Annotated in this window: 58 protein-coding genes and 1 tRNA gene (2 of these 59 cut by a window edge); 43 read left to right on the forward strand and 16 right to left on the reverse strand. The window is 66.8% G+C overall.

The window, feature by feature from the left end; translation table 11 throughout:
• Window positions 1-614: the end of a metalloprotease PmbA gene (gene pmbA, locus F579_RS0112125; protein WP_019024945.1), read on the forward strand. It extends 760 nt beyond the left edge of the window; 614 of the gene's 1,374 nt are visible here — the last part of the coding sequence; its start codon lies beyond the left edge, outside the window; the stop codon is at window positions 612-614.
• A 19-nt stretch (window positions 615-633) separates the two neighbouring features.
• Here pmbA and F579_RS0112130 read toward each other — a convergent pair whose 3' ends face one another.
• From F579_RS0112130 to F579_RS0112165, 8 genes are read right to left on the reverse strand one after another with little or no spacing between them, the layout of a single operon-like run.
• Window positions 634-1,461, reverse strand: a complete 828-nt coding sequence (locus F579_RS0112130; protein ID WP_019024946.1) for a symmetrical bis(5'-nucleosyl)-tetraphosphatase — start codon at window positions 1,459-1,461, stop codon at window positions 634-636.
• A gap of 10 nt (window positions 1,462-1,471) precedes the next feature.
• Window positions 1,472-1,864 (reverse strand): Co2+/Mg2+ efflux protein ApaG, encoded by a 393-nt coding sequence (gene apaG / locus F579_RS0112135; RefSeq protein ID WP_012983348.1) that lies wholly within the window; start codon window positions 1,862-1,864, stop codon window positions 1,472-1,474.
• Entirely contained in the window at window positions 1,861-2,847 is a 987-nt protein-coding gene (locus F579_RS0112140) for an ROK family protein (RefSeq protein WP_019024947.1), read from the reverse strand. Before F579_RS0112140 ends, apaG begins: the two co-directional genes overlap by 4 nt.
• Window positions 2,848-2,887: 40 nt before the next feature.
• Window positions 2,888-3,679: a 16S rRNA (adenine(1518)-N(6)/adenine(1519)-N(6))-dimethyltransferase RsmA gene (gene rsmA / locus F579_RS0112145; RefSeq protein ID WP_019024948.1), complete on the reverse strand. Its 792-nt coding sequence runs from the start codon at window positions 3,677-3,679 to the stop codon at window positions 2,888-2,890.
• An 8-nt stretch (window positions 3,680-3,687) separates the two neighbouring features.
• The gene (gene pdxA, locus F579_RS0112150; RefSeq protein WP_019024949.1) at window positions 3,688-4,752 is read right to left on the reverse strand and encodes a 4-hydroxythreonine-4-phosphate dehydrogenase PdxA; all 1,065 of its coding nucleotides are present in this window, start codon (window positions 4,750-4,752) and stop codon (window positions 3,688-3,690) included.
• Window positions 4,718-6,145 carry a peptidylprolyl isomerase gene (locus tag F579_RS0112155; protein WP_019024950.1) on the reverse strand — a complete coding sequence of 476 codons (1,428 nt, stop codon included), beginning with the start codon at window positions 6,143-6,145 and terminating at the stop codon, window positions 4,718-4,720. Before F579_RS0112155 ends, pdxA begins: the two co-directional genes overlap by 35 nt.
• Window positions 6,129-8,384 (reverse strand): LPS-assembly protein LptD, encoded by a 2,256-nt coding sequence (locus F579_RS0112160; protein WP_019024951.1) that lies wholly within the window; start codon window positions 8,382-8,384, stop codon window positions 6,129-6,131. Before F579_RS0112160 ends, F579_RS0112155 begins: the two co-directional genes overlap by 17 nt.
• A gap of 37 nt (window positions 8,385-8,421) precedes the next feature.
• On the reverse strand, window positions 8,422-9,069 hold the full coding sequence (locus tag F579_RS0112165) for an adenylate kinase (protein ID WP_019024952.1): 648 nt from the start codon (window positions 9,067-9,069) through the stop codon (window positions 8,422-8,424).
• A gap of 262 nt (window positions 9,070-9,331) precedes the next feature.
• On the opposite strand from F579_RS0112165, the gene ppa reads away from it, so the two are divergent.
• From ppa to lipB, 9 genes are all read left to right on the forward strand, one after another.
• Window positions 9,332-9,868: an inorganic diphosphatase gene (gene ppa / locus F579_RS0112170; protein ID WP_012983341.1), complete on the forward strand. Its 537-nt coding sequence runs from the start codon at window positions 9,332-9,334 to the stop codon at window positions 9,866-9,868.
• 104 nt (window positions 9,869-9,972) lie between these two features.
• Window positions 9,973-11,853, forward strand: a complete 1,881-nt coding sequence (mrdA, locus tag F579_RS0112175; protein ID WP_019024953.1) for a penicillin-binding protein 2 — start codon at window positions 9,973-9,975, stop codon at window positions 11,851-11,853.
• The gene (gene rodA / locus F579_RS0112180; RefSeq protein WP_019024954.1) at window positions 11,850-12,968 is read left to right on the forward strand and encodes a rod shape-determining protein RodA; all 1,119 of its coding nucleotides are present in this window, start codon (window positions 11,850-11,852) and stop codon (window positions 12,966-12,968) included. The genes mrdA and rodA overlap by 4 nt, the downstream gene beginning before the upstream one ends.
• Window positions 12,965-13,990, forward strand: a complete 1,026-nt coding sequence (mltB, locus tag F579_RS0112185) for a lytic murein transglycosylase B (protein WP_019024955.1) — start codon at window positions 12,965-12,967, stop codon at window positions 13,988-13,990. The genes rodA and mltB overlap by 4 nt, the downstream gene beginning before the upstream one ends.
• Window positions 13,947-14,951 carry a septal ring lytic transglycosylase RlpA family protein gene (locus F579_RS0112190; RefSeq protein WP_196800388.1) on the forward strand — a complete coding sequence of 335 codons (1,005 nt, stop codon included), beginning with the start codon at window positions 13,947-13,949 and terminating at the stop codon, window positions 14,949-14,951. Before mltB ends, F579_RS0112190 begins: the two co-directional genes overlap by 44 nt.
• Before the next feature lie 104 nt (window positions 14,952-15,055).
• Entirely contained in the window at window positions 15,056-16,303 is a 1,248-nt protein-coding gene (locus F579_RS0112195) for a D-alanyl-D-alanine carboxypeptidase family protein (protein WP_012983336.1), read from the forward strand.
• A gap of 12 nt (window positions 16,304-16,315) precedes the next feature.
• On the forward strand, window positions 16,316-17,200 hold the full coding sequence (locus F579_RS0112200) for a D-amino acid aminotransferase (protein ID WP_019024957.1): 885 nt from the start codon (window positions 16,316-16,318) through the stop codon (window positions 17,198-17,200).
• Entirely contained in the window at window positions 17,197-17,466 is a 270-nt protein-coding gene (locus tag F579_RS0112205; RefSeq protein WP_017925710.1) for a YbeD family protein, read from the forward strand. The genes F579_RS0112200 and F579_RS0112205 overlap by 4 nt, the downstream gene beginning before the upstream one ends.
• Entirely contained in the window at window positions 17,463-18,176 is a 714-nt protein-coding gene (gene lipB / locus F579_RS0112210; protein ID WP_019024958.1) for a lipoyl(octanoyl) transferase LipB, read from the forward strand. Before F579_RS0112205 ends, lipB begins: the two co-directional genes overlap by 4 nt.
• A gap of 750 nt (window positions 18,177-18,926) precedes the next feature.
• Here lipB and lipA read toward each other — a convergent pair.
• The 6 genes from lipA to F579_RS0112240 form a co-directional block, all read right to left on the reverse strand.
• The gene (lipA, locus tag F579_RS0112215) at window positions 18,927-19,883 is read right to left on the reverse strand and encodes a lipoyl synthase (protein ID WP_019024959.1); all 957 of its coding nucleotides are present in this window, start codon (window positions 19,881-19,883) and stop codon (window positions 18,927-18,929) included.
• Window positions 19,884-19,947: 64 nt separating this feature from the next.
• Window positions 19,948-21,147, reverse strand: coding sequence for an HDOD domain-containing protein (locus F579_RS0112220; protein ID WP_019024960.1), 1,200 nt, complete (start codon window positions 21,145-21,147; stop codon window positions 19,948-19,950).
• Between the two features lie 8 nt (window positions 21,148-21,155).
• Window positions 21,156-22,367 (reverse strand): HDOD domain-containing protein, encoded by a 1,212-nt coding sequence (locus tag F579_RS0112225; protein ID WP_026301099.1) that lies wholly within the window; start codon window positions 22,365-22,367, stop codon window positions 21,156-21,158.
• A 95-nt stretch (window positions 22,368-22,462) separates the two neighbouring features.
• Complete coding sequence (locus F579_RS0112230) at window positions 22,463-23,047, reverse strand: hypothetical protein (RefSeq protein WP_019024962.1); 585 nt, start codon at window positions 23,045-23,047, stop codon at window positions 22,463-22,465.
• The gene (locus F579_RS0112235; protein ID WP_019024963.1) at window positions 23,044-23,448 is read right to left on the reverse strand and encodes a hypothetical protein; all 405 of its coding nucleotides are present in this window, start codon (window positions 23,446-23,448) and stop codon (window positions 23,044-23,046) included. Before F579_RS0112235 ends, F579_RS0112230 begins: the two co-directional genes overlap by 4 nt.
• A 6-nt stretch (window positions 23,449-23,454) precedes the next feature.
• Window positions 23,455-23,694, reverse strand: a complete 240-nt coding sequence (locus tag F579_RS0112240) for a BolA family protein (protein WP_017925704.1) — start codon at window positions 23,692-23,694, stop codon at window positions 23,455-23,457.
• 232 nt (window positions 23,695-23,926) lie between these two features.
• Here F579_RS0112240 and F579_RS0112245 point away from each other — a divergent pair, with 232 nt between their 5' ends.
• The 3 genes from F579_RS0112245 (at window position 23,927) to F579_RS0112255 (ending at window position 26,328) form a co-directional block, all read left to right on the forward strand.
• Window positions 23,927-24,679 carry an MBL fold metallo-hydrolase gene (locus tag F579_RS0112245; RefSeq protein ID WP_012983326.1) on the forward strand — a complete coding sequence of 251 codons (753 nt, stop codon included), beginning with the start codon at window positions 23,927-23,929 and terminating at the stop codon, window positions 24,677-24,679.
• Window positions 24,680-24,775: 96 nt separating this feature from the next.
• Window positions 24,776-25,603 (forward strand): nucleoside triphosphate pyrophosphohydrolase, encoded by an 828-nt coding sequence (gene mazG, locus F579_RS0112250; protein WP_026301100.1) that lies wholly within the window; start codon window positions 24,776-24,778, stop codon window positions 25,601-25,603.
• The gene (locus F579_RS0112255) at window positions 25,600-26,328 is read left to right on the forward strand and encodes a ferredoxin--NADP reductase (protein WP_019024965.1); all 729 of its coding nucleotides are present in this window, start codon (window positions 25,600-25,602) and stop codon (window positions 26,326-26,328) included. Before mazG ends, F579_RS0112255 begins: the two co-directional genes overlap by 4 nt.
• Before the next feature lie 141 nt (window positions 26,329-26,469).
• On the opposite strand, the gene nadB is transcribed toward F579_RS0112255, so the two are convergent.
• Window positions 26,470-28,110, reverse strand: a complete 1,641-nt coding sequence (gene nadB, locus F579_RS0112260; protein ID WP_019024966.1) for an L-aspartate oxidase — start codon at window positions 28,108-28,110, stop codon at window positions 26,470-26,472.
• A gap of 144 nt (window positions 28,111-28,254) precedes the next feature.
• Here nadB and rpoE point away from each other — a divergent pair, with 144 nt between their 5' ends.
• From rpoE to F579_RS0112350, 18 genes are all read left to right on the forward strand, one after another.
• Window positions 28,255-28,836, forward strand: coding sequence for an RNA polymerase sigma factor RpoE (gene rpoE / locus F579_RS0112265; protein WP_019024967.1), 582 nt, complete (start codon window positions 28,255-28,257; stop codon window positions 28,834-28,836).
• An 11-nt stretch (window positions 28,837-28,847) separates the two neighbouring features.
• Window positions 28,848-29,417 (forward strand): sigma-E factor negative regulatory protein, encoded by a 570-nt coding sequence (locus tag F579_RS0112270; protein ID WP_012983321.1) that lies wholly within the window; start codon window positions 28,848-28,850, stop codon window positions 29,415-29,417.
• A 6-nt stretch (window positions 29,418-29,423) separates the two neighbouring features.
• The gene (locus tag F579_RS0112275) at window positions 29,424-30,407 is read left to right on the forward strand and encodes a MucB/RseB C-terminal domain-containing protein (protein ID WP_019024968.1); all 984 of its coding nucleotides are present in this window, start codon (window positions 29,424-29,426) and stop codon (window positions 30,405-30,407) included.
• 5 nt (window positions 30,408-30,412) lie between these two features.
• Window positions 30,413-30,898: a SoxR reducing system RseC family protein gene (locus F579_RS0112280; protein WP_019024969.1), complete on the forward strand. Its 486-nt coding sequence runs from the start codon at window positions 30,413-30,415 to the stop codon at window positions 30,896-30,898.
• An 88-nt stretch (window positions 30,899-30,986) separates the two neighbouring features.
• Window positions 30,987-32,396 (forward strand): DegQ family serine endoprotease, encoded by a 1,410-nt coding sequence (locus F579_RS0112285; RefSeq protein WP_019024970.1) that lies wholly within the window; start codon window positions 30,987-30,989, stop codon window positions 32,394-32,396.
• Window positions 32,397-32,448: 52 nt separating this feature from the next.
• The gene (locus tag F579_RS0112290) at window positions 32,449-32,688 is read left to right on the forward strand and encodes a glutaredoxin family protein (RefSeq protein ID WP_026301101.1); all 240 of its coding nucleotides are present in this window, start codon (window positions 32,449-32,451) and stop codon (window positions 32,686-32,688) included.
• Window positions 32,685-34,490 carry a translation elongation factor 4 gene (gene lepA / locus F579_RS0112295; protein WP_019024972.1) on the forward strand — a complete coding sequence of 602 codons (1,806 nt, stop codon included), beginning with the start codon at window positions 32,685-32,687 and terminating at the stop codon, window positions 34,488-34,490. The genes F579_RS0112290 and lepA overlap by 4 nt, the downstream gene beginning before the upstream one ends.
• 51 nt (window positions 34,491-34,541) lie before the next feature.
• Entirely contained in the window at window positions 34,542-35,312 is a 771-nt protein-coding gene (gene lepB, locus F579_RS0112300) for a signal peptidase I (protein ID WP_019024973.1), read from the forward strand.
• Window positions 35,313-35,371: 59 nt separating this feature from the next.
• Complete coding sequence (locus F579_RS0112305; RefSeq protein WP_019024974.1) at window positions 35,372-35,728, forward strand: DUF4845 domain-containing protein; 357 nt, start codon at window positions 35,372-35,374, stop codon at window positions 35,726-35,728.
• A gap of 15 nt (window positions 35,729-35,743) precedes the next feature.
• Window positions 35,744-36,448 (forward strand): ribonuclease III, encoded by a 705-nt coding sequence (gene rnc / locus F579_RS0112310; RefSeq protein ID WP_019024975.1) that lies wholly within the window; start codon window positions 35,744-35,746, stop codon window positions 36,446-36,448.
• Window positions 36,449-36,489: 41 nt separating this feature from the next.
• Window positions 36,490-37,365, forward strand: coding sequence for a GTPase Era (gene era, locus F579_RS0112315; protein WP_019024976.1), 876 nt, complete (start codon window positions 36,490-36,492; stop codon window positions 37,363-37,365).
• 16 nt (window positions 37,366-37,381) lie between these two features.
• On the forward strand, window positions 37,382-38,041 hold the full coding sequence (locus F579_RS0112320) for a DNA repair protein RecO (RefSeq protein ID WP_019024977.1): 660 nt from the start codon (window positions 37,382-37,384) through the stop codon (window positions 38,039-38,041).
• Window positions 38,042-38,087: 46 nt separating this feature from the next.
• Window positions 38,088-38,855 (forward strand): pyridoxine 5'-phosphate synthase, encoded by a 768-nt coding sequence (locus F579_RS0112325; protein ID WP_019024978.1) that lies wholly within the window; start codon window positions 38,088-38,090, stop codon window positions 38,853-38,855.
• Between the two features lie 7 nt (window positions 38,856-38,862).
• Window positions 38,863-39,243 carry a holo-ACP synthase gene (gene acpS / locus F579_RS0112330; RefSeq protein ID WP_019024979.1) on the forward strand — a complete coding sequence of 127 codons (381 nt, stop codon included), beginning with the start codon at window positions 38,863-38,865 and terminating at the stop codon, window positions 39,241-39,243.
• Window positions 39,244-39,367: 124 nt separating this feature from the next.
• A complete protein-coding gene (hflK, locus tag F579_RS0112335; protein WP_038029920.1) occupies window positions 39,368-40,573 on the forward strand; it encodes an FtsH protease activity modulator HflK in 1,206 nt (401 codons plus the stop codon).
• Window positions 40,573-41,457, forward strand: a complete 885-nt coding sequence (gene hflC, locus F579_RS0112340) for a protease modulator HflC (RefSeq protein WP_019024981.1) — start codon at window positions 40,573-40,575, stop codon at window positions 41,455-41,457. Before hflK ends, hflC begins: the two co-directional genes overlap by 1 nt.
• A 125-nt stretch (window positions 41,458-41,582) precedes the next feature.
• Entirely contained in the window at window positions 41,583-42,767 is a 1,185-nt protein-coding gene (locus F579_RS0112345) for an ATP phosphoribosyltransferase regulatory subunit (protein ID WP_019024982.1), read from the forward strand.
• 4 nt (window positions 42,768-42,771) lie between these two features.
• On the forward strand, window positions 42,772-44,067 hold the full coding sequence (locus tag F579_RS0112350) for an adenylosuccinate synthase (protein ID WP_019024983.1): 1,296 nt from the start codon (window positions 42,772-42,774) through the stop codon (window positions 44,065-44,067).
• A gap of 150 nt (window positions 44,068-44,217) precedes the next feature.
• Here F579_RS0112350 and F579_RS0112355 read toward each other — a convergent pair.
• Window positions 44,218-44,304, reverse strand: a tRNA-Leu gene (locus tag F579_RS0112355).
• 238 nt (window positions 44,305-44,542) lie between these two features.
• On the opposite strand from F579_RS0112355, the gene rnr reads away from it, so the two are divergent.
• The 12 genes from rnr to F579_RS0112415 all read left to right on the forward strand — a co-directional run.
• Window positions 44,543-47,026: a ribonuclease R gene (gene rnr / locus F579_RS0112360; RefSeq protein WP_019024984.1), complete on the forward strand. Its 2,484-nt coding sequence runs from the start codon at window positions 44,543-44,545 to the stop codon at window positions 47,024-47,026.
• A gap of 11 nt (window positions 47,027-47,037) precedes the next feature.
• Window positions 47,038-47,793 carry a 23S rRNA (guanosine(2251)-2'-O)-methyltransferase RlmB gene (rlmB, locus tag F579_RS0112365; RefSeq protein ID WP_019024985.1) on the forward strand — a complete coding sequence of 252 codons (756 nt, stop codon included), beginning with the start codon at window positions 47,038-47,040 and terminating at the stop codon, window positions 47,791-47,793.
• A 27-nt stretch (window positions 47,794-47,820) separates the two neighbouring features.
• Window positions 47,821-48,135: a hypothetical protein gene (locus tag F579_RS0112370; RefSeq protein ID WP_019024986.1), complete on the forward strand. Its 315-nt coding sequence runs from the start codon at window positions 47,821-47,823 to the stop codon at window positions 48,133-48,135.
• A 65-nt stretch (window positions 48,136-48,200) separates the two neighbouring features.
• Window positions 48,201-48,827 carry a cytochrome c gene (locus F579_RS0112375; protein WP_026301102.1) on the forward strand — a complete coding sequence of 209 codons (627 nt, stop codon included), beginning with the start codon at window positions 48,201-48,203 and terminating at the stop codon, window positions 48,825-48,827.
• On the forward strand, window positions 48,811-49,266 hold the full coding sequence (locus F579_RS0112380; protein WP_019024987.1) for a cytochrome c: 456 nt from the start codon (window positions 48,811-48,813) through the stop codon (window positions 49,264-49,266). The genes F579_RS0112375 and F579_RS0112380 overlap by 17 nt, the downstream gene beginning before the upstream one ends.
• 165 nt (window positions 49,267-49,431) lie before the next feature.
• On the forward strand, window positions 49,432-49,836 hold the full coding sequence (gene rpsF / locus F579_RS0112385; protein WP_012983301.1) for a 30S ribosomal protein S6: 405 nt from the start codon (window positions 49,432-49,434) through the stop codon (window positions 49,834-49,836).
• Window positions 49,837-49,878: 42 nt separating this feature from the next.
• A complete protein-coding gene (gene rpsR, locus F579_RS0112390; RefSeq protein ID WP_018138099.1) occupies window positions 49,879-50,103 on the forward strand; it encodes a 30S ribosomal protein S18 in 225 nt (74 codons plus the stop codon).
• 31 nt (window positions 50,104-50,134) lie between these two features.
• Window positions 50,135-51,082: a hypothetical protein gene (locus F579_RS0112395; RefSeq protein ID WP_019024988.1), complete on the forward strand. Its 948-nt coding sequence runs from the start codon at window positions 50,135-50,137 to the stop codon at window positions 51,080-51,082.
• 68 nt (window positions 51,083-51,150) lie between these two features.
• A complete protein-coding gene (rplI, locus tag F579_RS0112400) occupies window positions 51,151-51,600 on the forward strand; it encodes a 50S ribosomal protein L9 (protein ID WP_012983298.1) in 450 nt (149 codons plus the stop codon).
• A gap of 88 nt (window positions 51,601-51,688) precedes the next feature.
• Window positions 51,689-53,047, forward strand: coding sequence for a replicative DNA helicase (dnaB, locus tag F579_RS0112405; RefSeq protein ID WP_019024989.1), 1,359 nt, complete (start codon window positions 51,689-51,691; stop codon window positions 53,045-53,047).
• Window positions 53,048-53,117: 70 nt separating this feature from the next.
• A complete protein-coding gene (gene alr, locus F579_RS0112410) occupies window positions 53,118-54,227 on the forward strand; it encodes an alanine racemase (RefSeq protein ID WP_019024990.1) in 1,110 nt (369 codons plus the stop codon).
• 34 nt (window positions 54,228-54,261) lie between these two features.
• Window positions 54,262-55,222: the 5' portion of an O-succinylhomoserine sulfhydrylase gene (locus tag F579_RS0112415; RefSeq protein ID WP_019024991.1), read on the forward strand. Its footprint extends 230 nt past the window's final position; 961 of the gene's 1,191 nt are visible here — the first part of the coding sequence; it begins with the start codon at window positions 54,262-54,264; its stop codon lies beyond the right edge, outside the window.

Here is a 55,222-nt window from a genome sequence, read left to right on the forward strand (position 1 = left end):
TGTTTGCCCCGGAGATGGCGCGCACGCTGATCGGCAGCTTTACCCGCGCGATCTCCGGCCCCGCACAGTATCGACACAGCTCGTTCCTGCTGAATGCGGTCGGGGAGTCCGTATTCCCCGACTGGATGCAGATCGAGGAACGCCCGCTGACACCGCGCGCGCTCGGCAGTGCCCCGTTCGACGGCGAGGGCGTGCGTACGCGCAACCGTCCTCTGGTGTCTGACGGCGTACTGCAGAGCTATACCCTGGACAGCTATGCCGCCCGGCGCCTGGGGCTGGAGAGCACTGGCAACGCAGGCGGCGCGCGCAACGTGACCGTACAGCCGGGCCAGCGGGACTTTGCCGCCCTGCTGACCGAGATGGACACGGGCTTTCTGGTGACCGAACTGATCGGCCAGGGTGTGAACGCGGTCACCGGCGACTACTCGCGCGGGGCCGCCGGCTTCTGGGTGGAGAATGGCGAGATCCAGTACCCGGTGGAAGAGATCACCATCGCCGGCAATCTCAAGGACATCTACCAGCGCATCGTCGCGGTGGGGACCGACGTCGACCGCCGGGGCAACATCCACACCGGCTCGATCCTGGTTGAATCGATGACCGTCGCCGGCGAATGAGCTCCTGGGAGCCTTCTTCCTAGCCGCACGCTGCCTGCCAGATACGTATCTGATAGGGGTCGCGGGTCTCGTCGAGGCGCGCGATCGTCATCTCTCGGCCCCAGACACAGCCGCTGTCCAGTGACAGCCAGTCGGGTCCTCGGCGGTGTCCGAGGGCGGCCCAGTGACCGAATACCAGGGACAAACCTCTGCTCGGGCGGCCCGGCCAGGCAAACCACGGCGTCAGGGTGGCCGGGGCGTCTTCCGGTGGCCCGTTTCCCGAGAATTCCAGACCGCCATCGGGCATCAGATAGCGCATGCGGGTAAAGGAGTTGATCGTATAGCGCAGGCGATCATACCCGGCCAGCTCCGGGTCCCAGTGGGTGGGCTCGTCGCCGTACATCACTTCGAACAGGGCATGGCGTCGCGCGGGATCGCGCAGCTCGGCCTCCACCCGCCGGGCTTCGATCTGTGCGGTTTCGAGATCCCAGTCGGGCGGGATGCCAGCATGCACCAGGGTCCAGCCAGCCGCGGGATCGGTGTGCAGCAGGGGGCGCTGTGCCAGCCACTCCAGCAGCTCGGCGGCATCCGGGGCGTCCAGCACGGGGCGCAGGGTATCCTTGTTGCCGGGGGTGCGTACCCCCTCGGCGGTGGCCAGCAGATGCAGGTCGTGATTGCCCAGCACGGTGGTCGCGGCATCGCCCAGGGCGCGTACGCGGCGCAGACACCCAAGCGAGTCCGGCCCGCGGTTGACCAGGTCGCCCACCAGCCACAGGTGGTCCGTGGCGGGGTCGAAACGGACCTGCTCCAGCAGGCGTTCCAGCGGGTCCAGGCAGCCCTGGAGGTCGCCGACGGCGTAAAGGGCCATAGCGACTGGCTTAGTGCAGCGTGCGGGGTACGGAGAGGGTGAAGGGCGGGATCGGCGCCTCGAAGGTGTTGCCGCGTTCGTCCTGCATGCCGTAGCTGCCCTCCATGGTGCCGACCGGCGTCTCGATCACCGTGCCGCTGGTGTACTCGAAGCTGTCACCGGGCTCGATGCGCGGCTGCTCGCCCACCACGCCCTCGCCGCGCACCTCCTGCGTCTGGTCGCGGCCATCGCGGATGATCCAGTGGCGATTCAGCAACTGCACGGTCAGCGCGCCGGAGTTGCGGATCGTGATGTGGTAGGCGAACACGTAGCGGTCGTCATCGGGCTCCGACTGGTCCTCGACATAGGCCGTGGCGACCTCGATCTCGATGGCGTGTTCTTCGGTTTCGCGAGGCGAATTCATTCGGTTGCAGCTCCTGTCTGGAACCAGGCGCTGACGGCAGCGCCCAGCAGGCCGGGTTCAGGGTGCATGATAAGGGACACGGGCAGTCGCTCAAGCAAGTGGGTCATCGGTGGGCGATTATGCAGGGCCCGCAGAAACGTCGTGTCCTGGAAGTAATCGGCCCAGCGCGGGGCGATCCCGCCAGCCAGATACAGCCCGCCGGTGGGCAGGGCGGTCAGGGCCATGTCGGCCAGTTGTCCCGCATAGATCGTTACAAAACGCTGGACGACCGCGAGGGCCGCCGCGTGGCCGGCATCGGCCAGGTCACTGATTGCGGCGGCCGGGTCGGCAGCGGCCAGGGCCCGCGCCAGTGCGGTATCGTCCCGGCGTGCCAGCTCGAAGCGTGCAATGCGTGCAATGCCGCGGCCACTGAGCAGATGCTCGCGGGTGCAAAGCCCTTCCTCGGCGCTGACGAATGCCGCGAGCGCCGCCTCGTCTGCGTCGGCCGGGGAAAAGCGTGCGTGCCCCCCTTCGCCGGGGTGGATGACGAGCTGCTGCGGCGGGCCGACCAGGCAGGTCCCGAGACCGGTCCCGGCCCCGACTACCAGGCGCAAACCCTCCGGATCGGCCGCTGCGTTCTGCAGGGTGAGCCGGTCTCCGGGTTCCAGGGCATCCAGGCAGGCGCCGACAGCGGCGAAATCGTTGATCAGGGCGACGGGGATGCCCAGTGTCTGCTCGAGGGCACGCGCATCCAGTTCGGGCCAGTCGAGGTTGGTCGCGCGGGCCCGACTGCCCTGAACGGGGCCGGCCAGGGCCAGACCGGCAGAGGCCAGCGGCTCGGCCGGTTCGACCTCGTTGCGCCAGGCCTCGAGGATGTGGTCCAGGTCCGGAAAGTCGCGGCTGGGGTAGCGGCGGATGTCGTGCAGCGACCAGTGCGCGCCGCTGCGGCGCGCACGTGCGACCCGGGTGCGGGTACCTCCGATGTCGGCCACCATGAAGTCCATGGGCTCATCATAGCGGATCACGCTCTGCTGGCGGGGCTGGTCAGGCGGGGGCGACCAGTCGCGCCAGCGCCGCGAAGCCGTGGACGTCCACGGTCTCCGGGCGGGCGCCCGGGTCCAGGTCGGCGGCCTCGATCCGGGCGGCATCCACCAGTCCGGACAGCCCCCGTCGCAGCGTCTTGCGGCGGTTGGAGAAGGCCTGGTTCACGACCTTTGCGAACGCCGGATACAGTGCGCTGTCCACCAGCGGCGCCTCCAGTGGTGTGATGCGCACGACCGCCGAGTGGACCTTGGGCGGCGGGTGGAAGGCACCGGGGGGGAGCCCGAACAGCGACTGGGCCCGGGCGCGCGCCGCGAGCATGACCGTCAGCCGGCCATAGGTCTTGCTGCCGGGGACGGCGGTCATGCGCTCGACCACCTCGCGCTGCAGGAGGAAATGCATGTCGCGGATGGCCTCCATCTGATCGAGCAGGTGGAACAGCAGGGGGGTCGAGATGTTGTAGGGCAGGTTGCCCACGACCCGCCAGCCACCCTCCGGTGGCGGGCCGAGGCTTGCCAGGTCCAGATCCAGGGCGTCGCCCACATGGAGCTCCAGGCGTTCCGGGGCAAAGGCGGCACGCAGGCCGGCCGCCAGGTCACGGTCGATCTCCACTGCGACCAGACGATTCAGGCGTTCCAGCAGGGCGCCCGTCAGGGCCCCTCGGCCAGGGCCGATCTCCAGCACCGGGTCGTCGGGGTGCGGGGCGATCGCGCCGACGATGCGCGCGAGCACGGCCTGATCATGCAGGAAGTTCTGGCCGAACCGCTTGCGGATCGGCGGCAACGCGCTACCCATATGCGGCGTCACCCATGGGCGTTCGCGGCCTGTGCCTGCAGGCGATGGCGGGCCAGTTCCCGCGCCAGGCCCTCGGCCGCGAGGAAGCTGCCGACCTCCGCGCGACCACTGCCGGCCAGGTCGAGGGCCGTGCCGTGGTCGACCGAGGTGCGCACGAAGGGCAGCCCGAGGGTCACGTTGACCGCATGCCCGAATCCCGCATGTTTCAACACCGGGAGCCCCTGGTCGTGATACATCGCCAGTACCGCGTCGACCTCGGCAAGGGCGCGCGGTGTGAATGCGGTGTCGGCGGGCAGTGGCCCGCGCAGGTCCAGGCCTTCGGCCCGCAGACGGTCGAGCGTCGGGGTGATGACCTCGATCTCCTCGCGACCCAGCACACCGTCTTCGCCGGCGTGGGGGTTCAGCCCGCACACGCCAATGCGCGGCTGCTCGATCCCGAAATCCTCGACCAGGTCGTGGTGGAGTACCTGGGTGACCGCCTCGATGCGCTCCGGTGTGATCGCGTCGGGGACGTCGCGCAGGGACAGGTGCGTAGTCACCAGTGCGACCCGCAGGGATTCGGTGGCCAGCATCATCACGGGCATGGGCGCGCCGGCGCGTTCGGCCAGCCACTCGGTATGACCACTGAAGGGGATGCCGGCACGGTTGATCACGCCCTTGTGCACCGGACCGGTGACCATCGCATCGAAGGTGCCATCGAGGCAGCCATCGGCGGCGGCGGCGAGCATTGCCAGCACGCCTCCGGCGTGCCGGGGGTCGAGGATGCCGGTTTGTACGGGGCTCCCGGCCGGGGCCGCAACGATCTCGAGGGTCCCGCGCGGTGTAGCAGTGCGCGGTCGTGCGGGGTCGAAGGGAATCAGGTGGATCGACTGGCCCAGCTGCTGCGCCCGTTGCTCGAGGACATCCGGATCGCCGATGGCGACGCGCTGGGCGCCACCGCCAGGCTCGTGGGCCAGGGCAATCAGCAGATCCGGCCCGATCCCGGCCGGCTCGCCAGCGGTCAGTGCCAGACGCGGGATTGCACCCGGCGTCCGGGCGTCAGGAGCCGAAGCCGTCAACGCGGTACTCGACATAGGCCTCGTCGCGCAGACGCCGCATCCACAGCTCGATCTCTTCCTCGCGCTTGCGGTTTTGCAGGATCTCGCGGGCACGGGCTCGGATCTGCTCGCGCGAGGTGTCGACCTCGCGGTGGTCGAGGACCTCGATGATGTGCCAGCCAAACTGGCTCTCCACCGGCTCGCTGATCTCGCCCGGCTGCAGGGCGTTCATCGCCTCCTCGAACTCGGGCACCAGCTCGCCGGGGCTGATCCAGCCGAGCTGGCCGCCCTGGGCTGCGGACCCGGGATCGTCCGAGTTCGCGCGGGCCAGGGCCTCGAAGTCGCTGCCCTCGCGGATACGGTTGTACAGGGACTCGGCCTGGCGGCGGGCCTCTTCGTCGCTGCGGACCTGGTCCGGGCTGATCAGGATGTGGCGGACCTGCGTCTGCCGGACGCGGGTCTGGTCGCCCCCTTCGCGGTCGACCAGCTTCATGATGTGGAAGCCGTTCGGCGAGCGCAGCACGTCGCTGATCTCGCCGGTGCGCATCAGCACGGCCTCGCGGGCGAATACGGAGGGGATCTCGCCAGCGGTGCGCCAGCCGAGGTCGCCGCCTTCCAGGGCATCCGGGGCGTCGGATTCGGAGATAGCCACGCTGGCGAAGTCCTCGCCCTCGCGCACCCGCTGGCGCAGTTCGCGGGCCTTTTCGCGGGCGGTGGCGATCTGGCCGGAATCCGCGCCGCGCGGCAGCGAGACCTGGATATGCGCGATGCGATAGCGCACGCCGCGGTCGATGGCGCCGCTCTCGGAGGCGATCAGATCCGCGATCTCCTGGTCGCTGACGCGAATCTGGTTGTCGACCTGGCGGCGCTGCAGCTGGTTGACGGTCAGTTCGTTGCGGATCTGTTCGCGGAAGGCGTTGAAATCGACACCGTCCTGCAGCAGGGCCTGGCGCAGTTGCGGCAGGGTCATGCGGTTCTCGCGCGCGATGTTCTCCATCGCGCGGTTCAGGGTCATCTCGTCGATGTTGATGCCGACCCGCTCGGCCTCCTGCAGCTGAACGCGCTCGACGATCAGCCGCTCCATGACCTGGCGCGCGAGGGTGTCACGATCCGGTGGGCGGGTCCCGCGCTCCATCATCTGCTGGGCGACCAGGTTCATGCGCTCGACCAGCTCGCGCTGGGTTACCACGTCGTCGCCGACGACCGCGAGGATGCGATCGGTGAACTGATCCCCCTCCGGTGGCGTAATCGGCGCGGCGGGGGCTCCGGCCTCGGAGGCGGCCCCCGGGGTGACCGGGGCCTCGACGGCGTCCTCGGGTTGTTCGCTGCCGGGGACCTGCGCCTGTGCGGACAGGCCGAGGCTCATGAGCACGGCGCCCAGTAGCGGGAGCCAGAAGGCCCGGCGGTGGTGGTCAGGGGAGTGCGTCATATCCGGCTATACCCTCGCTCAAAAGCGAATCCACGCCGGAGTCGAAGCGTCCGAGCCCGTCCAGCGTGAGTTGGAAATAAATCGAGTTGTCGTAGGTCTCGTCGAAGTCGTAGGCGCGGCGGGCGACCACTCGGATGCCATAGCAACAACTACGATACTGAAGGCCGGCCAGAAGTTCGAGATCACGTTCCTCCTGCAGGCTGTAATTCCAGCGCCCGATCGCATCGATGCGCGGGGTCACCGGCCACAGCACGGAGACATCGGTCTGGTCGATGGAGCGGGCGCCGGCCTCGCGCTGACGATATCCCACATTGATGCGGGCACGCGCGCCCGGGCTGTAGCTGACCGACAGCGCTGTGAGGGTGGTCTCGCCTTCGTCCTGGTTGTAGAGGATGGAGCCGCGGCCGCTCCAGGCATCGCCGATGCGCACGCGGCCCTCAAGGGCGAGGTCCGAACGGGATTCCGTCAGTGGGTCGCCGTCCGGATCGCGGCGAACCTCGCGGTCCTCGAAGTAGCGAATCTGGCCGGCCGACAGGCTCATCCGTTCCTGCCCGGTCTGCTCGTCGAAGATGCGCGTGGTCAGCGCGGTGGTCAGCTGGTGGGTGTCGCCGACCCGGTCGGCGCCGACGAAGCGGTCGAGGCTGAACAGGTTGTCGAAGCTGAAGTCCGCCTCGCCGGTGTCGAAGATCGGGATATCGCTCTGGTCGACGAACGGGACATAGCCATAGAAGATCCGGGGTTCCAGCGTCTGCAGGCGACGCCCGTCCTGGATCGGACGTTCGAAGACCAGGCCGGTGTCGATCGAGGCCCGCGGCACGGTGCGGCTGATCGACTCGGGCCCCGGCTCGCCCCGGCGGTCCAGTTCGTAATGCGTATAGCGCACTCCGGCGCTGGGCTCGAAGAAAAAGCCCCCGGTATCGAAGCGCCAGGAGGCCGTGGGGTTGAGGTCGAAGCGCGTGCCCAGGGGTTCCAGCGAGTCGCTCTCGCTGCGCTCGAAGCGCACCAGTTCAGTGTCCAGGTCCCAGGCCAGGCCGCGCCCCAGATACTCGCCCGCCTCCAGGGTGATCTGCGGCAGGCGCTGGTAGGGCTCGCGCTGGGCCCGCAGCTCGGGGTCGATGATCTGGTAGTCCTCGATACGGGTGCGTAGGCGGTAGGCGGGCTGGTTGTAGGTCAGGTCCGCTCGACGGCGCAGATAGGGCGTGCTTCCGGAGTAGCGGTCCGCGCCACCGAAGTCGCGGAAATACTCGCTGTCGGAGGCATCGGCGGCGTCCAGGCGAAAGCGCAGGTCCGAGGTCAGGCGGCTCTGGTGGAACCACTGTACGTAGTGCCGGTCGTCGCCGAATACGCGGTCGCTCGGCAGGTAGCGGATATCGGCCACGCCCTCGTGGCGGGGCTGCAGGTAGCGGAACTCGGTGCCGAGCTTCACCCCGCGATCCGTCATGACGCGCGGGGTGAAAGTCGCGTCGTAGTTCGGTGCGATGTTCCAGTACCACGGCGTGCTGATGTCGACCCCGTGTCTTGAGCTGACCCCGGCGCTGGGTAGCAGGAAGCCGCTCTGGCGACGGTCGTCCAGCGGGAAGTGGATGTACGGCGTGTAGGCGATGGGCACGCCCTTGAAATCAATGCGGGCGTTGCGGGCAACACCGATGCCGCGTTCGCGGTCCAGTTCCAGATCACGTGTGCGCAGCCACCAGCTGTCGTTGTCGATCGGGCAGGTGGTGTACTCGGCGTTCTCGAATTCGTGCAGGTGAGGCGCGAGCTGGATGCCCACCCCGGCGCTTCCGCGTGCCGGCACGGACTGCACCAGGTAGTCGATGCGCCGGAACTCCCCGGTCTCCTCGTCCAGGCGGTATTCGCCCCCGTCGGTGTGCAGCAGAAGGTCGCCGTCGAACAACCGGGTATTGCCCTCGGTGCGGGCGAGGCCCGTGGCCCGGTCGTATTCAAGGAACTCGGTGTCCAGGCGGCGCCCTTGTTCGAAGAGCTGGACGTTGCCGCGGGCGCTGATCATCTCCCCCTCGCGGCGTACGTAATCGGCGTCGATATCGGTGATCTCGGCCGCGAGCTCGCGCATCTCGGGCCACTCCATGCCGGGGGCGAATTCGCAGCCCGGGGGGCGCTCCAGCCGCTCGAGTTCGGCCTGCGCCGTCGTGGCGGTGACGCCGAGCACGCAGGCAATGATGGCCCGCGCCGTGGCCCGGCGGTGCAGTGGGCGTGCGTAGCCGGCTGGCGCTGGCGTCATGCGGGATTCAGCCTGGGGAAACACGGATCATGTTGGGTCAGTGTTTTCCTAGCAGCTGGCGGATCTCGTCAAAGATCAGAGCGATGTCGCGGGTGCCATTCACATGCTTGAGCAGATCGCGGCGGGCGTAGTATTCGATCAGCGGCTGAGTCTGTTCTTCGTAGACCTTCAGACGATTGATGACCGTCTTTTCGGTGTCATCGGCGCGGTGGACGAGTTCGCCACCGCACAGATCACAAACCCCTTCCTGCTGGGGCGGGAAGGTATGGGAGTTGAATACCGCGCCGCAGTCGCCGCAGGAGACGCGCCCGGTCAGGCGCTGTTTCAGCTCCTCGAACGGCACGTCGATCTGGATCGCCTGATCCAGTGGTGCCCCGAGTTCCTCGAGCATGGTATCCAGGGTCTCGGCCTGGGCGACGTTGCGTGGAAAGCCGTCCAGGATAAAGCCGTTTTGTGCGTCCGGCTCCTGCAGCCGGTCGCGGATCAGCCCCAGGACCAGGTCGTCCGGTACCAGCTGGCCTGCGTTCATCGCGCTTTCGACCTGCTTCCCCAGGTCGGTCTGAGCGGCCATTGCGGCGCGCAGCAGGTCGCCGGTAGAGATCTGGGGGATGCCGAAGGTGGCGACCATCTTCTTGGCCTGGGTGCCCTTGCCGGACCCCGGGGCGCCCATCAGGACGATACGCATGGCTGACTCCTGCTGCCGGGTGCGGCGCCGAACCGCAGCACAAGCCGGGTACGAGGCGGCACGGTAAATGGCCATCGTGAAAGGGTTGCGGCGGTGCGGCGCAAACCGTTTCCCGAGCGCGGTCTTATACCGCCTGAGGGTGATCGGCCGCAACCGCTCACTACAGCCCGTGGCTCCCTGGCCTGACGGCGACGGGTGCCATTGCGGGGGCTCTCCCCTGTATAATCCCCCGCTCTTCAAAACAATCGGAATATAACCAAGCATGGACCTCAACCAGATCGAAGCCGGCAAGGATCTCCCCAACGACATCAACGTGGTGATCGAGATCCCCACCCAGGGCCAGCCCGTCAAGTACGAGATGGACAAGGACAGCGGGGCTCTGGTGGTCGATCGCTTTATGGCGGTCGCGATGTTCTATCCGTGCAACTACGGATTCATCCCGAATACGGAGTCGGAAGACAATGACCCGGTGGACGTGCTGGTGATCACCCCGGTGCCGCTGCTGCCGGGTTCGGTCGTGCGCTCGCGCCCGATTGGTATGCTGAAGATGACCGACGAGGCCGGTGTGGATGCGAAGATTCTCGCGGTTCCGGTGAGCAAGCTGTGCACGCAGTCCGGGCGGTTCCAGGGGCCGGAAGATGTGCCGAAGGAGCTGCTGGATTCGATCAAGCACTTCTTCGAGCGCTACAAGGAGCTGGAGAAGGGCAAGTGGGTCAAGGTCGAAGGCTGGGTCGGCGCCGAAGAGGCCAAGGCGGAGATTGTTGCCAGCTACAAGCGTTACCAGAAGAGCAAGATCTGAGCCGGTAGCGGCCCGGCGTCTGCACGTGGCGTGGATCGTCCCCGCATCCCCGGGGCCGGGGTTCGCCGCGTGCGCGGCGTTCGTTGTTGTGGCGGTCCGCTGAAATGGCCGGGCGCGATGACTACGGACAGGAACAACAGGACCAGCAGCGGTTTGTCGTCCGTATTCTGCTGGCGCTGCTCCTGCTTGCCGCCGTTCTGCTCCTGATTGGCTGGCGCCTGTCGGGGCTTCAGGTCGGCGCGCATACCCATTTCACCACGCTGTCGGAGAATAATCGGCTGCGGGTGGAGCCGATTGCGCCCAGTCGTGGCGTGATCCGGGATCGCAATGGCCAGTTGCTGGCGGGCAACCGTGCCTCCTATCAGTTGGAGGTGACGGTCGAGCAGGCCGGCAATCTGGACGACCTCCTGGAACGACTGCATGACTTTGTCGAGCTCTCCGACGCGGATATCGAACGTTTCCGCCGCGGCGTGCGTCAGCGCCGACCCTTCCAGCCGGTGCTGCTCAAGGCGGGCCTGGACGACACCACGGTGGCCAGGATCGCGGTCTCGCGGCACGAGTTGCCAGGCGTGGAGATCGAGGCTCGTCCGATGCGCTTCTATCCGCTCGGCGACAAGTTCTCGCATGTGGTCGGGTACGTGGGCCGGATCAACGAGCAGGACCTGGCGCGGGTGGACCCGCGTGCCTATGCCGGTAGCTCGCATATCGGCAAGATCGGCATCGAGCGCTACTACGAGGATCTGTTGCATGGCCGCCCGGGTTACCGCCAGGTAGAGGTCAATGCCCAGGGGCGGGTGATCCGCGAGCTGTCGGTAACGCCACCGGAGGCCGGTACCGACATTACCCTCACCATTGACGCGGACCTGCAGCGTGCCGCTTACCGGTCGCTGGCGGGCCGGCGGGGGGCGATTGTCGCGCTGGATCCGAACAACGGCGAGGTGCTGGCGCTGGTCAGTGCCCCGGGCTTCGATCCCGAGATGTTCGTGCACGGCATCTCCCAGGCCGCCTTTTCCGATCTGCAATCCGACCCTGCGCGGCCGTTGTTCAATCGCGCCCTGACCGGGCAGTATCCGCCGGGCTCCACGGTCAAGCCCCTGGTGGGGCTGGCCGCGCTGGACGAGGGGATTACCACCGCGGATCGCCGGATGTTTGCCCGTGGCTATTTTCAGATCCCCGGCCATGAGCGTCGCTATCGTGACTGGCGCCGGGAAGGGCATGGCTGGGTCGACATGTCGCGCGCCATCGCCGTGTCTTCCGACGTCTACTTCTACGACCTTGCGCATACGATGGGGATCGACCGCATGGTGCCGATGCTGGGGGCATTCGGGCTTGGGCAGCGCGTCGGTATCGATGCCACGGGCGAGCGCGCAGGTATCCTGCCCAGCCGTGACTGGAAGCGGGCCACACATGACCAGGTCTGGTTCCCCGGCGAGACCCTGATTACCGCGATTGGCCAGGGCTACATGCTGTCAACGCCGTTGCAGATGGCGGACTTCACGGCGACCCTGGCCGGGCGCGGACAGCGTATCCAGCCTCGCCTGCTGCAATCGATGGATAATGGCAACGGCGAACTCGAACGGTTGCTGCCGCAGCCTCGCGAGCCGGTGCAGGCGGCCCCGGAGCACTGGGACACGATTCACGAGTCGCTGATCGAGGCCGTGCATGCGCGCCACGGCACTGCCTGGGGGTCGATTGGCAGCCGCCCGCCGACGAACTACCGCATCGCGGGCAAGACCGGCACTTCGCAGGTCTTCGGGCTTGGCCAGGACGAGGAGTACGACGAGGACGAGCTGCCCCGGCATCTGTGGGATCATGCCCTGTTCGTGGGCTATGCGCCCGCGGACGATCCGCAGATCGCGGTGGCCGTGCTGGTCGAGCACGGCGGCTCGGGCGGTCGTGTGGCGGCCCCGGTGGCCCGCGAGGTGATGGACGCCTTCCTGAAAGGCGACGCCGGAATGACGCTCGACGTGGCGGAGGACGAATGATCAGCGTGACGGGTCGCGAGATGCCGCTAGGGCAGTGGGTGCTGGGGCGCCTGCGTCTGGATGGCGTGCTGCTGGTGCTGATCGGCGTCCTGCTGCTGGTGGGTCTGGCGGTGCTGTTCAGTGCCTCCGGCGAGAGCATGATTGCCCTGGAGCGACAGACCATGCGCATCGGACTCGGCGTGGCCGCGATGGTGCTGGCCGCGCAGATCCCGGTGCGTACCCTGCGGTCCCTGGCACCATGGCTATTTGTGGCCGGTGTCGCGCTACTGTTGGCGGTCATGGTTGCCGGTGAGGTCGGCAAGGGGGCGCGGCGCTGGCTGGATCTCGGCTTCATGCGCTTCCAGCCCTCCGAGATCATGAAGCTGGCGGTGCCGATGATGGTCGCCTGGTACCTGTCCACTCGCAACGACCGCCCGCGTTTTCGCGACCTGCTGGTGACGGTGCCACTGATCCTGGTTCCAGTGTTTCTGATCATGCGCCAGCCGGACTTGGGGACTGCGATGCTGGTGGGTGCGGCCGGTTTCCTGGTGGTCTTCCTGGCGGGGCTGAGCTGGCGCTGGTTTGTCGGATTGGGTCTGGCCGCGGCTGCCGCGATCCCGGCGTTGTGGTTGCAGATGCATGATTACCAGCGCCAGCGGGTGCTGACCCTGTTCAATCCGGAGTCGGACCCGCTGGGGACCGGTTATCACATTATTCAGTCGAAGATCGCGATCGGATCCGGCGGGCTGTACGGCAAGGGCTGGCTGAACGGCACGCAGTCGCACCTCGACTTTCTGCCCGAGCGTTCCACGGATTTCATTTTTGCGGTATACGCCGAGGAATTCGGGTTTATCGGTGTCGCGCTCCTGTTGTTGCTGTATTTTGCGATCGTGGCGCGCGGGCTGTGGATCTCGGCCCTCGCTCAGGATCGCTTCGCCCGTTTGCTGGGTGGCAGTCTGGCGCTGACTTTCGCCGTCTACATGGTGGTCAATATCGCCATGGTGACAGGGCTTCTGCCCGTGGTCGGTGTGCCGCTTCCGCTGGTGAGCTACGGCGGTACATCATTGGTGACGCTTATGGTCGCCTTCGGTATTCTCATGAGCATCGCGTCGCAAAAGCGCCTGGTGAATCGATGACCCTGAACCTCCGCCCGCTGGGCACCCTTCGTTCCGTCCTTCTGCAGGCCGGGTTGATCCTGTCACTGGGGGCCTGCTCCCTGTCGAATGTTTCGGGGTCCGAGTTTCGTGCCGGCGACCCGCCCTACCTCGAGCGCGAGGAGGTCCAGGCCTTTATCGACGAACAGGTCGAGGCGGGCATGGATCGCGATGAGCTGGAGAGTATGTTCGCCGAGGCCGATCCCCAGCAACGCATCCTGGATCTGATCTCGGCCCCCGCCGAGGCGCGTCCCTGGAAGGATTATCGCCCGATCTTCGTGAACGACCTGCGTATCGAGCGCGGCGAGCGTTTCATGGAAGAGCAGGCCGAGACGCTCGCGCGCGCCGAGGAAACCTTCGGCGTCGAACAGGCGATGATCACGGCGATCATCGGCGTGGAGACCAACTACGGTCGCAACACCGGGGGCTTCCGCGTGTTCGACGCGCTGGTCACGCTGGGTTTTGACTACCCGCCGCGGGCGGACTTCTTCCGCCGCGAACTGGGCGAGTTCCTGACCCTGGTGCAGGAGGAGGACCTGGATGTCCGCGAGACGCGGGGCTCCTACGCCGGCGCGATGGGACGCGGACAGTTCATCTCCTCCAGCTACCGTCACTACGCGGTGGACTTCGACGGCAGTGGCCGCCGGGACCTGCTGAATTCCTGGCCGGATGCCATCGGCAGTGTCGCCAACTACTTCCGCGAGCATGGCTGGCAGACCGGCGAGCCGGTGGTGGCACGCGCCCGGGTCGAGGGCGATGCCCACGAGGAGCTGATCAGTCGCAATTACCAGGCCCGCTTTGACCTCGACGAGCTCGCCGAGCACGGCATTTATCCCGACGAGTCCGTGGCCGAGGACGGGAAGTACTCGTTCATTCGCCTCGAGGGCGAGGACGGGTATGAATACTATCTCGGGTATCCCAATTTCTATGTGATCACCCGCTACAACCGGAGCCCGCTGTATGCGATGGCCGTCCACCAGCTGGCCGAGGCCTTTGCCGAGTAAACGGTGTCGCCCTGGGGCGGCCGCCGCCGCGCTGGCGGTGTTGTTCGCGCTGGTGCTGGCGGGGTGCTCGTCGACCCCCGACCGCGAGGCAGACCCGGACCGCCCGCTGGGCGATGCGGCCTATGACGCCTATCCGGACCCGGATGATATCCCGCAGGATCTGGCACTGATCCCCGATGCGGTGCCGACCGACGAACCCCCGAGTCGCTATGGGAACCCGCCCGAGTACGAGGTCTTCGGGCAGCGTTACCGTACCCTGCGTACCAGCACCGGGTTTGAGGAAGAGGGTCTGGCCTCCTGGTACGGAACCAAGTTCCACGGCCGGCGCACCTCCAGCGGGGAGCCCTACGACATGTACGCGATGACGGCGGCCCACAAGACGCTGCCGCTGCCGACCTATGTCGAGGTCGTGAACCTGGAAAACGACCGCCGCGTGATTGTGCGGGTCAATGATCGCGGGCCCTTTGTGGACGAACGTATCATCGACCTCTCCTATGCCGCGGCGCATCGGCTGGACATGACCGATGCCGGTGTGGCCCCGGTGCGCATTCGTGCCGTGGGGCCGGAAGACGTCGATTCGCCGCGTGTGGCGGAATCGCGCCCGCCGGTGCCGGAACCGATCGAGCTGGCCGAGGCCAGCCAGGGGGGCGGCAGCAGCCCAGTCGCGGCATCCTCCGATGACGCGCGCTCTTCTACCGAAGCAAACGCCCCAGCGGCCGCCGCGAACAACGGCCGCTGGGTGCAGATCGGGGCCTTTTCCGAACGCCGAACGGCGGAGGAGATCCAGCGTGACCTGGAGGCCCTCGGATTCGAGTCGGTCGCGATCTCGACGCTGGAACGCGACGAGCAGGCGGATCTGCATCGGGTACGTATCGGGCCGTTGGAAGAGGCCGAGCTGCAGGAGGCGACCGAGCGCCTGCAGGAGGCCGCCCACGTCGACTACCGCATCGTCGACGACTGACGCCGCGTATCGCTCAGTTTTTGTACCGCCGGTTCCGTTTGCGTTCATCTGCGCGGACCCGGTCTGCTATCGTTAGCCATCTCTACAGGAGGCCTCGAACCACCATGATCCCCCCGCTCCATTCTGTCGCCCGCCGCGCCCTGATGACCCTCTCCCTGGCCGTGTGCGTGGCCGCCATGCCGGCGATGGCGGATGAGCCCCTGCCGGTTCCGGGCAGTGGTGGGGCCATGCCGAGCGGGATCCCCAGCCCGCCCTCTGATGTGACGGCGAAGAGCTATGCATTGATGGACTTTGACTCGGGTCTGATGCTGGCCTCGCGCGAGGCGGATGTTGATCGCGAACCGGCCAGCCTGACCAAGCTGATGACGGCCTATGTCGTGTTCGGCGAGATTCGTGACGGGCGGCTGGGGCTCGAGGACACGGTGACGATCAGTGAGCGGGCCTGGCGCACGGGCATGCGGGGTGCGTCGCGCATGTTCATCGAGGTCGGCGACGAGGTGAAGGTCGAGGACCTGCTGCGCGGGATGATTATCCAGTCCGGCAACGATGCCTCCACTGCGCTGGCCGAGGCCGTGGCCGGTTCCGAAGGGGCGTTCGTCGACATGATGAACAACCAGGCGCGTGAACTCGGGATGACGCGCTCGTATTTCACCAACTCGCACGGGCTGCCGTCCGACGAGCCACAGTCCACCTCCGCTCAGGACATGGCGCTGCTGGCGCGGGCGTTGATTCGCGAGTTCCCCGATCTTTACGGCTATTACAGCGAGCGCTCGTTCGAGTTCAACGATATCTCGCAGAGCAATCGGAACATGCTCCTGTGGCGTGACGCCGGTTTCGATGGCCTGAAGACGGGCTGGACCTCCGCGGCCGGGTACAACCTGGTCTCGTCGGCGAAACGCAGCGATCGCCGGCTGATCGCCGTGGTGCTGGGAATCGAGGCCTCCAATCACCAGGAGGGTGGCACGCGCCGGGCCAACGAGTCGCAGGCCCTGGTCAACTGGGGCATGCGTTTTACCGAACCGCAGCGGCTGTTCGAGGCGGGCACGCAGCTGGGCAGCCCGCGCGTCTATCGTGGTGCGGATAGCGAGGTGTCCGTCGGGCTAGCCGAGGACTTCTGGGTGATCGTGCCCCCGGGTCGCGGTGACAACCTTGAAGCCACGATGGAGCTGAACCAGCCGCTGGAAGCGCCGCTGGCCGCAGGGGCCGCTGTGGGTGAGGTGCAGGCTCGCCTGAATGGCGAGTTGATCGGGCAGCAGCCGGTCGTCGCCCTTGAAGAGGTCGAGGAGGGCGGACTGATGCGGCGCCTGTGGGATGGTGCTGCCTTGTCGTTGCGCTCGGTCTGGCCGTTCTGATTCGGAGCGAGTGTGAGCGTTGCGTATTTCAATGGCGAGTTTATGCCGCTCGAATCCGTGCGGATCTCGCCGCTGGATCGCGGGTTTCTGTTCGGGGACTCGGTCTACGAGGTGATTCCCAGCTACGCCGGCCAGTTGTTTCTGCTGACGCAACACCTGGAGCGACTGCAGCGCTCGCTGGGCGCCATCCGCCTCGAATCGCCGCTGTCGCTCGACCAGTGGCGGGCCATGCTGGAAGAGCTCGTCCGGCGCAACGAGGGGGATGAGCCCACCGATCTCGGCCTGTACCTGCAGGTCACGCGCGGGGTTGCCCCGCGCGACCACGCCTTTCCCGCCGCCGGACCACCCACGGTCTTTGCGATGGCGAACCCGATCGCGCCACTGCCGGACACGATCCGCCAGGCCGGGGTCGCTGCGGTCACGGGGCCCGACACGCGCTGGTCCCGCTGTGACATCAAGGCCACTACGCTGCTGGCCAACGTGCTCGCGCGTCAGGAGGCCCGCGAACAGGATGCAGTCGAGGCCATCCTGTTGCGTGATGGGCAGGTGACGGAGGGTGCGGCCAGCAATGTGTTCGCCCTGGTCGATGGCACGCTGGTCACGCCTCCGCTGGCAGCATCGCTGCTTCCGGGGGTGACCAGGGCCCTGGTCCTGCGCCTGGCCGTTCAGTGTGGTCTCGATGTCGTGGAGCGTGATCTGTCCGAGTCCGAGTTGCGTGCGGCCGACGAGATCTGGCTGACCAGTTCAACCAAGGAGCTCCTGCCGGTTTGTCGGCTCGACGGCCATCCGGTGGGAGCCGGGGTCCCGGGTCAGGCCTGGCAGGCCGTTCATGCCGCGTATCAGCAGGCAAAGTGCGACGCTCACCAGTCCCGGACGGCGGTCGAGGGGTGCGCATGACAGACGAACGCGAAAGCCTGATCGAGTTTCCCTGTCGTTTTCCGATCAAGGTCATGGGGGACTCGCACCCGGAACTCCTGGAGGCCGTGGAGGCTTGCGTGGCAGAGCATGTGCCGGACCCGGACGATGCCGTGATCCAGCAGCGCGCCTCCAGTGGCGGGCGCTTCGTCGGCATCACCATCACCTTTACCGCGACCAGTCAGGCCCAGCTCGATGACCTTTACCGGGCCCTGGGGCGCTGCGACCGGGTCCGCATGATCCTGTGACCGGCCCGCTCGTTCCCGGCGGGCCCGTGGTCCGTCTGCTGGGTGTGCAGCCCTATGTGCCCGTCTGGCAGGCGATGCAGCTCCAGGCCCGAGAGCGGGATGCGACGCGTCCGGACGCGTTCTGGTGCGTCGAGCATCCCCCCGTCTTCACCCAGGGCCGTAATGGCCGCCCCGAGCATCTGCTGGACCCCGGCGCGACGCCGGTGGTGGCGATCGATCGCGGGGGGCAGGTGACCTGGCACGGCCCCGGGCAACTGGTCGTCTACACGCTGGTGGACCTGCCGCGTCTGGGGATCGGGGTTCGGCGGCTGGTCCAGGGCCTGGAGCAGGCGGTGATCGATACGCTCGCGCAATGGGGTATCGGCGCGCAGCGCCGGGAGAAGGCGCCGGGGGTGTATGTAGGCGGGGCCAAGATTGCGGCGCTGGGCCTGCGCATCCGGCACGGGCGCAGCATCCACGGGCTGGCGTTGAACATCGCCCCGAGTCTGGCACCGTTTCAGCGCATGAATCCCTGTGGCTATCCCGGCCTCGCCGCGACCTCCATGCAGCAACTGCTCGGCCCGCTGGACGCCACCCGCGTCCGCGAGCAGCTGCTCGCCCATCTAGCCGAACAGCTGTTTCCCGCCGAGGCTTCGAGCATCCGGCATGAGCCCGCTTTGCCGCCCGAGCTTGTCCGGGTTCTGGCGCTGGGGCGTTGTCCTGCGTCCTGAGGCTGGACCTGGTTCGTCCTCTGGAGTTTACGGTGGCTTCGTCCGGCCGCCTGCCAAGCGCTGTCTCGGCAGCGCGCCCCGAGTTACTTCTTTGCTCGTGCAAAGAAGTAACCAAGAAACACGCCCGACTGCCGCGACCCCGGCCCGCTATGCGGGCCGGGGTTTCCCTCGCTCCGAGGGTTTTCGCGGGCGGCGCTGAAACTCGCTGCGCTGTCGCTCCGCTCAGACAGTCAGCGCCTCTCTTCCCGCGAAAACCCTCTCCACTCGGCGCGACGACAACGGGGGTGAAGGTCCAAACAACGGCTGTCCCAGCGACGTAGCACATGGATGGAGGCTGGGTCTTCCGACATTTTAGGCACGCTCGGCCTTCGGCCATGGCGTGCCGCGCCCGCGAGCGGGCACCAAGGGGTGGGTAGGATGCCGATGAGCGTAGCGAATCGCATCAGGGTTAGCCCCGGTGTCGGGATGGTGCGTTTCGCTGCGCTCAACCGCACCCTACGGCGTTGGAGTTGGCTGCAGGCATGGGGATACTTTTGTTTTGACCTTCATCCCCCCGTATGAAGCCCCTTGCGGAATCCGGGTGCACTTCTTTGGGTACTTTCTTGGGCAAGCAAGAAAGTACCTCGGGGTGCGCTGCCGAAACAGCGCTTGGCAGGCGGCGGACCGAAGGCACCGTAAACTCCAGATGCCGAACCAGGCCCAGCCTCAGGGCGCGGGACAACGCCCCAGTGAGAGGGGATGGCGGGCGGGTCAGGCGGTTTCGAGGCCCTGGGCCTGGAGGTCGGCGTGGTAGGACGAACGGACCATCGGGCCGCTCGCCACCTGCTTGAAGCCCATTTCGCGCGCGGCCTCGCCGAGGTCGTCGAACTCCTCTGGTGCCAGGAAGCGCGTGACCGGCAGATGATGGCGCGAGGGCTGCAGGTACTGGCCGAGGGTCAGCATGTCGCAGCCGTGCTCGCGCAGGTCCGCCAGGACCTCCAGAAGCTCCTCGCGGGTCTCGCCCAGCCCCAGCATCAGGCCGGACTTGGTCGGTACTCCGGGATGCTGCTCGCGGAAGCGCTTTAGCAGCTCCAGCGACCACTGATAGTCGGCGCCGGGACGCGCCTCGCGGTAAAGCCGCGGGATCGTCTCGAGGTTGTGGTTGAAGACGTCCGGCGGGGCCTGGTGCATGATCTCCAGCGCCCGGTCCATGCGGCCGCGGAAGTCGGGCACCAGGATCTCGATCTTCGTGGTCGGATTCAGCTTGCGGACCTCGCGGATGCAGTCCACGAAGTGGCCGGCGCCACCGTCACGCAGGTCGTCGCGATCCACCGAGGTGATGACCACGTACTTCAGGCCCAGCGCCTGGATGGTCTCCGCCAGGTGACGGGGCTCATCCGGGTCGAGGGCCTCGGGGCGGCCGTGGGCGACGTCGCAGAACGGGCAGCGGCGAGTGCAGATGTCGCCCATGATCATGAAGGTAGCGGTGCCGTGGGCGAAGCATTCGCCCAGGTTCGGGCAGCTCGCCTCTTCGCAGACGGTGTGCAGCTTCTGGTCGCGCAGGATGCGCTTGATGCGCTGCACCTCGGGCCGGGCCTGGCTCTGGGCACGGATCCACTTCGGCTTGCGCTGCGGCTGCTCGGTCGGGCGGATCTTGACCGGGATGCGCGCGACCTTGTCGGCGGCGCGTTGTTTTTCGCCAGGTTGGGGGCGGGTTCGAGTATCCATATGTCTTCCCTGAGTGGGTTGCGGTCGCCCCGCCAGTGCCGGGGTGATAGCAGCGCGATCGGGGTCAGGCGACCTCGCGGATCAGCGCGTCGATTTCGCGGCGGGCCGTGTCGATTGCGGGCAGCTGCCCGTCGTTGTCGAGCACGAAGCCGAATCGGGTCACGGCGTTTAACTCGGCGAGTGGCGTGCGGTCCGCCAGGGCATCGTCGCCGTCGCGCGTGCAGGCGCTGCGAGCGATGCGCACGATGTCCGTCAGCGGTGCTGCCGTGGCCGTTTCCGGACCGCCGGATTCGCGAATGGCCTCCATGATATCGGATGCCAGACCCCATTGTTGGGCAACCAGTTCGCCGATCAGGCCTTCCAGGCGATAGAGGATGCGTTCGATATCCTCGGCACTGCGGTCGGGGTGGCTGCGGGCGACCTCGCCAATGATGGGTAATGCGCCGACGCGATGCAGCAGGCCGGCCAGCAGGGCCTTTTGGGGGTCGACTGCCTCGCTCTGGTCAGCCAGCACGCAGCTGATCGCCGCGATTCGGGCCGAACGGCGCCACAGGCGTTCCAGCAGGCCGTGGTAGGGGCTGTCGCGCTGGATGAAGACCTGGTGTGCGGCGAGCGCCATCACCAGTTGGCGGGTCCGTTCCAGGCCGAGGCGGGAGACCGCATCGGCCAGCCGCGAGACCTCGCGCTGACTCCCCATGGCCGGGCTGTTGGCCACCGACAGCAGGCGCGCGGCGACACTGGGGTCTTCCTCGATGATGCGGGTGACCCGCTCGATATCGACGTCCGGGTCCTTCAGTGCCGCCTGCAGGTGCAGCGCCACTTCCGGCAACTGCGGCAGTTGCAGTTCGCCGGAGAAGGCGCGGGTGTAGATGCTGGTGAACAGCTCCCCTTCGAGGTCGGACAGCTCGATCTCGCTGACCTCTACGCCTTCGCGTGCACCGTCGATCAGGTTCTCGTAGACCTTGCGGTCGAACAGGGCGATACGCCCGCTACTCGCCGCGATCGCGTGGCTGTGGTAGTCGCGTTCATTGAACAGCGGGTTCAGGGATTCCGGGCTGCCGCCCTTGAGGATGACCGACTGGCCGTCGTCAGACAGGATTACCCGGCCTTCAAGTAGAAAGATCAGATGGCGCCATTCGTCACGCGCATGCAGTTTCAGACCGGGCTTGATATCCAGGGTGCTGGCGTGCTGGAGGAGTTTGTGGTGCGCGCGCTCGCCGAGGTCGGCGAACGGGACCAGTTGTGGAAGACGTTCCTCGAGCACCAGCGCCTCTACATGTCAAAGAGTTTTTGCAATTCCGCCAGGTCGGCGGATCGGGCCTCCAGGAATGCGATCGGTTCCCCGGGAGCGGGGGCATCGATGCCCAGGAGTTCGAAAGCCTTGACCTCGGACGGGGGCGGCAGTTCCTTGCCCTCGGCCTGCAGCGCGGCGTACTGGGCGACCAGCGCGATACTGGCATAGTCGGGCTCCGCCGGCCGGTAGCCCCAGTCGCTGCTGTGTTCTGCGACGTTGACCAGGTCTCCACCCAGATCCCAGTAGTTGATAACCAGCACGCCGGCCAGATTGCGCAGGCGGCGAATCAGACGGGCGACACGCTCGGGCTCCGGGTGATCCTCGCGTACCTCGATGAACTGGATGATCGGGACGGCCCCGATGCCGGCCACCAGGCCGGCGAGCAATGCGCGCTCACGGTCCAGCAGCTTCAGGGAGTCGGCCACGAGATAGGCATAGGCCGATTGCAGGACCCCGTGTTGCCAGACCGCCTCCATGGCTTCACGCGTGGTGGCGTGGCGCGCCTTGAAGGCCTGCCGCATGGCCATGTTCATGGCCAGCATGCGGGTATTGCGAAAGCCCAGACGCGTCACCGCGTCACGTACCGACTGGATCTGTTGCGCACCGCGGAACAGTGGGCTGTTCGTGGCGTGCAGCAGGGCCCCGGCGATGGTCCCGTCGCGCTGGATGACATCGGTCAGCTTGTCGATGTCCGCGTCTGGGTCCTTGGTCAGCTCCTGGATGCGCAGGGCGACCTCGGGCATGGTTGGCAACTCCAGGCGATTGCTGGTGATCAGGTCGTACAGTTCGCCGAAAAAGGCGCCTTCCGTGTCATCGAGTTCGGTGTCGTGCATCACCAGCGAGGCACTGTGGGCCTGCTCCAGCGCCCCTGTGGGCACCTCCAGCATGCGGCAGGGCTTTTCGGTGATGATGAAATCGTGCTGGCCGGCCCCGCCGTCGAACATCTGTAGTGGTGGCTCGCCGTCGCCATCGTCCACGGTAATGCGCGAAGGGGTGCCGCCGCTGACGCGTACCAGTTGCCCGCTCAGCAGAAACAGGTGCCGGTCCGCGACGTCCTGCGGACGCAGGCGCTTGCCGGCGGGCAGCTCCGGGCTGGCGCATGCCTGGGCCAGTTCCGCACGGGCGGACTCCGACAGGTGTGCGGTGAGGTCCATTTCCTGGAGCAGACTGTCGATGGTCGTCGTGTCCATGAGCGATTCCGTTGCCTGTGTTTCGATCATTCCCTGGTCCGGGCGGGGCGCCAGTGGGTTCGTGTCTCCCCGGATCGCTGTGCCCGGCCGCGCAATCACCGCAATGGATCTTGCCGGGTATTTTGCGGGGGAGTCGCGTCTTGTGACGTGGATCTCAGTGTAGCATCCCGTGCTGGTTCAAGGCCCCCGCGACAGGCGAAGGAGGGGCGCTCGTGCGAGTCAACCAGGCCTTCGACACGCAGGAAGGCCCGCGCATCGTCGGCGTCCTCGTCAAACCAGCGTGCGGTTGATCCCAGGCGGAAGCTGTAGCCCCAGGTGTCCATGTCCCGCATCAGGCGTTCGCGACCCACTCCGGGCAGGGCATCGGCGAGCAGGATCTGCAGATAGCACACCCCGCATTCCTCCAGATCATCGCCGCCGGCATTGGTGTGCAGAGTCGCGCGGCGCTCGGGTTCCATGCAGATCAGGTGTGCGGCCTCGTGCAGAGCCGAGTGCAGCGGGGTGTCCGGGCGCACATGCACGGCCAGCCCGATGATCCCGGCCTCGGGCTCGCCCCACCAGGTCCCGGGCAGTGCGGCACCGGGCGGATGCATTACCAGTTGTAGCCCGTAGCGTTCGAGCAGGTCGCGTAGCGGGGTTTCGATGGTGGCATCGCCGCATTCGAGAACGGTTGAGGTCATGGGTCGGAGTTGCCGGGCAGGGCCTGGGTCTGGGCGCGGCTGCGGCGCGGGCATTCCTCCGGGTGCTCGCGGCACCAGTCATCCACCCGTTCGGCAAGGTCGTCCTGAAAGCACAGGAGGTAGAAGCGGGCCTGCTCGCGGTTCGCGATGGCCGGTCGCCCGAGGGCGTCGACCACGCCGGTGCGCAATGCGGCGATGATTGCGTTGGCGGCCTTTTTCTGCGGCCAGGCAGTGATTTGTTCCCAGGCCGCGGGGCTGAAATACAGCCGGAGCAGGTCCGGGCGCGTGGTCAGCAGCATGCGCGTGACATTGCGCAGGGTCGTCTCGGCCTCGCCCCAGTCGTGAACCAGGCCGCCCTCCAGCAGGCGTTCAATCTCCTCGCGGCCCTTGGGCGAGAGCATTGCGTGCTAGGCGCCCGCGGCTTCTTCCGGCGTCAGGGCGCGGATGGACAGCGCATGGACCTCGCCGGAGTCGATCTGGTCGCGCACCGTCGCGTAGACGGTCTGGTGCTTCTTGACCTTGTTCATCCCGGCGAACTGCGGGCTGACGACCAGGGCCTCGAACTTGCCTTCGCCCCCGGTCACTTCGACCTTCTCGGCCTCCGGCAGGCCGGCGCGGATGAGTTCGGCCACTTGATTGGCTTCCATGGTGAGTCCTTGATGTCGATGTGTATGTCGGCAGAGGCCGCATGATAGCCAGTGGCGTGTCACGACAGAAGGGTGGGGCGGGCAGGGCGCGGGAACTCGTGGTCGCCGCGAGGTTCCGAATCGGAACAATGGCGCACGCCACATGTGCCCGGTTGGTGCGTGAACCGGCCGCCGGTTAGCATCGAACCATGTACCCCAATGGACCGGCCCTTGTGGCCACGGAGGACACCGCATGATTTTCAAGCAGCTGTTCGAGGATGAATCGTCCACCTACACCTATCTGTTGAGCTGCCCGGATACGGGCAAGACCGCACTGATCGATCCGGTCATCGAGACCGTGGACCGCGACCTGCGTGTGTTGCAGGAGATGGGGCTGAGCCTCGACTACGCGATCGAGACGCACATCCACGCCGACCACATCACCGGCGGCAAGATGCTGCGCGAGCGGACGGGCTGCCAGCTGGCCGGCCCGGCGCTGGACGAGCTGCCCTGCCGTGACGTCGACCTGCGCGAGGGCGAGCCCTTCCAGGTGGGGAATCTGGTGATTAACCCGCTGTTTACGCCAGGGCATACCGATACCCATCACGCCTACCTGATGGATCACGTCGGCCTGAAGATGCTGTTCTCGGGCGATGCCCTGCTGATCGAGGCCTGCGGCCGCACCGATTTCCAGTCGGGTGACGCCAAGACCCTGTACCGGTCGATCCACGACAAGTTCTTCACCCTGCCGGACGAGACGCTGGTGTATCCGTGCCACGACTACGAGGAGCGTCAGATCACCACCATCGGGCAGGAGAAGATGCGCAACCCGCGCCTGGGCAAGAACAAGCCCGAGGCCGAGTTCATCAAGATCATGGAGGAGATGGACCTGCCGTATCCGAAGAAGATCGACTGGGCGCTGCCCGGCAACGAGGGCTGCGGGATCTGCCCGGACAACCTGCCGGACGAGAAAAAGCGCCTCTGCGAGCCGGATCAGCAGGGCTGACCGAGGGTGGCGGGGCCGATTGCACGGCCCTGACACTGGCACCGGGGTGTGGTGGGCGGTTTTGCCTGCCCACCGGACCCCTTAGACTCCACCCTCATGAGGAATACCAATCCCGTGGAGCGCCTGCGCGCGATCATGGCGCGCCTGCGTGATCCCGAGCAGGGCTGTGCCTGGGACCGGGCGCAGACTGCCCAGACCATCGTGCCTCACACGCTGGAGGAGGCCTTCGAGCTGGCCGATGCGATCGCTCGCGACGATGGCCGCGAGGCGGCTAGTCGCGAGCTGCGCGACGAACTGGGCGATCTTCTCTTTCAGGTGGTCTTCCAGGCGCGGATCGCGGAGGAGGCGGGGCGCTTTGACCTCGATGACATCGCCCGTGCGATCGGCGACAAGCTGGTGCGGCGCCACCCGCATGTTTTCGCCGATGCCGAATACTCGGACGATGCCGCCCGCGAGGCGGCCTGGGAGTCGGCCAAGGCCGAGGAGCGCGCCGCGCGCGACCACCACAGCGCGATGGACGATATCCCGCTGGCGATGCCGGCCCTGGCCCGTGCCGCCAAGACCCAGCGCCGCGCCGCCCGGCTGGGCTTCGACTGGGACGATCCGGCCCCGGTGCTGGAGAAGATCCACGAGGAACTGGACGAGGTCCGCGAGGAGTTGGCCGGCGACGCCGATCCCGAGCGTGTGGCCGAGGAGATCGGCGATCTGCTGTTTGCCGTGACCAACTGGGCGCGTCATCTGGGGGTGGAGCCGGAGGGTGCGCTGCGCGGGACCACGCGCAAGTTCGAGGCGCGCTTTCGTACCATGGAGGCCCTGGCCCGCGCGCAGGGGCAGGCCCTTGAAGAACTGGATTTCGACGCCCAGGAGGCCCTTTACCAGGAGGCCCGGCGGCGTGAACGCGACAACAACACGGACCCCGAATGACACACGCCGTTGAACTGCCCGAACACTTCATGCCGGCCCGGATCGAGGCCATCGAACAGGTCACACCGCTGATCAAGGTCTTTACCCTGTCGGCCGACCCGGCGCGCTTTTCCAGCAAGGCCGGGCAGTGGCTGGACCTGGTGATCCCGCAGCCCGCTGGCAAGCCCTTTGTCGGGGGGTATTCGGTGGTCTCCGCGCCGCGTGATGACGGGCGGCTGCAGCTCGCGATCAAGTATGCCGATCACCATCACGCCACGCATTACCTGCACACCACCGCGCGCGAGGGGGATACGGTCTATATCACCCCCGGCCAGGGCAGCTTCTTCTTCGAGCCGGGTATGGCACGGAACGTCGTGCTGCTGGGCGCGGGGATCGGGGTTACGCCACTGTTCAGCATCCTGCGTGCGGTCAATGACGGCATGCCGGACGTTTACGCCCATCTCGTCTACAGCGTCGCTCACCAGGACGAGATGCTGTTCCCCGACGAGCTGGCGCACCTGGCCAAGGCCGAGAACATCGACGTAACGCTGACAGTGACGCGCGAGGCCGAGGACTGGCTGGGCCACACCGGGCGCATCAGCCACGAGCTCCTCGAGTCCCTGAACCTGCCGCGCGACGCCCTGTTCTACTTCTGCGGTTCGCGCGAGTTCATCGAGGACATGGCGGCGTTGCTGGCCGAGTGGGGGATCCCCGAGGTCCAGCTCAAGTACGAGAAGTGGTGGTAGCGCCGCCGCGCTTGCCTCCGTTATTGCGAGGAGCCGCAGGCGACGCGGCAACCGCCCGAAGCTGACGTCGCTTTGGGGTTCGCTGGCTTGCGGATACCGATTGTTTCGTCGCGATGCTCCTCGCAATGACGGAGGAGCAGCTTACGGCCGGCGGCGGTCGCCCGGGCGCAGGGCGTTGTCCGGTGCCAGGATCGTCGGCTGCCCGTCCAGGGCCGGGTCGGTCTCGGGGTAGTCGCGGATAAAGTGCAGCCCGCGGCTTTCCTTGCGGGACAGAGCGCTGGTTACGATGATCTCCGCGACCATGGCCAGGTTGCGCAGCTCGAGCAGGTCCGGCGAGATACGGAAGTGGCTGTAATACTCGTGGATTTCTTCCTGCAGAATGCGGATGCGGCGCTCGGCGCGATGCAGGCGCTCGCGGGTGCGCACAATGCCGACGTAGTCCCACATCAGGCGTCGCAGTTCGTCCCAGTCGTGGGCGACCACGACCTCTTCCTCGGATTCCGTGACCCGTGACTCGTCCCAGGCGGGTGGTACCGCGAGCTGCTCCGGCGCGGGCAGATCGGTCTGCGACAGGATGTGCTCGGCGGCCGCGCGGGCATAGACCAGGCACTCCAGCAAGGAATTGCTGGCCATGCGGTTGGCCCCGTGCAGGCCGGTATAGGAGACCTCGCCGGCCGCGTACAGGCCCGGCAGGTCGGTCTGGCCAAAGTGGTTCACCATCACCCCGCCACAGGTGTAGTGCGCGGCCGGCACCACCGGCAGCGGTTCGCGAGTCATGTCGAAGCCGAACTCCAGGCAGCGCTCGTGGATCGTCGGGAAGTGCTCGCGGATGAACTCTGCCGGTTTGTGACTGATGTCCAGGTTCACATGATCCAGGCCGAGGCGTTTCATCTCGTGGTCGACCGCGCGGGCGACGATGTCGCGCGGGGCCAGTTCCGCGCGCTCGTCGAAGCGCGGCATGAAGCGTTCTCCGTCGGGGAGCAGCAGCAGACCGCCCTCGCCACGCACCGCCTCGGAGATCAGGAACGACTTGGCGCGCGGGTGGAACAGGCAGGTCGGGTGGAACTGCATGAACTCCATGTTCGCGATGCGGCAGCCGGCACGCCAGGCCATTGCGATCCCGTCGCCGGTGGCGCCATCGGGGTTGGAGCTGTACAGATAGACCTTGCTCGCGCCGCCGGTCGCCAGGATCACGGTCGGGGCGAGGATGGTCTCCACTTCGCGGGTCTTGGCGTCCTGCACATAGGCGCCGACCACGCGCCGGGTGCCATCCACGGGCTGGGTGATCAGGTCCACCGCCACGTGGCGCTCGAAGACCTCGATGCTGGCCTGCCCGGAGGCGCTCTTTACAAGCGCATCCTCGATCGCGCGGCCCGTGGCGTCGGCGGCATGGGCGACGCGTCGGGCGCTGTGCCCCCCCTCGCGGGTCAGGTGCAGGCGGCTGCGCCCCTCCAGGGCCTCACGCGTGAACGGCACGCCGAGGTTCAGCAGCCACTGGATCGCCTCGGGGCCGGCGGCCACGGTGCGGCGTACGGCGTCCGGGTCGCACAGGCCGGCCCCCGCATCCAGGGTGTCGGCGATATGGGCATCGAACGAGTCGGCGCGGTCGAGAACGGCGGAGATGCCGCCCTGGGCATAGCGGGTCGAGCCCTCGTCCACCGGGCCTTTGCTGATCACGGTTACGCGGCGATGGGGGGCCAGATGCAGGGCGGCGGAGAGCCCCGCCGCGCCGCTACCGATGACCAGTACGTCGGCCAGGCGAGGTTGTTGTACTGTTCCCATGGCTCAGGTAACGTGCTGCGCTTGTTGCCCGAGCAAATCGTGGCCCTTTCGCAACAGTGTTGTGCGGAAAGCGAACTTAATGCGAGTCAGGCGGTCCATGCATCATAGATTACCGGAGACCGGTGCCCTGGCGGGAGCCCCCGCATGAGCGAGAAGGCTTCCGACGAGGCCCTGGTCAAACGCGTACAAAACGGCGACAAGGCGGCTTTCGACATCCTGGTGCTGAAGTATCAGCACAAGATCATCAATCTGGTCGGGCGCTATGTGCATGATCAGGCTGCCGCCCTGGATGTGTCCCAGGAGGCCTTTATCAAGGCGTACCGGGGGCTGGCGAACTTTCGCGGCGAGAGTGCGTTCTACACCTGGCTCTACCGCATCGCCATCAATACGGCCAAGAACTACCTGGTTTCCCAGGGACGGCGGCGGCCGGAGGCCGAAGTCGACGCACAGGACGCGGAACAGATGAGCGGTGATTCCGCTCTCAAGGACAATGCAACCCCGGAGGGGGAGCTCTTGTCCGAGGAGATAGAAGGCGCGGTGCAGCGCACCATCGAGAAACTGCCCGACGACCTTCGCATGGCGATTACGCTGCGCGAAATCGAGGGACTGAGTTACGAAGAAATCGCGCAGACGATGGGATGTCCGATCGGTACCGTACGGTCGCGCATCTTCAGGGCCCGCGAGGCCATCGACCGGACCTTGCGTCCTTTGTTAGACGAAGAATGACGAGAAGCACCATGAAAGAACAAGTCACCAAGAATGAACGTCTATCCGCCCTCGTAGACGGAGAAACGGATGACTTCGAGACGCGGCGCCTGATCGACGAACTGGTCAAGTCCGAAGAGGACCGCAACCAGTGGGAACGCTATCACCTGATCGGCGACAGTCTCCGCGGCGGGCTGCGCAACACCGCCCCCGCACATTTCATGGATGATATCCGCACGGCCCTGGCGGACGAACCCGTCCTGCAGGGTGTACCCCGACGCGAGTCGCCGCGCTGGCTGAAGCCCGTCGCCGGCACCGGAGTGGCCGCGGCCGTGGCGATGGTCACGCTGGTGGGCATGCAGATGCTGGGGGATCAACCCGGTCAGGATGCGACCCCGGTGGCCGTGGAAAGCGGTACCCCGGCGGCTACGGGTGACGTGCAGACGGCCAGCTCCCGCGCCGGTGCCGATGACTCGGCACAGACGGAGGGTGGCGACTCCCTGGATCCGCGGTTTGCCCGCTACCTCGAGAACCATGCCGAACTGACCGGTCCGGGCTCCTCGGCCCTGGGACGCGTACGCTACTCGGTCAGCGACGAGTAATACGTCATGTGGCGTGGGCTGCCGCTCGTTCTGGCCGCAACCGCGCTCTGCCTTCCGGCACAGGTCCTCGCGGACGAGGCCTCGCCGTCGGAATGGCTCGAGCGCATGACGACAAGCCTGCATGCGGAGAGCTACCAGGGCACCTTCGTGTTGCAGCGCGATGACCGCATCGACACCATTCGTGTGGTGCATGTCGCCGAGGATGGTGGCTATCGCGAGCGCCTGGAGACCCTGACTGGCGCCGAACGCGAGATCCTTCGATCGGTGGACCGCCTGAGCGCGATCAAGGGCGCGCGCGGCGCGTCGGGCGATGGTGCGCAGTCGCCGCTGGGGCCTGCCGGTGCGCCCGTTTCCCTGCTGGAAGAACACGACCTCTATGCCCTGGATATCCAGGGACTGGACCGCGTGGCCGGTTACCCCTGCACCCTGATTCTGGCGCGCGCGCGGGATGCCCTGCGCTACAGCCATCGCTACTGTCTCCATATGGACAGTGCCCTGCCGCTCCTGAGCGAGCTGTACGACCCCAAGGGCAAGCTGCTGGAGCGGCTTGCCTTCACCGATCTGGAGTTGAGCGACGAGATCGCCGAGAGCGAACTCGAGCCGACGACCGATCAGGCCGAGCACATCGAGGTGCGCGCCGATCGCGGCCACAAGAAGCCCCAGTGGGACGACGACAACGGCCTGGGTGGCTGGAAGTTTGGTGAACTCCCCCCTGGCTTTCAGGCAGTCGCCGCCACGGAGCGCTCGCTGGGTAATGGGGACGAGGTCTCGCGCCACTTCGTGCTGAGTGATGGCCTGGCGTCGGTGTCGGTCTATGTAGAGCCGGCGGATGGCGAGAAGAGTTTCGAGGGTACGACCCGTGCCGGCGCCACGCATGCCGCGGCGCGGGTGATGGCCGGGCATCAGGTCACGGCGGTCGGCGATGTGCCCCATATTACGGTCCAGCAGGTGCTGGACGCGGTCTATTACCAGGGCGCCGCGGGCGAGTAAGACCCGTGGGACACTGGATCGAGGAACAGGGTGTCGTGCTCTCGGCCGAGGCGCACAGCGCGCGCGTGCGCATCGAGCGCCAGTCCACCTGCGGAAGCTGTTCGGCCCGCACCGGCTGCGGTAGCGGTGTGCTGTCCGAGGTGCTGGGGCGAAAGGCTGTGGAGGTGACCATTGGTCACCCGGGTCAGCTCCGTGCCGGCGATCGCGTGATCATCGGGATTCGCGATCAGGCCCTGGTCTCGGGGGCGCTGGCGATGTACCTGCTGCCTCTGCTGGGCCTGGTTGCCGTGCCGGGGCTGCTGATGCTGGCCTGGCCGCTGCTGGGCGAGGGCTGGCTGATGCTGGCCGGTGCGGCGGGTTTTGTGCTGGGGCTCGGCGGGGTGCGGTACTGGATGCGCCACCGCGCGCCGGATCTGGCGCCGGTATTCCTGCGGCGCGAGACGGGTGCGGGGGTGGTCCGGGCGCAGGGCCGTCCGCGTCCGATCGAATAATGCAGGCAATCGCCGGGAACTTGTCCCGGTACGAATTTTCTAGAGCATGAACGCACGAGCAAGAGCGGCTTCAATCATGACGCGACCGATGCAATGGGCCCTGCTGGGGCTGATCCTGTTTGCCTTCTCCCTGCCGGCCTCGGCGCGCATGCTGCCGGACTTTGTTCCGCTGGCGGAGGAGCACAGCCCCGCGGTGGTCAATATTTCCACCACGCGTGAGCGCGAGGGTGGTCAGACGGGCGGACACCCCGATTTCGAGGGCTCTCCGTTCGAGGACCTGTTCGAACGCTTCTTCGGTTCGCCCCCGGGCGGCGAGGGGGGGCAGGGACGGATGCCCGAGCGCAGCTCGCTGGGGTCCGGCTTTATCTACACCGAGGACGGCTACATCATCACGGCGAACCACGTCGTGGAGGGGGCCTCCGAGGTTGTCGTGCATCTCTCCGACCGGCGTGTGTTCGATGCCGAAGTGGTCGGCAAGGACCCGCAAAGCGACGTGGCCCTGCTGAAGATCGATGCCGATGACCTGCCGACGCTGGAGCTGGGCTCCTCGGACGACCTCAAGGTCGGCGAGTGGGTGCTGGCGATCGGCTCGCCGTTTGGCTTTGACCACTCCGTGACGGCCGGGATCGTCAGCGCCAAGGGGCGCAACCTCCCGACCGAGAATTACGTCCCGTTCATCCAGACCGATGTCGCGATCAACCCCGGGAATTCGGGTGGCCCGCTGCTGAATCTGGACGGCAAGGTCGTGGGGATTAATGCCCAGATCTACAGCCGCACCGGTGGCTTCATGGGGCTGTCGTTCGCTGTCCCGATCGAGATGGTCGAGGATGTCGTCAAGCAGCTGCGCGAGCACGGCGAGGTCACGCGAGGCTGGCTGGGCGTGCTGATCCAGGAGGTGACCCGTGATCTGGCCGAGTCGTTTGGCATGGACAAGCCCAGCGGCGCCCTGGTCGCCCGCGTGCAGTCGGACAGCCCGGCGGAGAAGGCCGGCTTCGAGACGGGGGATGTGATCCTCAAGTTCAATGGGATCGAGGTCCCGAACTCCTCCGCGCTGCCGCCGATCGTGGGACGTACACCGGTCGGTACCGAGGCCGAGGTGGAGATTCGTCGCGGCGAGGAGACCAGGACCCTGACGGTCGAGATCGAACGCCTGCCGGACGATATCGCGGCGGAGCGCGGCGGTCCCCAGCCGGAGCAGGGAGAGCGTGCCGAGCCGCAAAGCCTGCTCGGGATGCACCTGGAGCCGCTGGACGCGGCCCAGGCCGAGGAGCTGGGCCTCGACGGCGGGCTCGTGGTTACGGAGGTGACCGGCAACCCGGCGCGTTCCTCCGGCATTCGCCCGGGTGACGTGATCGTGCAGTTCGGTCGCCACTCGGTGGACTCGCTGGAGGAGCTGGAAGAGCAGATCGAGGCCGCCGGTAGCGGACGCACGGTGCCGGTCCTGATTCAGCGCGACGGCAACCCGACCTTTATCGCCCTGCGCATCCCGTCCGAATGATGGTCCTGCCCGGACCCGGGCGCTGTGCGCCCGGGCGGCGGCGGCGATCATGATGCGGACCCTGACGCTGTATCACCGCGAGGGCTGCGGGCTTTGCGAGCAGATGCTCGCGGAGCTTTCGGCCCTCAAAAGTCGTTATACTTTCGCCCTCGAGGTCGTCGACATCGACGAGGACCCGGACCTGCGCGCGCGTTTCAACGCGAAGGTCCCGGTGCTTGCGGTCGACGGCGACATTCTTTGCTGCCATTTCCTCGACCGAAAGGCACTGCTGGACCTACTGGCCCCTGCATGACCGAAACTCGCCTCACCCGTAATTTTTCCATCATCGCGCATATCGACCACGGCAAGTCCACGCTGGCCGACCGCCTGATTCAGGGCTGCCATGGCCTGACCGAGCGCGAGATGTCCGAGCAGGTGCTGGACTCGATGGACCTGGAGCGCGAGCGCGGGATCACCATCAAGGCACAGAGCGTCTCGCTGTTCTACGACGCCCAGGACGGCCAGCGTTACCAGCTGAATTTCATCGATACCCCGGGGCATGTGGATTTTTCCTACGAGGTGTCGCGTTCGCTGTATGCCTGCGAGGGCGCACTGCTGGTGGTCGATGCCTCCCAGGGTGTGGAGGCGCAGAGTGTGGCCAACTGCTACACCGCGATCGACCAGGGGCTCGAGGTCGTCCCGGTGCTGAACAAGATCGACCTGCCGGCGGCCGAACCCGACCGCGTGGCGGCCGAGATCGAGGACGTGATCGGCATCGAGGCCACCGACGCCGTGCGGGTCTCCGCCAAGACCGGCGAGGGCATCGCCGAGCTGCTGGAGGAGATCGTGCGCCGCATCCCGCCGCCGGAGGGGGACGCCGAGGCCGCGCCCAAGGCGCTGGTGATCGACTCCTGGTACGACAACTACCTGGGCGTAGTCGCGCTGGTGCGGGTGAAGGCCGGGCGCTTCTACGCGGGGCAGAAGATCAAGGCGATGTCGGTTGGGCGTGCCCACGAGGTCAGTCGGGTCGGGGTGTTCACGCCCAAGCCGGTGGACCGCGAGACCCTGGAGGTGGGCGAGGTCGGCTACCTGATCGCGACTATCAAGGACATCTCCGGGGCCAAGGTGGGCGACACCTTCACCGACTTCAACAACCCGGCCTCGGAACCGGTGCCGGGCTTCCAGGAGGTCCAGCCGCGGGTGTTCGCCGGACTGTTCCCGGTCAGCGCGGATGACTTCAACGACCTGCGTGATGCGCTGGACAAGCTGCGCCTGAACGATGCCGCGCTGTCCTTCGAGCCGGAGACCTCGCAGGCGCTGGGCTTCGGCTTTCGCTGCGGCTTCCTCGGCATGCTGCACATGGAGATCGTGCAGGAGCGCCTGGAGCGCGAGTACGACCTCGACCTGATTACCACCGCGCCCACGGTGGTCTACGAGGTGGAAAAGAGCGACGGCGAGGTGGTGATGGTGCACAACCCCTCCGGGCTGCCGCCGAGCAACGAGATTGCCGAGATTCGCGAGCCGATCATCGAGGCGAACATCCTCGTGCCACAGGACTACGTCGGCGCGGTGATCACCCTGTGCATCGAAAAGCGCGGGGTGCAGACCAAGATGCAGTACCTGGGGCGTCAGGTGCAGCTGTCCTACGAGCTGCCGATGTCCGAGGTGATGCTGGATTTCTTCGACCGGCTGAAGTCCGCAACCCGTGGCTACGCCTCGTTCGACTACCAGCCGCGGCGCTTCCAGGCGGCGCCACTGGTGCGCGTGGATATCCTGATCAACGGCGAGCGGGTGGATGCCCTGTCCGGGATCGTGCATCGTGACCATGCGGAGTCGCGCGGTCGCGAGCTGACCGAGCGCATGGCCAAGATCATCCCGCGGCAGATGTACGAGGTGGCGATCCAGGCGGCGATCGGCTCGAAGATTATCGCGCGCTCCACGGTCAAGGCGATGCGCAAGAACGTGCTGGCCAAGTGCTACGGCGGCGACGTCTCGCGCAAGCGCAAGCTGCTGGAGAAGCAGAAGGCGGGCAAGAAACGCATGAAGTCGATTGGCAAGGTCGATGTGCCGCAGGAGGCCTTCCTGGCAGTACTGTCGGTCGGCGACGACAAATAACGCGCCCGGGTCGGAGCGGGCACGCCGCAAGGCGGTGATCGAGGACAATACATGGCGAATCTGGAACTGATCCTGGTACTGGCCACGGCCGCAACGGGCCTGATCTGGCTGGGCTGGGTGCTCCTGCGGCGGCGGCTGAGCCCCGAGCGCCAGGCGCGCATGCCGTGGTTCGTGGACTATTCGCGCTCGTTCTTTCCGGTGCTGCTGATCGTACTGGTGCTGCGCTCGTTCGTGGCCGAGCCGTTCCGTATCCCGTCGGGCTCCATGATGCCGACCCTGCTGGTGGGGGACTTCATCATGGTGAACAAGTTCTCCTACGGGATTCGCCTGCCGGTCACACGCACCAAGGTCTTTGATATGGGTGAGCCCGAGCGTGGCGAGGTCGTGGTGTTCAAGTACCCGCGCAATCCGCAAGAGGACTACATCAAGCGGGTGATCGGTCTGCCGGGCGATACCATCGAGTTCCGTGATCGTGTGCTGTACGTCAACGGCGAGGCACAGTCGGCCGAGCGTGTGGGCACCTTCGAGGGTGAGGGCTCCGGGGAAGTCATGTCGGGGGCCTCGCTGTACGAGGAAACCCTCGACGGACGCACCTACACGACGCTGATGCGCGAGGAACGCCCAAGCCTGGATGGCTCGGTGACGGTCCCCGACGGCCACTACTTCATGGTCGGAGACAATCGCGACAACTCGAACGACAGCCGGACCTGGGGTTTTGTCTCCGAGGACCTGCTGGTGGGGCGTGCCCTCTTTATCTGGCTGCATTGGGATTACAATGAAGGGCACAGGGACTTTTCCCGGATTGGCCAGGCAATTCGTTAGGTCCATTTCGCGGGCGCAGGCAACCAGGGGATAGGGCGATGCGGCATTCCAGACATTCCATGCGCGGGGCGGGTGCCCTGACGGTGATGGCGTTGATCCTGCTGGCGCTGCTGGTCGGGACCTTCGTGATCAAGATGGGCACTCAGTACACCCAGTATCTGACGGTGCGCTCGATCATGCAGGATGTCGCGACCCAGCCCGGTGCGGCCGAGAAAAGCGAGCGCGAGCTGTGGCGCGAGATGAACCGCCGCTTCCAGATCAACTCGGTGTACGACGGGATCGAGGAGGAAGACTTCTCGGTGACCGAGGAGGGCGATCGCCGGCAGATGCATCTGGAATACGAAGTCCGCCGCGAGTTCCTGGGGAACGTGGATGTGGTCGCGCGTTTTTCCCGTAGCGAAACCCTGGCGCCCTAGAGAAACACTGTGGGATTGTCGGAACGTAACCTTCAACGATCGAGTCGCGACTTTCGCGAGCTGCTGCCGGAGGTGGTGCGCGAGGGCGATGGCGTTCGCCAGGCCCTGACCCATCGCAGTGCCGGCGGGCGCAACAACGAGCGCCTGGAGTTTCTGGGCGATGCGGTCCTGGGTCTGGTTATCGCCGATGCCCTGTACGAGCAGCTGCCGGACGCGCCAGAGGGGGATCTCACGCGTCTGCGCGCGGCGCTGGTCAACCGCGAGTCGCTGGCGGCCCTGGCGCGCGAGTCGGGACTGGAAGGCACGCTCAATCTCGGTCAGGGCGAACGCAAGAGCGGCGGCCAGCGGCGCGATTCCATCCTCGCCGACGCAGTCGAGGCCCTGATTGGCGTGACCTACCGCGAGGCGGGCATGCAGGCTGCACGCGACTTCACCCTCGCACTATATGCCGAGCGCCTGGGGAATCTCCCCTCCGCCGAGTCCCTGAAGGACCCGAAGACCCGGTTGCAGGAACAGCTGCAGGGCCGCAATGCGGAACTGCCTGTTTACGAAGTTCTGGAGGTGGTCGGTCCCGATCACCAGCGCCGTTTCACCGTCTCCGTGCATCTGCCTACCCAGGGCTGGGGGCAGCAGGGCGAGGGCTCCTCTCGGCGCCGCGCGGAGCAGGCTGCGGCCGAGGCTGCGCTGCAGCGGTTGCAGCAGCAGGCCCAGGAGCAGTGAGCGGCATGGACAGCGCCCCCGAGTCCGGAACGCGGTGCGGTATGGTCGCGCTGGTTGGCCGCCCGAATGTCGGCAAGACCACGCTGATGAACCGTCTGGTGGGCGAGAAGCTGGCAGCCACTACGCGGCGTCCCCACACCACGCGCAATCGTATCCTCGGCATCGTGACCGAGGGCAACGACCAGATCGTGCTGATGGACACTCCGGGGATTGATACCGAGCGCACGCGTCTGGTGAACCGGGTGCTGAACCGCACGGCCAGTCAGGCCCTGGCCGACGCGGACCTGGTGTGTTTCCTGGTCGAGGCGGGACGCTTTGGCGAGGGCGACGAGCGCATCGAGCAGCTGATTCGCCAGTCCGGGTGCCCGGCGCTGCTGGTGATCAACAAAGTCGATCGGGCGCGGGAAAAAGAAGAACTGCTGCCGTTTATCGCGGCGCGAATGGAGGCAATGCCGTATGCGGGTGTTGTCCCGCTGTCGGCAAAGACGGGTTCCAACGTCGCGGGCCTGATCGACGAGATCCGGGGCCATCTGCCCGCCGGGCCCTTCCTCTACGACCCCGAGCAGCTGTCCGATCGCCCGGAGCGCTTCCGCGCCGAGGAGATGATCCGCGAATCCCTGCTCGAGAGCCTCGGGCAGGAGGTCCCGTACTCGGTGGCCGTGCGCGTGGAGCAGTGGGCCGACGAGCCGCGGACGACGCACATCGACGCGGTGATCATGGTCGAGCGCGACAGCCAGAAGGGGATCGTGATCGGCAAGGGCGGGCAGCGGTTGAAACGCATCGGACAGGCGGCTCGCCTGCAACTGGAAGAACTGCTGGGCCGCAAGGTCATGCTGCGCCTGACGGTGCGCGTCGAAGCGGACTGGACCCGGAATCCGCGCGCCCTGCGCGAGCTGGGCATCGAAGAGCCCCGGTGAAGGCCCTGCGGCGCGCATGAGTGGCGCGGCGACGGCTGTCACCCAGGGTGTGGTGCTGCATGCCAGGGCGCTGCGCGAGAACAGCCGTGTGCTGGAACTGCTGACGGGCGAGGCCGGGCGTGTGGCGGCGGTGGTACGTGGCAAGGCGGGGTCGGTACAGCCCTTTGTGTTGCTGGATCTGGCCTGGCGCGGACGAGGCGAGCTGCCCACACTGCAGGTGGCGGAGCAGCAGCGGGTCTTTCCGCTGACCGGGCGGGCGCTGGTTTGCGGTTTGTACCTGAACGAACTGGTATTGCGCCTCTATCCGCGCGAGGCCCCGATCCCCGAGGCGCTGCCGGCCCTGCTGACGGCCTACGCGCGGCTGGCGGCCCGGGAGCGGGCAGACGTAGTGTTGCGCCGCGCCGAGTGGGCGTTGCTGTTGCCGATCGATTCCGGGCTCGAGCATGTCGATGTTGCCGAGCTTGAACCGGCGGTCTGGTATCGGTACGAGCCCGAAATGGGGCTGGAGCCCACGGCACCGGGGCGCGCGGGCGCCATCGCCGGGGAGGCCCTGGCGGCGCTGGCTTCGGGGCAGTCGGTCCCCGATAATTATGCCCGCCCGGCGCGTGACTTCATGCGCGCCCTGATTGACCATCACCTGGCCGGTCGCGCGCTGCGCACGCGAGCGCTGCTGTAGCCCCGGCCCTGACACGCATCCAAGCCCATACAAGGCCACTCGTACCATGTCGCATCCCGCACCGCTCAAGCTGGGGGTCAACCTCGACCACATCGCCACGATCCGCCAGGCGCGCCACACGCCGTATCCCGACTTGATGCAGGCGGTGCGCCTGGCCGAGGCCAGCGGCGCGGACTCGATCACCCTGCACCTGCGCGAGGATCGCCGCCATATCCAGGACGACGATGTCTTCGGTATCAAGCCGAAACTCACGGTGCCGATGAATCTCGAGATGGCCGCCACCGAGGGCATGCAGGCGATCGCCCTGAAGCTGCTCCCCGAGGCCTGCTGCATCGTGCCGGAGAAGCGCGAGGAGCTGACCACCGAGGGCGGACTGGATGCGGCCGGGCAGCTCGAGCGGTTGCGCGATTTTGTGGCCCCGCTGACCGCGGCCGGGATCGAGGTCTCGCTGTTCGTGGAGCCGGACGTGCGCCAGTTGGAGGCGGCGGTCAAGATCGGCGCCCCGGTGGTGGAGCTGCATACGGGCGCCTATGCCAATGCCCGTGATGCGGCCGAGCGCGAACGCTTGCTGGCCGGGATTAACGAGGCCGCCGCTGCCGGTCAGGCCATGGGGCTGGTGATCAATGCCGGTCACGGGCTCGATTACGACAATGTGCGTCCGATCGCCGCGAATCCGGTCTTCCACGAGCTGAATATCGGCCACTCCATCGTGGCACGGGCGCTGTTTACCGGGTTGCCGGAGGCAGTCAGCCACATGCGCGGGCTGATGGACGCCGCCCGCGCCGGTCTGCCGGTCGGCCAGTACCCGGTGTGATCGTCAGATGATCCTCGGCATCGGCACCGACCTCGTCCAGGTGGCGCGCATGCAGGGCATGTGGGAGCGCCACGGTCGGCGGCTGGCCGAGCGGATCCTGCATCCGGTCGAGCGCGCCGATCTGCCGTCGGAGCACCCGGCGGGATTCCTCGCCCGGCGCTTTGCGGCCAAGGAGGCCCTTGCCAAGGCGTTGGGATGCGGAGTCGGGGCCGACATGGGACTGGCCGAGGCCGGGGTGACCCATGATGCCCGCGGGCGCCCCGAGTTTGTGCTGGAAGGCCGCGCGCGGGCGACTGCCGAACGCCTCGGGGTGGTCGCCATTCACTTGAGCATCAGTGACGAGCGTGACTATGCCCAGGCGTTTGTTGTCGTCGAGAGCGGCGAGTAACCCGTATTTCCCTCCGGACGTGGTTGCCCGGGTGGGGTCGGCTCCCTAGAATGTGGCCCCTTATGCCCATCCATGTCGGCTGAACGGATGGTGCCAGCCCTGAGCGAGTGACGGAGTCCAGTCCATGCCCTGGAACGAACCGGGAAATAGTAACCGCGACCCCTGGAGTGGGGGCGGCGGTGGTAGCGGTGGTGGCGGGGGCAACCAGCCCCCCGATCTGGAAGAAATGATGCGCAAGCTGTCGCGCCAGCTGAACGGAATCTTCGGCGGTGGTGGCGACAGTGGCTCCGGGGGGGCCTCCGGTGGCGGCATGGGTCGTGGTACCCAGGCCCTGGTCAGCCTCGGGTTGATTATTGCTCTGGTGGTCTGGCTGGCCTCCGGCTTCCATATCATCTCCGAGGGCGAACGCGGCGTCGTGCTGCGCTTCGGCGCCTTCCAGGAAGTGAAGAACCCGGGCCCCGGCTGGCACCTGCCGTATCCGATCGAGCGCATCGAGATCGTCAACGTGGACAACGTGCGAACCATCGAGCACCGCGCGCTGATGCTGACCGGGGACGAAAACATCATCGATATCGATATCGCGGTGCAGTACCGCATCCTCGATCTGGTCGATTTTCTCTTTAACGTGCGCAATCCGGACTCCACCGTGAATCACGTAATGGAATCCGCGATCCGCGAGCGCGTGGGTCGTTCCAACCTGGACTTCATCCTCGGTGAAGGCCGTGGCGAGATTGCATCCTCGGCACGTGTTGTGATGCAGGAGAGCCTGGATGCCTACGGGGCCGGGGTTACGGTAACCGCCGTGTCCATGCAGCAGGCCCAGCCGCCGGAGCCGGTCCAGGAGGCCTTCGCCGACGCGATCCGTGCCCGTGAGGACGAGGTCCGCTTCCGCAACGAGGCCGAGGCCTACGCCAACGGGGTGATCCCGCGGGCCCGTGGTCAGGCGGCCCGTATCATCGAGGAGGCCGAGGCCTATCGCGATCAGGTCATTGCGCAGGCCGACGGTGATGCCGCCCGCTTCGACCAGTTGCTGGTGGAATACCAGCAGTACCCGGAAGTGACCCGCGACCGTCTGTATCTTGAGGCCGTCGAGGCCGTGCTCGAGGATTCGCGCAAGGTCATGCTCGACGTGGGCAGCAGCAACAACCTGATGATGCTGCCGCTGGATCAGCTGTTCCGTGGTACCGGTACCCGGTCCAACTCGGGTGATACGCCGACCCCGCAACCCATCGATACCAGCCGCGGTGGCCTGGGTGCCACTACTGGGTCAGGTGTCAATCGACTGGGTAGCCGTGATCCGGCGGCCCAGCGCTCGCGGGAGGTGCGCTAATGCTACGCATAGCCGGTATCGCCGTTGTTGTCATCGGGATCGTGGTGGCGCTGTCGACCTACACCGTCGACGAGCGCGAGCGCGTGATCAAGTTCGCCCTGGGCGAGATTCGCCAGGTCGACCCGGAGCCGGGTCTGCACTTCAAGTTTCCGCTGATCCAGAACGTCGAGAAGTTCGACGCCCGGATCATGACGCTGAACATCCCGCCGGATCGGTTCCTGACCTCCGAGGCGAAGAACATCATCGTCGACTTCTATGCCAAGTGGCGGATCGACGATGTCGGCCAGTTCTACCGCTCGACTCGCGGTGACGAACGGCTGGCCGAGGAGCGCCTCGCACAGATCCTGCGCGACGGCATGCGTAACGAGTTCGCGCGGTACGAACTGCAGGAAGTCGTGGCCGGCGAGCGCCTCGAGATCCTGGGCGCGGTACGCCAAACCGCGCTGGAGACGGCGCTGGAGCTGGGGATCAATCTGGTGGACGTGCGCGTGCGCCGGATGGACCTGCCGGACGAGGTCTCCGAGTCGGTGTACGAACGTATGCGTGCCGAGCGTGAGCGCGTGGCGCAGGACTTCCGGGCCCGTGGTCAGGAGGAGGCCGAGCGCATCCGCTCGCGCGCTGATCGTGACCGCACGGTTATCCTCGCGAACGCCTATCGCGACTCCGAGGAGATCCGGGGTGCCGGTGATGCGCGTGCTACCGAGACGCTGGGCCGCTCGTTTGGCGAGGACGAGGAGTTCTTCCGCTTCTACCGGAGCCTGATCGCCTACCGCAACAGCATGAGCGGCGAGAAGAGCACCTTTATCCTGGAGCCGAACTCCGAGTTCTTCCAGTTCTTCAACGCGCCGGGCGGGGAGCGGCCGGCGCCGCTGCCGACCCAGTAACACCGGGGCCGGGCGCCGTCGCAGGTGCCCGGTGCGCGGTGACCGTTTGACTCGGGCCCGGTCTTCCGGGCCCGAGTCATGCCGGGCGCCGCTGTCTACCGCGCGACACAAGAGGCAGGGACGAGATGACCGAGATCAACCGCTGGCTGCTGCCGGATGGCCTCGACGAGGCGCTGCCGGATGCCGCGCGGCGCCTGGAGGGGCTGCGCCGTCGGGTGCTGGACCAGTTCGATACCTGGGGCTATGACCTGGTAATGCCGCCGCTGGCGGAATACCTGGAGTCCTTGCTGGTGGGCGCGGGCCATGCGCTGGATTTGCAGACCTTCAAGCTGACAGACCAGATGAACGGCCGTCTGATGGGCGTGCGCGCGGACCTGACCCCGCAGGTGGCACGCATCGATGCGCACCGCCTGAAGGTCGAGGGCCCCAACCGCCTCTGCTATGTCGGGAGTACGCTGCGTACGCGTGCCGACGAGTGGTCCGGGTCGCGCAGTCCGCTGCAGGCCGGGGCCGAGCTGTTCGGCCATGACGGCCTGGATTCCGATCTCGAAATCATCCGCCTGATGCTCGCCACACTGGAGGTCTGCGGGGTCTACCAGCCCAGCATGGACCTGGGGCATGTGGGGATCTATCGTGCGCTGGCGCGCGAGGCCGGTCTCGACAACGCCCGCGAAGAGGCCTTCTTCGACCAGTTGCAGCGCAAGAGCGTCCCCGAGATCGAGGAGACCCTGGAAACATGGCATGCGGAAGGCATGGATGCGGCCGTCTGCGGGCGGTTGCGCGCGCTGGTGGATCTTAATGGTGACGCCGGCGTCATCGCCGCCGCGCGCGAGGCCCTGGCCGGTGCGCCGGCCGAGGTGGCGGCGGCCCTGGATCACCTGCAGGCGGTGGCGGAGCGTCTGGAGGCGACACAGCCGAACGTGGACCTCCACGTTGATCTCGGCGAGTTGCGCGGCTATGCCTATCACACGGGCCTGGTGTTCGCGGTGTTCGTGCCAGGCTCGGGGCAGGCGATTGCACGCGGCGGGCGCTACAACGATATTGGTCGCGTCTTTGGCCGCGCGCGCGCCGCGACCGGCTTCAGCACCGATCTGCGCGAGTTGCTGCGCCGTGCCGAGGTGGCGCCGCCGGTGCCGCGTCGTACGGTGCGCGCGCCGGCCTCGGGTGACGTGGCCATGGAGGCCGCAATCGCCGACCTGCGTGCGCGCGGTAATCGCGTGGTGCGCGATCTGGAAGGGCAAACCAATGAACCCCCCGCCGATGCGCGCCTGGAGCTGCGCGACGGGGCCTGGACGGTAGTGGAGTACTGAGCCGATGGGACGTTTCGTAGTCGTACTGGGCAGTCAGTGGGGTGACGAGGGCAAGGGCAAGATCGTCGACCGCCTGACCGAGGACGCAGCCGCTGTTGTCCGTTTTCAGGGTGGGCACAATGCCGGGCATACCCTGGTGATTGATGGCGAGAAGACCGTGCTGCACCTGATTCCGTCGGGGATCCTGCGCGAAGGCGTGGAATGCATGATCGGCAACGGGGTGGTGCTTTCGCCCGAGGCGCTGATTACCGAGATGGAAGAGCTCGAGGCCAAGGGCGTGCCGGTTGCCGACCGCCTGCGGCTGTCGGACGCCTGCCAGTTGATCCTGCCCTATCACGTGGCGCTGGACCATGCGCGCGAGAAGGCGCGCGGCAAGGCTGCGATCGGGACCACCGGGCGCGGGATCGGCCCCGCCTACGAGGACAAGGTCGCGCGTCGCGGCCTGCGCCTGGACGACCTGTTCCACCGCGAGCGCCTGGCCGCCAAGCTGGGCGAGGTGATGGACTACCACAACTTCGCATTGAAGCATTATTTCAAGGCCCCCACGATCGACCAGCAGGAGGTGCTGGAACAGTGCCTGGGGCACGCCGAGCGCCTGCAGCCGATGGTCGCGGATGTCGCCGGGAGGCTGCACGAGTTGCGGGCCCAGGGCCGGGACGTGATGTTCGAGGGCGCACAGGGCACCCTGCTGGACATCGACCACGGGACCTATCCGTTTGTTACCTCGTCCAATACCACCGCCGGGGGCGCCTCGACGGGCTCCGGTGTCGGTCCGCGCGATATCGACTACGTGCTGGGGATCACCAAGGCCTACACCACCCGTGTCGGGGCCGGCCCGTTTCCGACCGAGCTGTTCGATAACATGGGCGAGCACCTGGCCACCCGGGGCAACGAGTTCGGTTCCACCACCGGGCGCGCCCGGCGCTGCGGCTGGTTCGACGCGGTCGCACTCAAGCGCGCGGTCGCGATCAACAGCATCAGCGGCCTGTGCATGACCAAGCTGGATGTGCTGGACGGGCTGGAGAGCGTGCAGATCTGTGTCGGCTATGACTGTGGCGGCACGCGCCACGAGGTACCGCCGTCCGGGGCCGAGGCCTATGCAGCCTGCAAGCCGATCTACGAGGAGATGCCGGGCTGGCAGGAATCCACCGTGGGGATTCGCGAATACGAAAAGCTGCCGGCTGCGGCGCGGGCCTATCTGGAGCGCCTGTCCGAGGTGGTGGGGGTCCCGATCGACATGATCTCCACTGGGCCGGATCGCGACGAGACGCTCGTGCTGCGCGACCCGTTCGAGCGCTGATCCAGGGTCGTTTGGGGCATCAGTTGGACGTGCGGTGCGGGCTAGTCCCGTGCCGCACACGCGGACACGCGTATAGACACCGCTACACGGACATCCGTGCGGAGCGACGGGGCGGGTATTTTCGTCTTGGGGATTCCGGAAGCAGAGAAATGGTGCCGAGGAGAGGACTTGAACCTCCACGAGCTTTCGCTCACTAGCACCTGAAGCTAGCGCGTCTACCAATTCCGCCACCTCGGCACGAGGTCGGAGCGCCGGTGCGAGCCCGGGTCCTGCGCTTCAGGAGCGCGCAATATAGTGCGCGGCCAAAAGCCTGTCAACGTCCGCGAGAATGTCCAGTGTCATGGGCGCGAACGTGAGACTGCGTTCGCGTGTCCTCCGGCACTTCCGGCAGCAAATCTTTACATGCCGCATAATAGGTCGCTTGCGCTGCCGGCCTTCCGCGGGCAGCCACCGAATCATCCAACGAGTTGTTTGAATGCCAAGAAAAAGAAGCAAGGCGCCGGTCGATCCCAATTTCGAGCGCGAGGCGCAGAAGTACGACAATCCCATCCCCAGCCGCGAGTTCATCCTCGGGCTTCTGCAGGAAGCCGACAACCCCCTGTCCTATGACGAGATCGCCGAGCGGCTGGAGATCGCCGACGACGATCGTCTCGAGGCCCTGCGCCGCCGCCTGAAGGCGATGGAGCGCGACGGCCAGGCCCTCTGCAACCGGCGCGGAGCCTATCTCCCGGTTAACCAGGAAGACCTGATCCGCGGTCGCGTGATCGGCCACCCGGACGGCTTCGGCTTTCTGGTGCCGGATGAGCAGGACGACGATCTGTTTCTCTCGCCGCGCCAGATGCGCGGTGTGTTCCATGGCGACCGCGTGCTGGCGCGGGTCATGGGCGTGGATCGTCGCGGTCGCCGCGAGGGCGGTATCGTCGAGGTCCTCGAGCACAACACGACCCAGGTGGTCGGGCGCCTGCGCATCGAGGACGGGGTGGGCATCCTGACCCCGGACAACAAGCGCATCACCCACGACATCCTGGTGCCGCCCGATGGCCTGGGCGAGGCCGGAGACGACCAGATCGTGGTCGTGCGTATCCGCGAGTCCGCGTCGCGCACGGCACGCCTGCGCGGCGATGTGATCGAGGTGCTGGGCGAACACATGGCGCCCGGCATGGAGATCGACATCGCGATCCGTGCCCACGGTCTGCCGCACGAGTGGCCGGAAGAGGTCGCCGCCGCGGCCGACGAGCTGGGCGCCGAGGTCAGCGAGAAGGCCAAGAAAGGTCGGCTGGACCTGCGCGAGCAGCCGTTTGTGACCATCGATGGCGACGACGCGCGGGACTTTGACGATGCGCTGTACTGCGAGCGCGACGGCAAGGGCTGGCGCCTGTGGGTCGCCATCGCGGACGTGTCGCACTATGTCGAGCGGGAGGCGGCACTGGACCGCGAGGCACGTACGCGCGGGACCTCGGTATATTTCCCGAACAACGTGATCCCGATGCTGCCGGAAGTCCTGTCCAACGGGCTGTGCTCGCTGAACCCGAAGGTGGATCGGTTGAGCATGGTCTGCGAGATGGAGATCGGTGCGCGCGGTGCCCTGAAGAACTATCGTTTCCACGAGGGCCTGATCCGCTCGCATGCGCGCCTGATCTACGAGGACGTGGCGGCGATGCTCGATGGCGATGCGTCGCTGCGCGAGCAGAATGAGCATGTGATGCCCCACCTGGAGGTCCTGCACGAGGTCTTCAAGGCGCTGCACGCCGCGCGCAACCGCCGAGGGGCGATCGACTTCGATACCACCGAGACCAAGATCCTGTTCGGCGAGGATCGCAAGATCGAGCAGATCGTGCCGACCGAGCGCAACGACGCGCATCGCATGGTCGAGGAATGCATGATCATGGCCAACGTGGCGGCCGCGCGCTTCCTCAAGAAGCACAAGGTGCCGGCGCTCTTCCGTATCCACGACCAGCCGCCGACGGACAAGGTCGACGACCTGCGTGACTTCCTCAATGGGGTGGGTCTGGCGCTCGGCGGGGGCAGCGAGCCGAGCCCCCGCGACTACACCGAGGTCCTGAAGGCGGCGAAGAAGCGTCCCGACCAGCAGCTGATCCAGACCGTGCTGCTGCGCTCGCTGAGCCAGGCGGTGTACGCGCCCGAACTGGACGGCCACTTCGGGCTGGCGCTGGATGACTACGCCCACTTCACCTCGCCGATCCGGCGCTACCCGGATCTGCTGGTGCATCGCGGGATTCGCCATGTGCTGCGCAAGGGCAGCAACAAGGGCTTCCCTTATTCGCACAACGACATGGAATCGCTCGGCGAGCACTGCTCCATGGCGGAGCGCCGTGCGGATGATGCCACGCGCGACGCGGTCGCCTGGCTCAAGGCCGAATACATGCAGGACAAGGTCGGCGACACCTTTGACGGCGTGGTCTCCGGGGTGACCGGATTCGGGCTGTTTGTCGAGATCAAGGATGTCTACATCGAGGGACTGGTGCATGTGACCGCCCTGGATAACGACTTCTACCACTTCGAGCCGTCGCGCCACACGCTGACCGGCGAGCGTGGTGGTCGCGTGTTCCGCATCGGCGACGAGGTGCGCGTGCAGGTCGTGCGCGTCAGCCTGGATGATCGCAAGATCGATCTGGCGCTGGCCGAAGAGTCGACAGTCGAGCCCGCGCCCAAGAAGAAGGGCGGCCGTGGTCGCAAACGCAAGGACGCGGAGGCCGTGCAGCCGGCGCCGGAGGCCGCGCCCGAGCAGGCCCAGGACGACGCCCCGCCGAAGAAGAAGCGCCGCCGTCGTGGTGGACGCGGTCGCGGCAAGTCGGCGGAGTCCGCCACGGAAGCCCCGACTCCCGAGGCGTCGTCCGGCGACACTTCAGAGACGCCGTCGGGTACCGACGGCGAGCCCGGTGGCAAGTCCGGCCGGCGTCGTCGTGGTCGGCGGCGTCGTTCGTCCAGCGCCTCCTAGGAACCCGGGCGATGGGCAAGGGCGGCAAGGGGCCTCGCGGCGAGTCCTTTGGCGGGATCCACGCGGTCGCCGCCGTGCTGCAGCATGCCCCGGAGCGCGTGCGTCTGCTGCAGCTGGCGAGTGGCACCCTGGAGCCGGCGCTGGCGCATTTGCTGGAGCAGGCCCAGGCACGCGGGATCTCGGTCGAGCGGGCGGGGCGCGACAAGCTCGACCAGCAGCACCCCGGCTTCCAGCATCAGGGTGTGATCGTGCATTGCGCCCCGCGCCCGGTGGTGGACGAAAAGACCCTGGTCCAGCGGGTACAGGACGGGCTGGACCTCGTGCTGGTGCTGGACGGGGTGACCGATCCGCACAACCTGGGCGCCTGCCTGCGTACGGCGGATGCGGCCGGAGCGGGTGCCATCGTGACACCCCGACACCACAGTGCGGCGCTCACGCCGGCGGCGATCAAGGTCGCCTCGGGCGCGGCGGAAACCGTGCCGGTGGTCGCGGTCGGCAACCTCGCGCGGACCCTGGCGGTATTGAAGGATGCCGGCATGTGGACCGTAGGACTTGATGGTGCCGCGCACGAGGACCTCTATGCAGTCGATCTGCGGCCGCCGACCGCGATCGTGATGGGGGCCGAGGGCGAGGGTATGCGACGCCTGACCCGTGAGGCCTGCGATCATCTCACCCGGATCCCGATGGGCGGCACGGTGGAGAGTCTGAACGTCTCGGTGGCGACCGGGATCACCCTGTTCGAGGTCCGGCGCCAGCGCCAATCCTGACACCGCCGGGCCTGATACACTCGGGATATGCGCGCGCATCCTCGACCGTTCCTCTGGCTGTTGCTGCTGTTGCCCCTGCTGGTGATGGCGCAAACCGTACATGCGGCCGACATGGCGACCATGCCCGCCGAGCCCGTAGAGATGGACGCCTCCATGCACTGCGAGGGCGCGCACTGCGATCATCACGCCGAGCAGGAGTGTTCCAGCCACGGTGGCTGTTGCATGGCCCCGCTGGCGACTGTCGTCTCGCTTACGCCGAAGCTGGCCCGGATACCCGCCGAATCGCTGTTGCGGCCGGCCCGGTCATCCGCCGCACCCCCGAGCCCTCCACCGAGATCCTGATTCCCCTGTCCCGGGACGCGGCCTGGCCGCGTCCGTTTTGATGATTGCGACAGCGAGGAATCGAGATGTCTTTTGCAACCGCTTTTCCGGTCAGCGTCCTGCTGGCCATGAGCCTGACCCTGGCCACGCCGCTCGCGGCGAGCGAGGGCCACGACCACCACCACGGCGAGCCGGCCCATGATCACCATGACCATTCCGGCCAGGGTGACCACCGCGGCCATGACCATCACGCGCACGATGACCCCATGCACGACCACGACGCGCATGAGCATCGCTGGGAGGCGCCTTCCGATGCGGCCGAGCGCGATAACCCCCACGCGGCGGACGAGGCATCCATCCGCATGGGGCGGGATGCCTACAAGGCCCAGTGCCTGGTCTGCCACGGGGAGGCTGGCGCCGGTGACGGCCCGCAGGCGCGTGCGCTGGAGTCGCGTCCAGCCGATTTACGGGCACACGCCGGGGGGCACACCGCAGGCGAATACCACTGGATGATTCGCGAGGGTTCGGGCGAGATGCCCGCCTTTGCCAGTGTGCTGGACGACGACGAGATCTGGCACGTGGTCAATTACATCCGCTACGAGCTGGCCGATGCCGGCGACGATCCCTCGGATGGCCACGATGGCCATCACGCGCCTGACGGACACGACGACCACGATCACCACAACGGGGGGCATCATGGGCATGCGTATTAAGTCGGTCGGGGCACCGGTGATCGCGCTGGCCCTCGCCAGTCTGCTCGCCGGGTGTGGCGACGAGGTCTCGGAGGCCGCGAAGGAGCGCGCGCCGTATCCGATCCAGGGGCTGGCCAGTATCGAGCTGTACGGCGATCCGCAGGTGGGTCGGGAGCGCTTCGCGCAGAGCTGCGCGGAGTGTCATGGCGCCGATGCCCGCGGTACCGGGCAGGGGCCGGCGCTGATCCACCGGATCTACGAGCCGTCCCATCACGCCGACATCACCTTCTTCATCGCGGTCGAGCGCGGGGTGGTCGCGCATCACTGGGAATACGGCGACATGCCGCCGGTCCCGGGGCTGGATCATCAGGATGTGGCGGATATCGTCGCCTGGGTGCGGCACGAGCAGCGTGACGACGGGATTATTCCGGACGACGAGTGGCCGGTGGACGAGGACTGACATCGTCGCCCGGCCTGGCGCGACGGCGCTACCGAGGCCCGTCGGGCTTGTTGCCGGGGCCCAGTTCGTTTAAGGTATCGCGCCTTTCCGTCTGCCGGTTATCCGGTGGCCGGAATCCTTGCCTCACCGCTGCGTCGGGAGGCTGATACCCGCAAGGAGTCGAAAATGCGTCATTACGAAGTTGTGTTCCTGGTCCACCCGGACCAGAGCGAGCAGGTCCCGGCGATGATCGAGCGCTACAAGGGCCTGGTCGAAGGTCACGAGGGCAAGATCCACCGCCTGGAAGACTGGGGCCGTCGTCAGCTGGCCTACCCGATCCAGAAGCTGGTCAAGGCCCACTACGTGCTGATGAACATCGAGGCCTCGGAAGAGGCGCTGGAAGAACTGGTCAGTGCCTTCCGGTTCAACGATGCCGTGCTGCGCCACCTGGCCATGCGCATGGAAGAGGCCGTCACCGAAACCTCCCCGCTGGCCAAGGGCCAGGAAGAGGAAGGTGCCAAGGGCCGTCGCCGCGAGCGTGACGACGAAGGTGGCCAGGCCGCCTCTGACGACTCGGCCTCCGCCGAGTAAGTCCCGCCCGTCCGTTGACCGAATTTTTGAAGGAGATCTGACATGGCCCGTTTTCCGCGTCGTCGCAAGTACTGCAAGTTCACCGCCGAAGGCATCGAGTACATCGATTACAAGGACCTGAACCTGCTGAAAGGTTTTGTAACCGAGACCGGCAAGATTGTGCCCAGCCGCGTGACCGGCACCAGCGCGAAGTATCAGCGCCAGCTGGCCACGGCCGTGAAGCGCGCGCGCTACCTCGCGCTGCTGCCGTACAGCGACAACCACTGATCCGCGCTCCGGTTCGCCCGGACGCACGGCCATGCGTGTACTGGCCGAATTCGTGATGAAAAGCCGGGGCCGCGCCGTGGGCGCGGTCTCCGGCTTTGGCGTTGCGGGGCTCTTCCTGCCGCCGATCGCGATCGTCAGCAGTGCCCTGATTGCACTGGTCGGCCTGCGTGTCGGTCTGGGGCAGGCCCTGCTCGTCGCCGCGCTGTCGGCGCTGGTACTCGGGGCCGCGATGTTCGTGCTGATCCCGGAGGCCCCGCCGATGGCGGGCGTGGCTGCCGGGTTTGTGCAGTGGGCACCCGTGGTCCTGCTGGCCGAGGTCCTGCGCCGTACGGTGTCCTGGCGCATGACGCTGAAGGCCGGCGCGATGGTCGCCGGGCTCGGTGTACTGGCAGTGCATGCCCTGGTGCCGGACCTGCAGACGGCCTGGTCCGAGGCGGGCATGGCCCTGCTGGGACCGCTGTTCGAAGGTACGGATACCGGGGCGCAGGAGCTGGAAGCCGCGCTGCGCCGTGCGGCGCCCTACCTGACGGGTCTTTTTGCCGGGATCGTGCTGCTGAGCCTGACGCTGAGTCTGCTGATCGGGCGCTACTGGCAGGCGCTTCTGTACAACCCGGGGGCGTTTGGCGAGGAGTTCCGGGCGCTGCAGTTCGGTCGTGCCATGAGCGGCGTGACCGTCGCGCTGGGGCTGGTCGGGCATCTCGGCCCGGTGCCGCTGGCCACGGAGCTGGCGTTCATCCTGGGGGTGCTGTTTTTCCTCCAGGGGATCGCACTGGTGCATGCGCTGACGCACCACCAGGGCATGAGCAGCTTCTGGCTGGTGGGTATGTACGTACTGATGGCGCTGGCCCTGCCGCAGATGTTCCTGCTGCTGGCGACGATCGGGGTGATCGATGCCTGGGCGGACATCCGTTCGCGCCTTGGCGCGCTAGGCGGGCGCAAGGGTCCGGGTGACGGACCGGACGGTGACAACAATTCGTGAGACCGGTCGGCGACCGGTGTAGAATGCGCCCCTTTGGGGGCTGACCCAACGTTACAGGAATACCGAAGATGGAAGTCATTCTGCTGGAAAAGATCGATAACCTGGGTGGTCTGGGTGACCGCGTGACCGTGCGCTCCGGCTTCGCCCGCAACTACCTGCTGCCGCAGGGCAAGGCCAAGTTCGCCACCGCGGAGAACATTGCCGAGTTCGAGGCCCGCCGTGCCGAGCTGGAAAAGGCCGCCGCCGAAGCGCTGGCCGCCGCCGAGGCGCGCAAGGCACAGCTGGAAGGTACCGTGCTGGAAATCACCGCCAAGTCCGGTGGCGAGGGCAAGCTGTTCGGCTCCATCGGCCCCGCCGATATCGCCGACGCGCTGACTGCCAAGGGCACCGAGGTGGAGAAGAAGGAAGTGCGCATGCCGGAAGGCCCGCTGCGTACCACGGGCGAGTTCGAGATCGGCCTGCACCTGCATACGGACGTGGATGTCGACATTCACGTCGTGGTCATCGGCGAGGAGTGATCCTCCGCATGTCGGGAGAGTGGCCGCAGGTCGCTGACGCCCGGCAGGCTGGCCGGTTCACACGGTGCCCTCTGGCATGAACCGGCCAATGACGCCGAATCCGCGCATCCCCCCGCATTCCGAGGAGGCCGAGCAGTCGGTCCTCGGCGGGCTGATGCTGGACAACGCCGCCTGGGATCGGGTGGCGGACCGCATTACCGATGAAGACTTCTATCGCCATGACCACCGCCTGATCTTCCGGGCGGTGGCCGCATTGGCCGAACGCAACGCCCCGTTCGACATGGTGACCGTGTCGGAACAGCTCGAGCGAACCTCCGAGCTGGAAGACGCGGGCGGCATGGCTTATCTGGGCCGCCTGGCGGCCGAAACCCCCAGTGCCGCGAACATCGTGGCCTATGCGGACATCGTCCGCGAGCGTTCCATCCTGCGTTCCCTGATCTCGGTGGGCACCGAGATCGCCGATTCGGCCTTTGTGCCCGAGGGTCGGGAATCCAAGGAACTGCTGGATCAGGCCGAGCAGAAGGTGTTCCGCATCGCCGAGCAGGGTGCGCGCGGAGCTCGGGGATTCCGCGGCATGAAGCCGCTGCTGACCGCCGCGGTCGAGCAGATCGAGTACCTCTACGAGACGCAGAACCCGATCACAGGCGTGGCGACGGGGTATCAGGACCTGGATGCCCTGACGTCAGGGCTGAACCCCGGCGATCTGGTGATCGTTGCCGGCCGACCCTCGATGGGCAAGACCTCGTTTGCCATGAACATCGCCGAGTATGTGGCGATGAAGAACGCCGAACCAGTCGCGATCTTCTCCATGGAGATGCCCGGCGAGCAGTTGGCGATGCGTCTGTTGTCGTCCATGGGCCGGATCAATCAGCAGAAGCTGCGCTCCGGGCGCCTGGAGGACGGCGACTGGCCGCGCCTGACCAGTGCCGTGCAGATGCTCTCCGAGGCCCCGCTGTTTATCGACGACACCCCGGCGCTGTCACCCACCGAACTGCGCGCCCGTACGCGCCGGCTGATGCGCGAGCACAAGGGGCTCAAGCTGATTGTGGTCGACTACCTGCAGCTGATGCAGTCGCCCGGCAGCAGCGAGAATCGCGCGAATGAGATCTCGGACATCTCGCGATCGCTGAAGGCCCTGGCGAAGGAGCTGAGCGTACCGATGATCGCGCTGTCGCAGCTCAACCGTTCGCTGGAGCAGCGCCCGAACAAGCGCCCGGTGATGTCCGATCTACGCGAGTCCGGGGCCATCGAGCAGGACGCTGACATTATTGCCTTCGTCTACCGCGACGAGGTCTATAACGAGGAGTCCCCGGACAAGGGCACGGCCGAGATCATTATCGCCAAGCAGCGTAATGGCCCCATCGGGACTGTGCGCCTGACCTTCCGCGGGCAGTTCACTCGCTTCGAGAACTACGCCCCCGACGTCTACGGCGGGATGGAGCAGTAGGGGGACACCCAGCCATGTACACAGTTGCGTTGGCGCCCAATGCTTCTCGATCCCTGGCCCGAGGCGGCGCGTGAGGCGCGCGGCCAGCATCCAGCTCCACCCCGAGGCCCTGCGGCACAACCTGGCCGTGGCGCGAGGCCTCGCACCCGGTGTCCCCATGTGGTCGGTGATCAAGGCGGAAGGCTACGGCCACGGACTGCTGTGGGCGGCCGAGGCACTCGCCAGCGAAAGCGACGGGCTGGCCGTTTCCCAGGTCGGTGAGGCGCGGGCACTGCGCGATGCCGGCTTCGACGGCGCGTTGCTGGTGCTGCAGGGTCCGCGCGATCCCTCCGAGGTGCATGCCTGCACCGAATTCGACCTGCAGCCTGTGCTGCACGACGCGGCACAACTCGACCATCTCGAGACCGCCCGAGTCACGCTTCCCATCGTCTGGATCAAACTGAATACCGGGATGAACCGGCTGGGTTTCGTGCCGTCGGAGGCGGCCTCGGTCGCCAGGCGACTCCAGGCTACCGGCCACGGGCAGGGCGGGTTGCACTGGATGACCCACATGGCCTGTGCCGACGAGCCGGAGCATCCACAAAATGCCCGCCAGCTGGACCGTTTCGCGACGACGGTGGCGGAATTTTCGGGACGCCGCAGCGTGGCCAATTCGGCGGCCCTGTTTGCCGGCTGGGGTCGGGGCGGGACGTCCGATGCCCCCGGTGAATACTGGGGCCGGCCCGGTATCATGCTCTACGGCGCGCATCCGGCCTCGGTACCCACCGAGCACCTCCCGGAGGGTCCGGACAGCGACCTGCGCCCGGCGATGACCGTGCAGGCCCCGATCATCGCCACCCAGCCGCTCGAATCCGGCAGTACCGTCGGTTATGGGGCGACCTGGGCTGCCGATGTGCCGGGCCGGGCCGGGATCGTCGCGATGGGGTATGCCGACGGATACCCGCGCCATGCCCCGTCGGGCACACCAGTGCTGGTGAAGGGGGCGCTTTGCCCGCTGATCGGGCGCGTGTCCATGGACATGCTGGCGGTGGATCTCTCCGGGGTGCCCGATGCGCAGGTCGGGGACCCGGTGACCCTGTGGGGCGAAGGCCTTCCCGTTGAGCGCGTGGCGCGCGCGGCGGGGACGATCAGCTACGAGCTGCTGACGCGCGTGGCGGACCGCCTGCAGCCGGCGCGCTGATACACTGTCGCATCCCGCATTCAAGGATGCCGCGATGACCGACTTCGACCCCGCTGATTACGACCCGCAGACTGTAGCCATCCGGCACGGTTACCAGCGTACGCCCGAGGGCGAGCACTCCGAGGCGATCTTCCCGACCTCCAGCTTCGTATTCGGCTCGGCCGCGGAGGCCGCCGCGCGCTTCGGCGGGGAGTCGCCCGGCAACATCTACTCGCGCTTCACCAACCCGACCGTGCGTACCTTCCAGGACCGCCTGGCCGCGCTGGAGGGGGGCGAGGCCTGTGTGGCCACCGCCTCCGGTATGTCCGCGATCCTGGCGACCATGATGGGTCTGCTGAAGGCCGGCGATCACGTGGTCTGCTCGCGTTCGGTGTTCGGCACGACCACGGTGCTTTTCAACAACTACCTCGGCCGTTTCGGTGTCGAGGTGACCTACGTCGAGCTGTCGAACCTCGAGGCCTGGGAGGCCGCCACGCAGCCCAATACCCGGCTGTATTTCTGCGAGACGCCGTCCAACCCGCTGGGCGAGGTGGTGGACATTGCCGCGCTGGCGGAGATCGCGCATCGGCACGACGCGCTGCTCGCGGTGGACAACTGCTTCTGCACGCCGATCCTGCAGCGCCCGCTGGATTTGGGCGCCGACATCATCATCCACTCGGCGACCAAGTTCCTCGACGGCCAGGGGCGCTGCCTGGGTGGCGCGGTGGTCGGCGATGCCGAGCGCGTGGGCAAGGACGTCTACGGCTTCCTGCGCACCGCCGGGCCGACCCTGTCGCCGTTCAACGCCTGGGTGTTCCTGAAGGGGCTGGAGACCCTGGCCCTGCGCATGCGCGCCCACAGCGAGAACGCCCTGGCCCTGGCGCAGTGGCTGCAGGCCCACCCGAAGGTCACCGCCGTGCATTACCCGGGGCTCGAATCCCACCCGCAGCATGCGATCGCCAAGCGCCAGCAAAGTGGCTTCGGCGGCGTGCTGAGCTTCGAGGTCGCCGGCGGGC

Origin of the sequence: Thioalkalivibrio sp. ALJ21, assembly GCF_000378605.1 — a bacterium.
In the GTDB taxonomy this organism is placed as follows: Bacteria; Pseudomonadota; Gammaproteobacteria; order Ectothiorhodospirales; family Ectothiorhodospiraceae; genus Thioalkalivibrio.

Coding starts and splice junctions, on each gene's coding strand:
- mazG (WP_026301100.1), top strand. CDS start 24,776: ATGAGGAATACCAATCCCGTGGAGCGCCTGCGCGCGATCATGGCGCGC.
- F579_RS0112155 (WP_019024950.1), bottom strand. CDS start 6,145: ATGACGCACTCCCCTGACCACCACCGCCGGGCCTTCTGGCTCCCGCTA.
- dnaB (WP_019024989.1), top strand. CDS start 51,689: ATGACGCCGAATCCGCGCATCCCCCCGCATTCCGAGGAGGCCGAGCAG.
- hflK (WP_038029920.1), top strand. CDS start 39,368: ATGCCCTGGAACGAACCGGGAAATAGTAACCGCGACCCCTGGAGTGGG.
- F579_RS0112320 (WP_019024977.1), top strand. CDS start 37,382: ATGAGTGGCGCGGCGACGGCTGTCACCCAGGGTGTGGTGCTGCATGCC.
- F579_RS0112195 (WP_012983336.1), top strand. CDS start 15,056: ATGATCCCCCCGCTCCATTCTGTCGCCCGCCGCGCCCTGATGACCCTC.
- lipA (WP_019024959.1), bottom strand. CDS start 19,883: ATGGATACTCGAACCCGCCCCCAACCTGGCGAAAAACAACGCGCCGCC.
- rpsF (WP_012983301.1), top strand. CDS start 49,432: ATGCGTCATTACGAAGTTGTGTTCCTGGTCCACCCGGACCAGAGCGAG.
- rodA (WP_019024954.1), top strand. CDS start 11,850: ATGATCAGCGTGACGGGTCGCGAGATGCCGCTAGGGCAGTGGGTGCTG.
- F579_RS0112255 (WP_019024965.1), top strand. CDS start 25,600: ATGACACACGCCGTTGAACTGCCCGAACACTTCATGCCGGCCCGGATC.
- F579_RS0112225 (WP_026301099.1), bottom strand. CDS start 22,367: ATGGACACGACGACCATCGACAGTCTGCTCCAGGAAATGGACCTCACC.
- rnr (WP_019024984.1), top strand. CDS start 44,543: ATGCCAAGAAAAAGAAGCAAGGCGCCGGTCGATCCCAATTTCGAGCGC.
- era (WP_019024976.1), top strand. CDS start 36,490: ATGGTCGCGCTGGTTGGCCGCCCGAATGTCGGCAAGACCACGCTGATG.
- mltB (WP_019024955.1), top strand. CDS start 12,965: ATGACCCTGAACCTCCGCCCGCTGGGCACCCTTCGTTCCGTCCTTCTG.
- F579_RS0112160 (WP_019024951.1), bottom strand. CDS start 8,384: ATGACGCCAGCGCCAGCCGGCTACGCACGCCCACTGCACCGCCGGGCC.
- F579_RS0112275 (WP_019024968.1), top strand. CDS start 29,424: ATGTGGCGTGGGCTGCCGCTCGTTCTGGCCGCAACCGCGCTCTGCCTT.
- pdxA (WP_019024949.1), bottom strand. CDS start 4,752: ATGTCGAGTACCGCGTTGACGGCTTCGGCTCCTGACGCCCGGACGCCG.
- ppa (WP_012983341.1), top strand. CDS start 9,332: ATGGACCTCAACCAGATCGAAGCCGGCAAGGATCTCCCCAACGACATC.
- F579_RS0112270 (WP_012983321.1), top strand. CDS start 28,848: ATGAAAGAACAAGTCACCAAGAATGAACGTCTATCCGCCCTCGTAGAC.
- rplI (WP_012983298.1), top strand. CDS start 51,151: ATGGAAGTCATTCTGCTGGAAAAGATCGATAACCTGGGTGGTCTGGGT.
- F579_RS0112130 (WP_019024946.1), bottom strand. CDS start 1,461: ATGGCCCTTTACGCCGTCGGCGACCTCCAGGGCTGCCTGGACCCGCTG.
- F579_RS0112395 (WP_019024988.1), top strand. CDS start 50,135: ATGCGTGTACTGGCCGAATTCGTGATGAAAAGCCGGGGCCGCGCCGTG.
- rpoE (WP_019024967.1), top strand. CDS start 28,255: ATGAGCGAGAAGGCTTCCGACGAGGCCCTGGTCAAACGCGTACAAAAC.
- rlmB (WP_019024985.1), top strand. CDS start 47,038: ATGGGCAAGGGCGGCAAGGGGCCTCGCGGCGAGTCCTTTGGCGGGATC.
- F579_RS0112290 (WP_026301101.1), top strand. CDS start 32,449: ATGCGGACCCTGACGCTGTATCACCGCGAGGGCTGCGGGCTTTGCGAG.
- mrdA (WP_019024953.1), top strand. CDS start 9,973: ATGGCCGGGCGCGATGACTACGGACAGGAACAACAGGACCAGCAGCGG.
- apaG (WP_012983348.1), bottom strand. CDS start 1,864: ATGAATTCGCCTCGCGAAACCGAAGAACACGCCATCGAGATCGAGGTC.
- lepB (WP_019024973.1), top strand. CDS start 34,542: ATGGCGAATCTGGAACTGATCCTGGTACTGGCCACGGCCGCAACGGGC.
- F579_RS0112370 (WP_019024986.1), top strand. CDS start 47,821: ATGCGCGCGCATCCTCGACCGTTCCTCTGGCTGTTGCTGCTGTTGCCC.
- F579_RS0112305 (WP_019024974.1), top strand. CDS start 35,372: ATGCGCGGGGCGGGTGCCCTGACGGTGATGGCGTTGATCCTGCTGGCG.
- F579_RS0112240 (WP_017925704.1), bottom strand. CDS start 23,694: ATGGAAGCCAATCAAGTGGCCGAACTCATCCGCGCCGGCCTGCCGGAG.
- F579_RS0112245 (WP_012983326.1), top strand. CDS start 23,927: ATGATTTTCAAGCAGCTGTTCGAGGATGAATCGTCCACCTACACCTAT.
- F579_RS0112165 (WP_019024952.1), bottom strand. CDS start 9,069: ATGCGTATCGTCCTGATGGGCGCCCCGGGGTCCGGCAAGGGCACCCAG.
- F579_RS0112345 (WP_019024982.1), top strand. CDS start 41,583: ATGACCGAGATCAACCGCTGGCTGCTGCCGGATGGCCTCGACGAGGCG.
- F579_RS0112350 (WP_019024983.1), top strand. CDS start 42,772: ATGGGACGTTTCGTAGTCGTACTGGGCAGTCAGTGGGGTGACGAGGGC.
- F579_RS0112230 (WP_019024962.1), bottom strand. CDS start 23,047: ATGACCTCAACCGTTCTCGAATGCGGCGATGCCACCATCGAAACCCCG.
- F579_RS0112375 (WP_026301102.1), top strand. CDS start 48,201: ATGTCTTTTGCAACCGCTTTTCCGGTCAGCGTCCTGCTGGCCATGAGC.
- F579_RS0112380 (WP_019024987.1), top strand. CDS start 48,811: ATGGGCATGCGTATTAAGTCGGTCGGGGCACCGGTGATCGCGCTGGCC.
- F579_RS0112235 (WP_019024963.1), bottom strand. CDS start 23,448: ATGCTCTCGCCCAAGGGCCGCGAGGAGATTGAACGCCTGCTGGAGGGC.
- F579_RS0112140 (WP_019024947.1), bottom strand. CDS start 2,847: ATGGACTTCATGGTGGCCGACATCGGAGGTACCCGCACCCGGGTCGCA.
- F579_RS0112285 (WP_019024970.1), top strand. CDS start 30,987: ATGCAATGGGCCCTGCTGGGGCTGATCCTGTTTGCCTTCTCCCTGCCG.
- rsmA (WP_019024948.1), bottom strand. CDS start 3,679: ATGGGTAGCGCGTTGCCGCCGATCCGCAAGCGGTTCGGCCAGAACTTC.
- rpsR (WP_018138099.1), top strand. CDS start 49,879: ATGGCCCGTTTTCCGCGTCGTCGCAAGTACTGCAAGTTCACCGCCGAA.
- F579_RS0112190 (WP_196800388.1), top strand. CDS start 13,947: ATGCGATGGCCGTCCACCAGCTGGCCGAGGCCTTTGCCGAGTAAACGG.
- hflC (WP_019024981.1), top strand. CDS start 40,573: ATGCTACGCATAGCCGGTATCGCCGTTGTTGTCATCGGGATCGTGGTG.
- nadB (WP_019024966.1), bottom strand. CDS start 28,110: ATGGGAACAGTACAACAACCTCGCCTGGCCGACGTACTGGTCATCGGT.
- F579_RS0112325 (WP_019024978.1), top strand. CDS start 38,088: ATGTCGCATCCCGCACCGCTCAAGCTGGGGGTCAACCTCGACCACATC.
- F579_RS0112205 (WP_017925710.1), top strand. CDS start 17,197: ATGACAGACGAACGCGAAAGCCTGATCGAGTTTCCCTGTCGTTTTCCG.
- lepA (WP_019024972.1), top strand. CDS start 32,685: ATGACCGAAACTCGCCTCACCCGTAATTTTTCCATCATCGCGCATATC.
- acpS (WP_019024979.1), top strand. CDS start 38,863: ATGATCCTCGGCATCGGCACCGACCTCGTCCAGGTGGCGCGCATGCAG.